Annotated in this window: 42 protein-coding genes; 25 read left to right on the top strand and 17 right to left on the bottom strand. The window is 69.8% G+C overall.

Annotation, left to right across the window (positions count from 1 at the left end):
* Window positions 1-365: 365 nt before the first annotated feature.
* Window positions 366-1,829, top strand: coding sequence for an AgmX/PglI C-terminal domain-containing protein (locus M0R80_12875; protein MCK9460524.1), 1,464 nt, complete (start codon window positions 366-368; stop codon window positions 1,827-1,829).
* Here the strand turns inward: M0R80_12875 and M0R80_12870 are convergent.
* A complete protein-coding gene (locus M0R80_12870; protein ID MCK9460523.1) occupies window positions 1,792-2,958 on the bottom strand; it encodes an archaemetzincin in 1,167 nt (388 codons plus the stop codon). The genes M0R80_12875 and M0R80_12870 overlap by 38 nt on opposite strands.
* A gap of 206 nt (window positions 2,959-3,164) precedes the next feature.
* On the opposite strand from M0R80_12870, the gene M0R80_12865 reads away from it, so the two are divergent.
* Window positions 3,165-4,748 (top strand): hypothetical protein, encoded by a 1,584-nt coding sequence (locus M0R80_12865; GenBank protein ID MCK9460522.1) that lies wholly within the window; start codon window positions 3,165-3,167, stop codon window positions 4,746-4,748.
* Window positions 4,749-4,757: 9 nt separating this feature from the next.
* Here the strand turns inward: M0R80_12865 and M0R80_12860 are convergent, their stop codons facing one another.
* From M0R80_12860 to M0R80_12835, 6 genes are all read right to left on the bottom strand, one after another.
* Window positions 4,758-5,756 (bottom strand): VWA domain-containing protein, encoded by a 999-nt coding sequence (locus M0R80_12860; GenBank protein MCK9460521.1) that lies wholly within the window; start codon window positions 5,754-5,756, stop codon window positions 4,758-4,760.
* A 41-nt stretch (window positions 5,757-5,797) separates the two neighbouring features.
* Window positions 5,798-6,724: a CPBP family intramembrane metalloprotease gene (locus M0R80_12855; protein ID MCK9460520.1), complete on the bottom strand. Its 927-nt coding sequence runs from the start codon at window positions 6,722-6,724 to the stop codon at window positions 5,798-5,800.
* 3 nt (window positions 6,725-6,727) lie between these two features.
* A complete protein-coding gene (gene gltX / locus M0R80_12850) occupies window positions 6,728-8,113 on the bottom strand; it encodes a glutamate--tRNA ligase (GenBank protein MCK9460519.1) in 1,386 nt (461 codons plus the stop codon).
* Window positions 8,114-8,211: 98 nt separating this feature from the next.
* Window positions 8,212-10,356 (bottom strand): OmpA family protein, encoded by a 2,145-nt coding sequence (locus tag M0R80_12845; protein ID MCK9460518.1) that lies wholly within the window; start codon window positions 10,354-10,356, stop codon window positions 8,212-8,214.
* Window positions 10,357-10,510: 154 nt separating this feature from the next.
* Window positions 10,511-10,828 (bottom strand): hypothetical protein, encoded by a 318-nt coding sequence (locus M0R80_12840; GenBank protein ID MCK9460517.1) that lies wholly within the window; start codon window positions 10,826-10,828, stop codon window positions 10,511-10,513.
* Window positions 10,829-10,917: 89 nt separating this feature from the next.
* Complete coding sequence (locus tag M0R80_12835; GenBank protein MCK9460516.1) at window positions 10,918-12,528, bottom strand: hypothetical protein; 1,611 nt, start codon at window positions 12,526-12,528, stop codon at window positions 10,918-10,920.
* A 26-nt stretch (window positions 12,529-12,554) separates the two neighbouring features.
* Here M0R80_12835 and M0R80_12830 point away from each other — a divergent pair, with 26 nt between their 5' ends.
* From M0R80_12830 to M0R80_12820, 3 genes are read left to right on the top strand one after another with little or no spacing between them, the layout of a single operon-like run.
* The gene (locus M0R80_12830) at window positions 12,555-14,927 is read left to right on the top strand and encodes a hypothetical protein (GenBank protein ID MCK9460515.1); all 2,373 of its coding nucleotides are present in this window, start codon (window positions 12,555-12,557) and stop codon (window positions 14,925-14,927) included.
* A 15-nt stretch (window positions 14,928-14,942) separates the two neighbouring features.
* Entirely contained in the window at window positions 14,943-16,628 is a 1,686-nt protein-coding gene (locus M0R80_12825) for a PAS domain S-box protein (GenBank protein MCK9460514.1), read from the top strand.
* A complete protein-coding gene (locus tag M0R80_12820; GenBank protein MCK9460513.1) occupies window positions 16,625-18,793 on the top strand; it encodes a response regulator in 2,169 nt (722 codons plus the stop codon). Before M0R80_12825 ends, M0R80_12820 begins: the two co-directional genes overlap by 4 nt.
* On the opposite strand, the gene M0R80_12815 is transcribed toward M0R80_12820, so the two are convergent.
* Entirely contained in the window at window positions 18,739-20,043 is a 1,305-nt protein-coding gene (locus M0R80_12815) for a carboxypeptidase-like regulatory domain-containing protein (protein MCK9460512.1), read from the bottom strand. The two genes, M0R80_12820 and M0R80_12815, sit on opposite strands and share 55 nt — an antisense overlap.
* Before the next feature lie 115 nt (window positions 20,044-20,158).
* On the opposite strand from M0R80_12815, the gene M0R80_12810 reads away from it, so the two are divergent.
* The 4 genes from M0R80_12810 (at window position 20,159) to M0R80_12795 (ending at window position 23,115) form a co-directional block, all read left to right on the top strand.
* A complete protein-coding gene (locus tag M0R80_12810) occupies window positions 20,159-20,389 on the top strand; it encodes a hypothetical protein (GenBank protein MCK9460511.1) in 231 nt (76 codons plus the stop codon).
* Window positions 20,390-20,445: 56 nt separating this feature from the next.
* Window positions 20,446-20,610 carry a hypothetical protein gene (locus tag M0R80_12805; protein ID MCK9460510.1) on the top strand — a complete coding sequence of 55 codons (165 nt, stop codon included), beginning with the start codon at window positions 20,446-20,448 and terminating at the stop codon, window positions 20,608-20,610.
* A gap of 71 nt (window positions 20,611-20,681) precedes the next feature.
* Complete coding sequence (locus M0R80_12800; protein ID MCK9460509.1) at window positions 20,682-22,130, top strand: TolC family protein; 1,449 nt, start codon at window positions 20,682-20,684, stop codon at window positions 22,128-22,130.
* 91 nt (window positions 22,131-22,221) lie between these two features.
* Window positions 22,222-23,115 carry a hypothetical protein gene (locus tag M0R80_12795; protein MCK9460508.1) on the top strand — a complete coding sequence of 298 codons (894 nt, stop codon included), beginning with the start codon at window positions 22,222-22,224 and terminating at the stop codon, window positions 23,113-23,115.
* Here M0R80_12795 and M0R80_12790 read toward each other — a convergent pair.
* Window positions 23,093-25,540 (bottom strand): hypothetical protein, encoded by a 2,448-nt coding sequence (locus M0R80_12790; GenBank protein ID MCK9460507.1) that lies wholly within the window; start codon window positions 25,538-25,540, stop codon window positions 23,093-23,095. The two genes, M0R80_12795 and M0R80_12790, sit on opposite strands and share 23 nt — an antisense overlap.
* Before the next feature lie 120 nt (window positions 25,541-25,660).
* On the opposite strand from M0R80_12790, the gene M0R80_12785 reads away from it, so the two are divergent.
* Window positions 25,661-26,575 (top strand): D-alanine--D-alanine ligase, encoded by a 915-nt coding sequence (locus tag M0R80_12785; GenBank protein ID MCK9460506.1) that lies wholly within the window; start codon window positions 25,661-25,663, stop codon window positions 26,573-26,575.
* 93 nt (window positions 26,576-26,668) lie between these two features.
* Here M0R80_12785 and M0R80_12780 read toward each other — a convergent pair whose 3' ends face one another.
* Window positions 26,669-29,194: a sodium-translocating pyrophosphatase gene (locus M0R80_12780; protein MCK9460505.1), complete on the bottom strand. Its 2,526-nt coding sequence runs from the start codon at window positions 29,192-29,194 to the stop codon at window positions 26,669-26,671.
* Window positions 29,195-29,413: 219 nt separating this feature from the next.
* Here M0R80_12780 and M0R80_12775 point away from each other — a divergent pair, with 219 nt between their 5' ends.
* The 3 genes from M0R80_12775 (at window position 29,414) to M0R80_12765 (ending at window position 34,257) form a co-directional block, all read left to right on the top strand.
* Window positions 29,414-31,165, top strand: coding sequence for a YgiQ family radical SAM protein (locus M0R80_12775; GenBank protein ID MCK9460504.1), 1,752 nt, complete (start codon window positions 29,414-29,416; stop codon window positions 31,163-31,165).
* Window positions 31,166-31,220: 55 nt separating this feature from the next.
* Window positions 31,221-31,970, top strand: coding sequence for a hypothetical protein (locus tag M0R80_12770; protein MCK9460503.1), 750 nt, complete (start codon window positions 31,221-31,223; stop codon window positions 31,968-31,970).
* Between the two features lie 169 nt (window positions 31,971-32,139).
* Window positions 32,140-34,257, top strand: coding sequence for a S9 family peptidase (locus tag M0R80_12765; protein MCK9460502.1), 2,118 nt, complete (start codon window positions 32,140-32,142; stop codon window positions 34,255-34,257).
* A 107-nt stretch (window positions 34,258-34,364) separates the two neighbouring features.
* Here the strand turns inward: M0R80_12765 and M0R80_12760 are convergent, their stop codons facing one another.
* Window positions 34,365-34,886 carry a hypothetical protein gene (locus M0R80_12760; GenBank protein ID MCK9460501.1) on the bottom strand — a complete coding sequence of 174 codons (522 nt, stop codon included), beginning with the start codon at window positions 34,884-34,886 and terminating at the stop codon, window positions 34,365-34,367.
* Window positions 34,887-35,029: 143 nt separating this feature from the next.
* Here M0R80_12760 and M0R80_12755 point away from each other — a divergent pair, with 143 nt between their 5' ends.
* The 3 genes from M0R80_12755 to tadA are packed head-to-tail and all read left to right on the top strand — an operon-like array spanning window position 35,030 to window position 36,110.
* Window positions 35,030-35,269, top strand: a complete 240-nt coding sequence (locus tag M0R80_12755; protein MCK9460500.1) for a ribbon-helix-helix protein, CopG family — start codon at window positions 35,030-35,032, stop codon at window positions 35,267-35,269.
* On the top strand, window positions 35,260-35,646 hold the full coding sequence (locus M0R80_12750; protein MCK9460499.1) for a type II toxin-antitoxin system VapC family toxin: 387 nt from the start codon (window positions 35,260-35,262) through the stop codon (window positions 35,644-35,646). The genes M0R80_12755 and M0R80_12750 overlap by 10 nt, the downstream gene beginning before the upstream one ends.
* A complete protein-coding gene (tadA, locus tag M0R80_12745; GenBank protein ID MCK9460498.1) occupies window positions 35,643-36,110 on the top strand; it encodes a tRNA adenosine(34) deaminase TadA in 468 nt (155 codons plus the stop codon). Before M0R80_12750 ends, tadA begins: the two co-directional genes overlap by 4 nt.
* 22 nt (window positions 36,111-36,132) lie before the next feature.
* On the opposite strand, the gene M0R80_12740 is transcribed toward tadA, so the two are convergent.
* A complete protein-coding gene (locus M0R80_12740) occupies window positions 36,133-37,200 on the bottom strand; it encodes a hypothetical protein (protein ID MCK9460497.1) in 1,068 nt (355 codons plus the stop codon).
* Between the two features lie 203 nt (window positions 37,201-37,403).
* Here M0R80_12740 and M0R80_12735 point away from each other — a divergent pair, with 203 nt between their 5' ends.
* Entirely contained in the window at window positions 37,404-37,688 is a 285-nt protein-coding gene (locus M0R80_12735) for an HU family DNA-binding protein (protein ID MCK9460496.1), read from the top strand.
* Window positions 37,689-37,695: 7 nt separating this feature from the next.
* Here M0R80_12735 and M0R80_12730 read toward each other — a convergent pair whose 3' ends face one another.
* Window positions 37,696-38,241 (bottom strand): cob(I)yrinic acid a,c-diamide adenosyltransferase, encoded by a 546-nt coding sequence (locus M0R80_12730; protein ID MCK9460495.1) that lies wholly within the window; start codon window positions 38,239-38,241, stop codon window positions 37,696-37,698.
* Window positions 38,242-38,304: 63 nt separating this feature from the next.
* On the opposite strand from M0R80_12730, the gene xerD reads away from it, so the two are divergent.
* Both xerD and M0R80_12720 read left to right on the top strand, forming a co-directional pair.
* Entirely contained in the window at window positions 38,305-39,195 is an 891-nt protein-coding gene (xerD, locus tag M0R80_12725) for a site-specific tyrosine recombinase XerD (GenBank protein MCK9460494.1), read from the top strand.
* An 18-nt stretch (window positions 39,196-39,213) separates the two neighbouring features.
* Complete coding sequence (locus M0R80_12720) at window positions 39,214-40,494, top strand: glucose-6-phosphate isomerase (protein MCK9460493.1); 1,281 nt, start codon at window positions 39,214-39,216, stop codon at window positions 40,492-40,494.
* 15 nt (window positions 40,495-40,509) lie between these two features.
* Here the strand turns inward: M0R80_12720 and M0R80_12715 are convergent, their stop codons facing one another.
* Window positions 40,510-41,193 carry a hypothetical protein gene (locus M0R80_12715; protein MCK9460492.1) on the bottom strand — a complete coding sequence of 228 codons (684 nt, stop codon included), beginning with the start codon at window positions 41,191-41,193 and terminating at the stop codon, window positions 40,510-40,512.
* A gap of 141 nt (window positions 41,194-41,334) precedes the next feature.
* Between M0R80_12715 and M0R80_12710 the strand changes: the two genes are divergently transcribed.
* Together M0R80_12710 and M0R80_12705 are read left to right on the top strand one after the other, a co-directional pair.
* A complete protein-coding gene (locus M0R80_12710; protein MCK9460491.1) occupies window positions 41,335-42,141 on the top strand; it encodes a hypothetical protein in 807 nt (268 codons plus the stop codon).
* Between the two features lie 22 nt (window positions 42,142-42,163).
* On the top strand, window positions 42,164-43,204 hold the full coding sequence (locus M0R80_12705; GenBank protein ID MCK9460490.1) for a hypothetical protein: 1,041 nt from the start codon (window positions 42,164-42,166) through the stop codon (window positions 43,202-43,204).
* Here the strand turns inward: M0R80_12705 and M0R80_12700 are convergent.
* On the bottom strand, window positions 43,153-43,704 hold the full coding sequence (locus tag M0R80_12700; protein ID MCK9460489.1) for a hypothetical protein: 552 nt from the start codon (window positions 43,702-43,704) through the stop codon (window positions 43,153-43,155). The genes M0R80_12705 and M0R80_12700 overlap by 52 nt on opposite strands.
* Window positions 43,704-45,635 carry a protein kinase gene (locus tag M0R80_12695; GenBank protein ID MCK9460488.1) on the bottom strand — a complete coding sequence of 644 codons (1,932 nt, stop codon included), beginning with the start codon at window positions 45,633-45,635 and terminating at the stop codon, window positions 43,704-43,706. The genes M0R80_12700 and M0R80_12695 overlap by 1 nt, the downstream gene beginning before the upstream one ends.
* 293 nt (window positions 45,636-45,928) lie before the next feature.
* On the opposite strand from M0R80_12695, the gene M0R80_12690 reads away from it, so the two are divergent.
* The 3 genes from M0R80_12690 (at window position 45,929) to M0R80_12680 (ending at window position 47,964) form a co-directional block, all read left to right on the top strand.
* Entirely contained in the window at window positions 45,929-46,579 is a 651-nt protein-coding gene (locus tag M0R80_12690) for a hypothetical protein (GenBank protein MCK9460487.1), read from the top strand.
* Window positions 46,580-46,689: 110 nt separating this feature from the next.
* The gene (locus tag M0R80_12685) at window positions 46,690-47,331 is read left to right on the top strand and encodes an SRPBCC family protein (GenBank protein ID MCK9460486.1); all 642 of its coding nucleotides are present in this window, start codon (window positions 46,690-46,692) and stop codon (window positions 47,329-47,331) included.
* 66 nt (window positions 47,332-47,397) lie between these two features.
* The gene (locus M0R80_12680) at window positions 47,398-47,964 is read left to right on the top strand and encodes a dual specificity protein phosphatase family protein (GenBank protein MCK9460485.1); all 567 of its coding nucleotides are present in this window, start codon (window positions 47,398-47,400) and stop codon (window positions 47,962-47,964) included.
* A gap of 1 nt (window position 47,965) precedes the next feature.
* On the opposite strand, the gene M0R80_12675 is transcribed toward M0R80_12680, so the two are convergent.
* Window positions 47,966-48,418, bottom strand: coding sequence for a hypothetical protein (locus M0R80_12675; protein MCK9460484.1), 453 nt, complete (start codon window positions 48,416-48,418; stop codon window positions 47,966-47,968).
* Window positions 48,419-48,464: 46 nt separating this feature from the next.
* On the opposite strand from M0R80_12675, the gene M0R80_12670 reads away from it, so the two are divergent.
* The coding region (locus M0R80_12670) for a hypothetical protein (GenBank protein ID MCK9460483.1) at window positions 48,465-49,380 on the top strand (916 nt) is incomplete at its 3' end.

Genomic DNA, 49,380 nt, shown 5'->3' with positions numbered 1-49,380 from the left:
CACCCCCTCGCAGCCGGCCGTCGCGAGGACGAACGCGAGGACGGTCGCGAAGCGCACCCGATATCCGAAACCCGACATGAAACCCCCTTTGGTCGTGCGGCGCACGGCCGCTGTCCCCCAGTCTACAGGATCGCGGCGCCGCGTTGGGCCGATTCCTGCGCGAACCGCCGGATTTCGGGAACCCTTCCGGGCCTCGCGGTGTCTACACCGTCGCACGAGGTCGCCGCGAGAGCGGATCAGGGAAAAATGCGGGGGTCGGGTTGCGCGCCGGCGTCACGGCCGGGACGTCGGCGCGGGCGGAGGCCTCGGTGCGGGGATCGGAGCCGCGCGATCGCCTGGCGATCCGCACAGAACGAGGGTGCCACATGAACACGAATGCGAAGAGGATCAAGGTGATCACACGGCCGGAGCTCCGTGTGGACGCGGCCGCGCTGGAGGACGAGTCGCGGCGGGTGATCGAGCTCATCACGACGTGGCGCGGCACCGTCATCCGGGTCGACGTGCTGCGCGCCGACGGCAAGGCGCCCTCCCGCTTCCGCGTGGGAGAGGATCCGAAGTGCGATCTGCAGGTGCCCGCCGAGACGCTCGGCGGCCTCGCGGAGCTGCCGCTCGTCGCGGCGTTGCCCGGCGGCGGCGCGCAGCTCACGCTCCCGCCAGGGGCCGCCGGGGACGTCACCTCCGAGGGCGGCCGCCGCGCGTCGTTCGCGGAGCTCGCCGCGGCCGGGGAGAGCCACCCGAGCGAGGAGACGCCCGGATGCATGCGCGTCCTCGTTCCGGCCGGCGCGATCGCCGTCGCGGAGCTCGGCGGCTTCGGCTTCGTCGCCAAGTCCGTCCCCGCGCCGCGGCCGCTCACCGCGTCCTTCAAGCTCAGCCGAGACAACCACGTCTTCGGCGGCGCGTCGCTCGCGTTCCACTTCCTCGTCGTCGCCATCGCGTTCTTCGACGTGCCGGATCTGCTCGCCATGTCGCTCGACCTCGGCGACGGCATGGACAAGGGCGTCACGTACGTGCCGCTCGAGCAGCAGAAGAAGGAGGCGGCCGAGAAGGAGAAGGACGTCGGGAGCGAGGGGAAGCGCGCCAGGGACGAGGAGGGGCAGATGGGGAAGCGGGACGCCCGGGTGACGCACGCCAAGTACGCGATCAAGGGCCTGCGGGACAACCCGACCCCTCGGCTGCAGCGGGACATGGCGCGCGAGGCGGGCATCCTCAGCTACCTCACCGCCGCGAACGCGCCGGTGTCGCCGTTCGGCGCCGACTCGGCGTTCGGCCAGGATCCGGAGAACGCGCTCGGCGATCTCATGGGGAACAGGTTCGGCGACAGCTTCGGCTACGGTGGCCTCGGCGTCCACGGCACGGGACGCGGCGGCGGCGGCGACGGCACCGAAACGATCGGCGTTGGCGATCTCGACACGATCGGGCGCGACGGCCACGGCCCGAGCAAGAGGTACGGCGACATCGGCGATCCACGCGACGGCGTCCGCAAGCCCGGGAACCCGGTCAGGCCGATCAACACCGGGGCGGTGGTCAAGGGCTCCCTGTCCAAGGAGACGATCCGCCGAGTCGTCCACCGCCACCTGAACGAGGTGAAGTTCTGCTACGAGCGCGAGCTCGCGTCGCGCCCGGACGTCACCGGCCGCGTGTCGGTCCAGTTCGTCATCGACGGGATGGGCGCGGTGCAGACCGCGGTCGCGAAGGAGTCGACGCTGGGCAGCGCGGCGCTTGACGCGTGCATCGCCCTGGCCGTGCGCCGGTGGACGTTCCCGCAGCCGGACGGCGGGGGCGTCGTCATCGTCACCTACCCCTTCCAGCTCGAGACCCCGCAGGACTGACGCCTGCCGGCGCGCACACCGGGGAATCCACCACCCTCGTGACCCCCGCCACGAACGGCGGTTCGAGCCCCGGGACGCCGCGGACCGCGAAGAGCGCGCGCTCGTAGAACCACGCCTCCTCCCCCATCCCGAGCTCCCGGAAGAACCCGACGAGCCGCTCGTAGTGCCACAGCGGATCGACGCCCGTGGCCGCGAGCAGCTTCGCCTCGCACTCGGGGCAGAGCCAGAGCGGCCGGAGATCGACGCCGGCCATGTCCTCCGCGCCGCGCATGGCGCAGACGTACGCCGTGCAGTGCTCGATGGAGAGCACGTGGCCGATCTCGTGGACCGCCGTCTTGAACGTGCGGCGGACGTGCTCCTCCTGCGCTTCCGGATCGCGTCCCAGCTCGCCGTTGGGCGCGAGCGACCAGATCGCGACCCGCTCGGACGGCGACGTCCGGCCGTAGCTGAACGTCAGGTCATCGCCCTCCCACAACCCGTGCGCGGTGAGCCCGAGGACGACGACGGCGTCGCCCGCGATCCTCGGGGCGAGGAGCTTCTCGAGGACATAGGGGACCTTGAGCTGATCCGGTCCCCAGCTCTTGTCCGCGCGCCGCGCCTCCTTGGGCCACGCGGCGTCCACGGGCAGCGGCGCGAGCCGCGTGACGGGCAGGCCGAAGTACACGCCGAGCAGCTCCGCCGTGAGCGCCACGACCCGCTCCTCGGCGGGCGTGAATGCGCCGATCGGCTGGACGTAGATCGTGCGCCGCGCGCCGCGCGCCTCGGCCGGGGCGCTCGCCCGCCAGAGCTCGAACGTCTGCCCGAGATCGGCGTCCGCGACGAGCCGCTTTCCGGGCCTCGATACCTCCGGCGCCCTGTGCAGCGGCCGCAGCCGCTCGCGGACCGCCGCGTAGCCTCCGCTCCACGAGAGGCAGCGCGCGGGTGGGACGGCCGGCGGTCCGGGGGCGCGCCCCGGCAGCGCGGCGGCCTTCGGCGCCGGCACGGTCGAAGGCGCGGGCGCGGGCCGGTCGCCGATCTTCGAGAAGCCGTGGATGAGCGTGACCGCGAGGAAGACCAGCATGGCGATAGGCGCCATGGCGTACAGCAGGTGCATGCGGTTGACGGGCTGCCGGAGCTTCTCGTCCTTCATGGTGCTCGGGATCCTCTCTCGCGGGCGCCTCGGTTGCAAGGGCGTTGACACCGGCGAGGCGCGTTTGTGCCGCTGCATAAGAATTCAGCCGGACGGCGGGCTCCTCCGCGCGCCCTGGCCTGTTCGCGCTTTTGTTCTCCTGATCCGGCACCAAGTTCCCGCAGATCGGGTATGATCGCCTCGGCACATTCACCGAGGAGGTCAGGATGCGTCCCCGAATGCGGCTCTGGTCATTGGCGGTCCTCTCGCTCGCCGCGGCGCTCGCCGTCGGCGCGCTCGGCTGCGAGTCGGGTGGCCGCGCGGCCGCCGACGGCGACACGGACGGCGACACGGACACAGACACGGATTCCGACACCGACACCGACTCCGACACGGACACGGACTCCGACTCGGACGGCGACACGGATCCGTGCAACGACGTGGGCGACACGAACCTCGGCTGCTCGTTCTGGGCCGTGGACCTGCCCAACGTGACCGACGCGCCGCTCGCGGTCGTGCCGCAGGATCAGCAGTTCGCGGTCGTGGTGGCCAACGTCTCCAACGACGTGCCGGCGACGGTCTCGGTCTACTCCGGCTCGAGCGCCACGCCGCTCGCCACCCAGAGCGTGCCGACCAACGACATCGTCACGTTCGCGCTGCCGAACACGCAGAGCATCGTGCCCGCGGCGACGACGAGCGACGGGATCGCGTTCCGGATCGAGAGCGACATCCCGATCGCCGCGTACCAGTTCAACCCGCTCGACAACACCTCTCCCGTGTACTCGAACGACGCGTCGCTCCTGCTCCCGGAGCGCGTGCTCTCGCAGGACTACACGGCGATCACGGGCTCCGCGAACCTCGTAGCGGCCGACGCGTTCTCCGCGAACTCCGACAACACCGGCGGCTTCGTGGCGGTCGTCGCGACCGAGGACGCCACCACGGTGACGCTCTACCCGACGAACGCGCTCTACTCGGGCGCCTACCAGGACGTCGTCCTGAACCGCGGGCAGGTGCTCACCGCGATCGCCGGCGGGCTCGACGCGCTCGGCACCCTGCACGGGACGCGCGTCGCCGCGGACAAGAAGATCGCCGTGTTCTCGGGCAGCGTCGCGACCTCGGAGCCGTCCACGACGACCAAGTGCTGCGCGGATCACGTCGAGCACCAGATGCTGCCGCTCGAGTCGTGGGGCGCGGCGTACGCGGTCCCGCCAGCGGCGGACGCCAAGGGCAACGGCAACTGCCGCAGCGTCTACCGCCTGAGCGCCGGGTTCGACGGCACCGAGCTCGTCTACACCCCGTCGGCACCCGCCGGCGCGCCCGCGACGCTCGACGCGTACGAGACCGCCGAGATCGTGACCGACCTGCCGTTCGTCGTCTCGTCCTCGGATCCCGAGAAGACGTTCTCCGTGACCCAGTTCCTGCTCTCGAACCAGGAGTTCGGCGGGATCCTGACCTCGTACCCCGGCGACCCGTCGATGCTCGTGCTGCCCGCGGTCGATCAGCTCCAGACCGAGTACGTCTTCCTCGTGCCGGACGGCTACGAGACGAACTTCGTCACCGTCGTGCGCGGGAGCGCGGCTCCCGTGAACCTGGACGGCGCGCCCATCGGCGCGACCTTCTCGCCGCTCGGGACGTTCGACAGCGTCGAGTACCAGTACGTGCACGTCGAGCTCGCGCCGGGACGCCACGTCATCGAGTCCGAGGATCCGCTCTCGATCTCGGTCGCCGGGCACGACAACGACGTCAGCTTCGCCTACCCGGGCGGCGCCGGCGTGGCCGCGATCTCCGACGCCCCCGAGCCGCCGGAGTGAGCCTCTAACCTACCCGCCGATCGTCTCGCACCCGAAGGTCGCCCGGAGCTCGCCGATCGCGCCGTCCTTAAGCAGCTCGCAGGAGCCCTCGCAGAACTCGATCTGGGTGTGCGCCTCGCCGGCCCAGCGCCAGCCGAAGCCGGTCGAGCAGTCCTCGTCCATGGGGACGGGGAGGCCGTCGAAGTAGAAGTTGACGAGCCCCGGCTCGGCCGAGGCGGCCGGCCAGGCGATCGTGAAGAGGCAGCTGTCGACGGAGTCCGCGATCGCGCCGAGCGCGGCGTTGAGCGACGACTCGTCGCTCGCGTTGAGGTACGACGTGAACTCGGTGCCGCCGTTGGCCGCGATCGCTTCGAGCTGTCCGGAGTCGATGTTCACGTTGAACCCGACCACCGTGATCCGGACGCCCATCCCCACGAGGGCGCTCGTCAGCGCGGCGAAGTCCCCCGGCGTCGCGGTCGAGCAGGAGTCCTCGCCGTCCGCGATGAGGAGGAGGTGCTTGGCGTGCTCCGTCTCCATGCACCCGGGCGCGTAGCCCGGCTCGGTGAGCTCGGCCATCGCGTCGTAGAGCGGCGTGGAGACGAACGTGGACATGCCCGCGAGCGCGCCGTTGATGGCGGCCTCCGTGCCCGGGCCGCAGTCGACCGCTACCGGCGCCTCGACCGAGCACTCGCCGACCTGGGGGTCCGGCAGCGTGTCCAGGCCGAACTCGATGGAGCTTGAGGCGAACGTCGAGAGGAGATCCCCGATGGCGCTCCGCGCGATGTCCCAGTTGGTGCCCGCCATGGACGAGGAGTGATCCAGGAGGATCAGCACGCGCGCGGGGTCGTTGAGGACCGTGATGACCGTCTCTTCGCACTCGGTGTCGCTGTCGGAGTCCGAGTCCGAATCGGTGTCCGCGTCCGTCCCGTGGCCGTGATCGCCCCACGGAGCCATCATCCAGCAACCCTGGAGCGCGAGCAGGACGGGGACGCCGAACAGAACAATGAAGAAAGCCTCTATCTTTTTCATGAGGGCATTATCGCGCGCTTCCGGGGCCGGCGGCAGCGAAATCAGCGCCAGGGGATCCCGTGCGTCTGCAGGATCGCCGCGACGTCCATGGAGAGCGCGACGCTCACGTGGATGAGGAACCCGGCCCAGATCGACCGGGTCCGGAGCGCCAGCGTGCCGAGCACGACGCCAGCGATGATCGCCGCGAAGCACTCGAGCATCGGCTTGTCGAAGTGGATCATCACGTACGGGATCACCATCGCGAAGACCGACGACGAGCCCATGATGCGGCGCAGCGGCTGGATCATGAAGCCGCGGAAGAAGTACTCGAGCGACAGGAACTGGGCGAAGTAGAACGCCTCCCACACGCCGAAGTCGAAGAGCGAGCGGTGCGCCTCCCCGTAGAACGGGTAGTAGGTCGAGAACTCGTCCGTGAAGGAGACGACGACGACGGCGATCAGCACCGGCGCGAACAGCACGCCGTACAGCCAGACGTGCTTCGAGAAGCCGCGGGCGCTGAGCCCGGTGTCCGCGAACCTGAGGCGCGGGTGGACGGCGACCGCGATCGCCGGGATGACGAGGAAGCCGATGACGCGCCATGCCGCCCAGTACAGGAGGTTCCACAGCTCCCAGCGCTCGCTCGTGGCGAGCGCGAGCACCGCCGAGCCGCCGCCGTCCGGCTTGAAGATCGCCGCCGCGATCGCGTAGGGGACGGGATGGAGGATGGGGCTCGTCGGGTCGTCGACGAAGGCCAGGATCGCGTAGAACGCGTCCGGATCGCCGAAGTACCACTGCACGGTGAGCGATATCGTCACGACGGCGAAGATGTAGAAGACGAGGAGCGCGTCCTTGGTGTACAGCGCGGCGCCCTCGCCGGAACGGTAGGCGGCAGCTTCGCCGTCGAGCTCGCGCCATGGATCGAGCAGGAGCCAGCGGGCGAGCCAAAGGAGGAACCGGACGGGCAGAAGCGGGAGCTCCCGGAGCCGCAAGGCCTACCCCCTCGCCGCTGCGCGCCGCAGCCTCGCGAGCGACGACTCGCGGCCGAGCACGACCATCGTCTCGTAGAGCCCGGGGCCGGTCGCCTCGCCGGTGAGCGCGACCCGCGTCGGCTGCGCGACGTCCTTGAGCTTGAGCCCCTGCGCCTCGCAGAACGCCTTGACCGCCGCCTCGAGCGCGGCCTCGGTCCACTCGGGGATCGCGCCGAGCGCGTCCGCCATCGCGGCGAGCCGTCCGCGCGCCGCCACGTCGAGGAACTTCGCCGCCGCGTCCTCTGTGTACGCGAGCGCGCCGTCGGGCGCGAAGTAGAAGCGGATCTTCTCCGCGAGCTCGACGAGCGTCTTCGAGCGCGCGGCGACCGTGCGGCACGCCCCGACGAGCTTCGGATCCGCCGCGTCGACGGAGATCCCGCGGGCCGCGAGGAACGGCGGGGCGAGCGCGGCGAGCCGCTCGGGCAGCGTGCGCTGGATGTGCTGCTGGTTCGTCCACTCCATCTTCTCGAGGTTCAAGGCGCCCTCGGATCTGTTGACGTCCGCGAGGTCGAACTTCTCGACGAGCTCCGCCGCCGTGAACAGCTCCTGGTCGCCGCACGACCAGCCGAGCCGCGCGATGTAGTTGTTCACCGCCTCGGGGACGTAGCCCTGCGCGCGGTACGCCTCGATGCCGGCCGAGCGGAGCCGCTTCGAGAGGCCGAGGATGAGCGGCAGGTGCGCGAAGCGCGGCTCGGGCAGGCCGAGGCCGCGGTAGATGTGGATCTGCTTCGGCGTGTTCGTGAGGTGATCCTTGCCGCGCACGACGTGCGTGATCCCCATCGCCGCGTCGTCGATGACCACCACGAAGTTGTAGAGCGGCGATCCGTCCGCCCGCGCGATGACGAGATCCTCGATCTCGGCGTTCGGCGTGACCACCCTGCCCTGCACGATGTCGTCGACGACCGTCTCGCCCGTCTTGGGCATGCGGAAGCGCCAGACGAACGGCGCGCCCGGCCGCTCGGGGAGCCCGTCGCAGCGGCCGTCGTAGATGAACGTCCTGCCGGCGGCGAGCGCCTTCTCGCGCATCGCCTCGCGCTCCTCGGGCGTGCAGTAGCACTTGTAGACCTTGCCCGCGTCGATCAGCTGCCGCAGCGCCTCCTTGTGCTGATCGAGGCGGCGCGACTGGATGACCGGCTCCTCGTCCCAGCTCATGCCGAGCCAGCGCAGGGCGTCGAGGATCGCGCGCGTCGACTCGTCGGTCGAGCGCTCGTGGTCGGTGTCCTCGATGCGCAGGAGGAACTTCCCGCCCGTGTGGCGGGCGTACAGCCAGTTGAAGAGCGCCGTCCGGGCGCCGCCCAGGTGGAGGACGCCGGTCGGCGACGGTGCGAAGCGGAGTCGGATCTCTGACATCTCGTTACCCTCGTGCTCGTTCCAGAACCGCTCGGCTGAGGTAACAGAAAGCGGCGCCTCGCCGCAACTGTTCTCGGAGGTGGGGAACGCCCGAGGCGCTACTCGGTCTTGTCGAGGATGACGAACTCCACGCGGCGGTTCTTCGCGCGGCCGCCGGCCGTGATATTTGGCGCGAGCGGCTTGTCCGGACCGAACCCCTTCGCGGTCAGCCGGCTCGATTCGACGCCCGCGTCGACGAGGTACCGGCGCACCGAGCCCGCGCGGCGCTCGCTCAGGTCGAGGTTGTAGTCGCGCTTGCCCCGGTCGTCCGTGTGCCCCTGGATCTCGACCTGCTTGAGCTCCGCGTGCTCGACTATCACCGCCGCGATCTCGTCGCACAGGTTGAACGACACGGGGTCGATCTCGTCGGAGTTCGTCTTGAACTGGATCTTCTTCTTGATCTGGATCGCCTTCGCCCGGACCACGACCGACGAGGTCTTCGGCTTCTCCCGCAGCACGATCTGGATCTGCGTCTTCGCCCCCGCCTTGACGTCGGTGCGGATCCGCTTCGCGAGGTAGCCCTCGGCGTTCACGACGAGCATGTAGTCGCCGTCGTCCGCCTCGAGCTCGAAGGAGCCGTCCGGCCCGCTGACGACGTTCGTGGCGGTCGGCCCCTCGACCCGGATCTCGATCCCGCTCAGCGGCTTGTCCTCCTCGCCGAGCACCTGCCCGGAGATCGTCCCCCTCTTGATCTCCTCCACGAGCCCGAGCTGCTGCTCGAGCTCGCCGGTCTCGGGGATCTCGACCTCGAAGCTCCTGCTCACGAAGCCCTCCGCCTCGACGTGCAGGGACGCGGTGCCGACGGGCAGCGGGTACGACGTGAACCGGCCGTCGCGCCCCGCGACCTGCGGGTTGAGCTCCTGGCCGACGTACGTCACCCTCGCCTCCGGGATCGGCCGATCGACGAAGCCCTCCACGTGCACCAGGCCGAGGATCTGCGCCGGCGGCGGCGGCGGCGGCGGCGGCGGAGGGGGCGGGGGCGGCGGCGGCGGCGGCGGCGGCGGCTCCCGGAACGGGTCGATGTTGTAGCTCAGCCCGAAGATGAGGCGGTACGGCGCCTCCGCGGCGAGCTCGTGGACGCTCGGCGCGTAGCCCGAGAGGCCGATGTCGACGCCGATGTCGATCGCGAGATCCTCGATGGGCGGCAGCACGCGCGCCCCGACGGTCATCACCTGGCGGAAGCCGCGCGCCCCCTCCTCTGCCATGCAGCGATCGTAGCTGCCCGGAGCGTCGCGCGGGCAGACGAAGTCCTGGCGGTTCACAGGGATCTCCATCCGGTACTCGAGCATCGGGGAGATGTACGGAAACAGCACGTCGAGGCCGACCCCCCACCGGAGCTGGTCATTCCTGTTGATGCCGAGCGCGGTCCGCTCGATGGGCGACAGGCACCCCTCGTAGTTCGCGCCGCCCTGCCCGTCCGAGCCGCAGCCGCCGTACTTCTTCTCGAGGTCGTCGACGAGGTTCGCGGAGTTGTCGAAGTAGTAGCCGAACAGGAGGTGCGCACGCAGCGGGAGCTTCCTGTTGAGCTGCGCGAAGTCGAACGTCGACAGCGCGTCGAGCCCGACCGAGGTGCCGGAGAAGTCGGCCGCGACGTCGCCCACGGAGTTCATCAAGACGGCGCTCACGTCGAGGCCGAGCGTGAACCACTGCGCGAACGTGTGCGATCCCTTGAGGCCGAGCGTCATGTCGCCGAGCGACTGGAACAAAGTCGGGGTCTCCTTGTCGTTGCTGTTCGCTGCGGCCGCGATGTTCCAGTGCAGCTCGAGGAAGTCGACGAACGAGATCCGCAGGTTCAGCCCGCCCCACATCCCGACGTTCTCGTCGTTGTGAATGAGATAGTTCGTGTACTTGAACCAAGTCATGTGCGCGCCGATGCCGAACGTCCCGCCCGGTCCGGTGCCCGCCTCGGCCATGTGGAGGAGGCCGGTCGTGCCGATGAGGTTCGAGTGGTGCCTGCGCGCGCCCCACTCCCAGGGCTTCAGCTTCGCGCGGTCGTCGTCCTCCTCCGCAGCTCCCCAGTCCATGATCTCGTCGCCGCCCGCGCCGAGCTCCGCGTCGGCGACCGCCTCGTCGTCGCTCGTGACGACCCCCGCGGACTCGACGTCGTAATCGACCACCGCATCGTCCTGGCCGAACGCTGCCAACGGGACCAGCGACAGGAACACGGCGCAGACCGTCCTCACAAGACGCGAGAAATTCATCATCTCCTCCATGAAGCACGACGGAATCGATTTCGGAACCGGGGTGATAGTACCATAATTTCCACAGCTCGAAGCAAGCGGTGGTTGCCGGAAGGCTCACGAAACCTTCTCGATGGGGGAGCGAGCGCGCGGGGAGGGCGGGCGATGGAAGTATCGACTACTTGATCTGTATAGTAATCGTCTTCGCCCCGCTCACGACACCGCTCCACGCGGCGGTCTTTCCGTTCTGGTCCTTGGCGACGACGGTCCACGTCTTGCCCGTGATCACCTTCTTGATCACGCACTTCCCTGCCGCGGTCGTGCAAGGCGTCGCCGCGAGCGTCCCCGACTTGGCGACGACCGACGCGCCCGTCAGGGGCATGCCCACGGCGTTCTTGACGTTCACGGTGATGGTCGTCTCGGCCGCCGCCGCGGCCGTCGCGATCGCCAGCAACGCGAGCACCACGACTACGGCTACGATGCGCTTCGTCTTCATGGTTTCACCCTCCTTCTCTCGGCCAGTGGAATAATCTGTCTCTATGGACTCGGGTATCGGCCCGATATTCAAGTAATTTGTCTGCCGCCTCAGCCCTCGGTCTCCTCGCCTTCGTCCTCGACGGTCAGCTCGTCTTCTTCGGCCTCCTCGGCCTCCTCCATCTCCTCGATCTTCTCCTGCGCCTTCTTCACGACGGTCTTCGACCCCTTGACCGCGGCCGAGGTGACCCCGGCGATGAACACGTACATCGCCCGCTCGGACACCGCCGCCGGCTGCCAGGGAAGCGTCTCGTGGAGGTTCTGCACGGACGCGTACCCCTTCCCGAGGCTTCCGGTCACGCCGACCGAGATATCGTACCCCTTGTACCTGAAGCCGAGCGCGAGCGCGGCGCCGTAGCGGTTCACCCGCGTCTGCTGCGGGCGATCCCCGGCGACGACCGGCGGCGCGGACGAGAGGTCCGTGAACACGCCGTTGCGGATCGTCCACATCTTGTCGATGATCAGCTCCCACCCGAGGTTGAAGTTCACCACCGCGCGCCGCTCGATGCTCTTGAGGATTCCGGGATCGAACCAGTACGGGCTGGCGGTCTCGTCCACGACCGGGGCGGTGGGGTCGTCGCACGCCTCGGCCCCCTCGGGGCAACGGCGATCCATGACCGGATCGCCGCCGATGCGGCGGTAGGTCACCGGCAGGTACAGGGACACGTCGAAGTCCACGGCGAACATGTTGCGCCACAGGTACGCCGCGCCGAGGCGAAACGACATCGGCTCCTGGAGCTTGACCTTCAGTTTGTAGGAGTCGCTGAAGTACACGATCCGATCGGTCGCCGTGCCGTCGGCCCACGCCTCGCCGTAGGTCTGGGACAGCTCGCCCTTCGTCGTGAACAGCTTCAGGTCCGGGATCAGGATCGACGGCGCGGACACCGTCAGGCCGAACCGCCAGTTCGGGTGCGGCTCCCACAGCGCGCCGACCCGGAACAGGAGCGCGACCGTGTTGATCGAGAGGTCCGACTCGGTGAACTGCATGAAGCCGCAGTCGAGGAGCGTGCACTCCTCGATGGCGCCGTAGCGCGTCTGGGTCATGCTCCTCTCGAAGGAGGTCGTCTGCAGGAACGCGGACACGCCGAGCCCGAGCTCGTCGACGGCGCGGAAGGCGTACGAGAGGCCCATCCAGACCTGCGTGAACGACTCGGACAGGGCGTACGTCTCCTTGTCCTGTACGCCCTCGTCTCCGCGCCACCTCCCCCGCAGCGTGAACTTGTCCTGGTTCGGCACGAGGATCGCGACGCCGATCGCGTGGCGCTGCGACTTGCTCTCCTTGAGCCGCGGGCCGAACTTGGTCGAGAGCGCAAGCGTCGACGGCAGGGTGAGGTCGTTCTTCTGCGAGAGGGTCACCGCGTCGGACGCGCCGCCGCCGTACCAGCTGGACGCCGGGACGAAGCCGTCCTTCACCTCCCGAGAGTCCAGGCTGTAGAGGCACTTGCTCGCCGAGACCATCGTCGACGTTGTGAAGACCATCGCCGCGGGGTTGTAGAGGTTGGCCATCGGGTCGTTCACGGCCGCGGTCTGTGCGCCGGCCATCCCGAGCGCGCGCTCGCCGATGACGTAGCGCTGGTAGTTCGTGGGGTCCGCGGCGGCCTCGCCCACGGCGAGCGCTGCGGCGAGGACCGCTAAAGGCGCGCACACCCATGCCATTCTCATGACGTCGAGTGTATAGTGAACGCGCCATGCTCGCAACGAGACTCCGCGCGCGAATCACCGCGTGGCCTGCCCTCGCTTTCTGGCTCGCCGCGAGCGCGGTCCTCGGCGCCGTCGCGTGCTTCGTGCCGCTGCTCGAGACGCTCGGCTACGAGCTCTCCCTCGCGACGGCCCTCCTCGCGTCCCTCGGCGCCGGGCACGTGGCGACCACGGTCGCGCCGCGCATCCGCGGCGGGAAGGCGCCCCCCCTCGAGCCGGGGCCCGCGATCCCGGCGCTCTACGGCAGGGCGCTCGCGGCGGGGATGTCCCTGCTCGCGGCTCCCCTCGCGCTCTCGCTGCTCAACGCGGCGCGCGTGCCGCCGTGCAACCTCGCCGAGGGTGCGCTCTTCTTCGTGCTGCTCCCGGTGATCTCGGTCGCCGCGGCCGCCGCCTGCGGGCTCGCCATAGGGGCGTCCTTCCGGCGTGCCCGGAGCGCCGCGGCGGCCTGGTTCTGCGTGTGGCTCGCGAGCCTCCTCGCCGCCGGCATCGAGTTCTACGCGACCCCCGCCGTGTTCCTGTACGGGCCGTTCTTCGGCTGGTTTCCCGGCGTGCTGTACGACACGCTGCTGGAGGTGCGGCGCGGCCTCGTGACCTACCGCGTCGTCACCCTGCTGGACGTCGCGGCGATCCTCGCCATCTCCGCCGCGGCGCTCGACAGGGGGGCCCTGCTCCTCAAGCCGACGCTCGTCGGGAGCGGGCGCAAGGCGGCGATCGCGGCTGCGGCGCTCCTCCTCGCGGCGATCGGGGCCCACCTCGCGGGTCCGCCGCTCGGGCACGCGGCGCGCCGCTGTGATCTCGAGCGGGAGCTCCCGACGCGCGTCTCGAGGGACGGGCTCGATCTCTATTTCCCCGACGGGATCGACCCCGAGATCGCCCGGGAGAGCTCGGACGACGCGGCGTTCTCGCTCGCGGAGGTCGAAGCGTTCTTCGAGACCGGCGAGCGCCGGCGGATCTCGGTCTTCTTCTTCGCGACCGCCGCGGACAAGGGGCGCGCGATGGGGGCCGCGCGGACGAACGTGACGAAGCCCTGGCGCGGCGAGGTGTACGTCGTCGTGGACGAGGTCCCGCACGAGGTGCTCCGCCACGAGCTGGCACACGCCGTCGCCGCCTCGTTCGGCCGCGGCCCGTTCGCGCTCGCCGGCGACGCCTTCGGGATCGTGCCGAGCCCCGGGCTCGTCGAGGGCTACGCCGTCGCCGCGGAGGGGCCGCGGGGGGAGCTGACGACCCACCAGTGGGCCGCCGCGATGAGGCGCCTCGATCTCCTGCCGCCGCTCGCGCGCACCATGGGGCTCGACTTCTTCGACCTCGCGGCGTCCACCGCGTACACCGCCGCCGGCTCCTTCGTGCGCTGGCTCCGCGCGGAGCACGGCGCGGCCGCCCTGCGGAGGATCTACGGCGGCGCGGCCTTCGAGGCGGCGACCGGGCACGATCTCGGCGCGCTGGAGCGGCGCTGGCATGCGTTCCTCGACACGGTCGACCTCGAGCCTCGGGATCTCGCGGCCGCACGGATGCGGTTCGACAGGCCATCGGTGATCGGGTCGACGTGCGTACACGAAGTCGCGCGCCTGAACGCGGCGGCCGCCGAGCTCGCCTCCGAGGGCCGCTTGGACCGCGCGATCGAGACGCTCGAGACGGCGCTCCTGAGATCCGGGGACTCCACCCTGGCGCGCCTCGATCTGTTCGCCGCGCTCGCGGCGTCGCGCAGGAGGGGCGCCGTCGTCGCCATGGGCCGGGAGCTCCTCTCCTCCGGGCAGCTCGGGTCCGCGCAGCGCGACAGGATCGCCGAGGTGCTCGTGGACCTGGACGCCGAGGGCGGGCGCTGCCCCGCCGCCGCCGAGCGGTACGCGGCGCTCGTGCCGGGCGCGCCGTCGGACGACCTCCGCAGGCGCCTGCAGGTCAAGGCGCACCTGTGCCGGATGGACGCCGGCGGCGCGGTCGCGCCCATCCTGGACGCGCTCGCCGCCGAGCCCGCGGCGCACGGCAGCCCGGACGCGCTGGCTGCGCTGCGCATCGGTGAGCTCGCCGCGGGCGCCGGGGATCCCTGGCTCGACCACCTCGCCGCGCGCCAGCACGCGAGGCTCCGCGACAGGGAGGGCACCATCGAGTGGCTCGACGCCGCCGAGCGCCACGGCCTCGCCGCCACTTCGAAGGAGGTCGTCTTCGCGGCTGGCACGCTGCGCGGCCGCGCGCTCTTCCATCTCGGCCGCCTCGAGGAGGCCCGCGCCGTCTTCGCCGCGCTCTCGGCGGACGCCGCCCTGCGCGAGGGCCAGCGGGCGCACGCGGCGGACTGGACGGCGCGCTGCGGGTTCGCGTCGCGAACGCGCGCACCCGTGTCGCTGGACGACCCGGCGAACTCAAACTAGACTTCCCTCGCGTTCATGAGCACGACCCCGCACCACGCGGCGGCGCGCCGCACGGAGCCCCGCGCCAACACGCCCACGCTCGAGGGGGAGCGGCAGGCCTCCCGCGTCCGGCTCGCCATGGGGGCCGTCGGCTCCGCGCTCGTCTTCGCCGCCATCGTCGCGAACCCGGGCGACACCGCCGCCGGCCTGGGCCCGATGGCCGTCGTGATCGCTTGGTTGTCGATCAGCGCGCTTACGCTGCACCTCGTCCACGTCGGGGCGTACAAGCCGTGGCTGTCCTACCTGTCCGGCGGCGCGGACGTCGCGCTCTCCTGTGCCATGCCCTTCACTCTCATGGCGTCGCTGAATCACAACTTCACGAGCGGCGTCCTCGCGGCGCTGTTCTTCCTGGACATCACGCTCGCCGCGCTTCGCCGCGGGCCGGCGCTCGTCGTGGTCGTCGCAATCGCCTCGGCGCTCGCCTACGTCCTCATCACCGGACTCCTGTTCGCGGGTTCGGTCCCGAGCGGCACTCACTACTTGGTCGTCGACGGCAGCGTCGTCACGGGGATCAACTTTACCGATCAGATGGCCAGGGCGATCAGCATGGTCGTCGTCGGGTGGCTCGTCGCGTACGTCGCGCGCAGCCTGCGCAACTCGGAGCGCCACTACCACGAGCTGTTCGAGGCGATCCCGGACGGCATCGTCATCACGCGCCCGAACGGAACGATCGCCACGGTCAACCGCACGTTCGCCGCCATGTCGGGCGCCGCCCCGTCGTCGCTGGTCGGCACGAAGCTGGACGCGCTCCTGGAGTCGATCCCCGGCGCCGGCGAGCGCCGGTCGACGTCGCTCGTCGAGCCGCGCCTCGCGCTGCGGCGGGCGGGCGGCAGCTCGTCGCCGGTCCGGATCGCGTCCACGCCGATCGCGCTCGCCGAAGGCACGGGCACGGTGCTGAGCGTCCGGGACGTCGCAGAACACTCGCGACTCGAACGGGAGCTCGCGCGGAATCGGAGCATCGACACGATCGGCCGCCTGGCCGGAGGGCTCGCTCACGACTTCAACAACATCCTCGGCGGCATCCTCGGCGCGGCGTCCATCGCGACGCGCGTCTCCGAACGCCTGGCGCCCCCGCACCGCGAGAAGCTCGTGAAGCACTTCCAGGCGATCGAGAACGGGGGGCGGGACGCCCGCGAGGTGGTCAGGAAGCTGCTCGACTTCACGCGGACCTCCGCCGCCGAGCCGCGGAGGCTGTCGCTCGCGCGCGTGCTCTCCGACGTGGCGACCCTCTGCCGAAAGACCTTCGGCGACACGATCGAGCTGCGGCTCGACTGCGCGGCCGAGGGCGAGCCGACCGTCTGGGGCGACGAGAGCGCCCTCAAGCAGGCGCTGCTGAGCGTCTGCCTCAACGCCGGCGACTCGACCCCCCTGGGCGGCCGCATCGCGCTGGGCTTAGAGGACGCCCCGACGACCCGGTCGTTCTACGCGAGCCACCCCGACGCGACGCCGGGGCGCAGCTACCTGTGCGCGACGGTCGCGGACGACTGCTCGATTGGCGATCCCGCCACCGCCGCCGTCCATGAGCTCGCGCGCCGGCACGACGGTTTCGTCGAGGTGAGCGCGAAAGGAGGAGAAGGCGTCCTCTTCCGGCTCTACCTGCCGCGGTCCGACGCCGCAGAGGTCGCGCCTGCCGCGCGGGCGGCGGAGGAGAGAGCATCTTGAGCGTCCACCCGAAACGCAGGTCCTGGTTCAAGCAGGCGTCGACCGACGCGCCCCTCAAGGACGGCGAGCGCCTCGTGTCCCTGGTGCGGCTGGTCATCGCCAGCATCTCGCTGCCGATCGTCCTGACCTACTTCGGCACGACGTCCGAGGCCGTGTGGACGCCGCTGTTTCTCAGCGGGACGGGCATCATCACCTGGGCCGCGATGAGCGCCGTGTACCTCCTCGTCATCTCGAAGGGCTGGTACCGCCCCTGGCTCTCGTTCTTCTCGACCGCGGTCGACATCCTGTTCGTGACGCTCATGCAGATCGCGTTCATCGCGGTGCTGCCCTTGAACTTCGTCAACGGCCCGATCACGACCCTCTACTTCGTCATGCTCGGCCTCGCGGCGCTCAGGAAGAGCCGGAAGCTCGTGCTGTTCGCCGGCATCGGATCCGCGGCGGTCCACCTCGCCCTGTCCGCCGTCTGCTTCCGCCTCTACCTCCCGAGCGGCTACCTGCTCGCCTTCCTCGGGAGCACCCCCATCGAGATCACGTTCATCGACGAGATCGCGATCGCGCTGTGCCTCGCGGTCGTGGGCTGGATCATCGGCCACGTGACGCGCGAGCTGCGCGTCTCCGAGCGCCACTACCACGATCTCTTCGAGCACGTCCCGGACGGTATCGTGATCGTCTCGAGGAACACGACGATCCTGGCCGTCAACAAGCGGTTCGTCGAGATGGCCGGGGATCCCCAGCTGCCAGTCGTCGGCCGCAAGGTCGCCGACTTCCTGCGCGTCGACGCGCAGACGCAGCGCCCGTCCCACGCGCCGGGCGACATGCTCGACAGCCCGACGTCGCTGCTCCGCGCCGACGGCAGCGCCACCCCGGTGCGGACCGTCGCGGCGCCGGTCGAGTACCAGGGCACGGAGGCGTTCGCGATGAGCGTGCGGGACGTGGCGGAACAGGTCCACCTCGAGCGGCAGCTCGCCCAGTCGCAGAAGATGGAGACCATCGGGCGCCTCGCGGGCGGCCTGGCCCACGACTTCAACAACATCCTCGGCAGCATCATCGGATCGACCTCGCTGGCGGAGCGCCTCATCACGAAGCTCGATCCCGGGGCGACCCGGGAGAAGCTCGCGCAACAGCTGGCCGTCGTCCAGGAGTGCGGCGAGAACGCCCGCATGGTCGTCAAGCGTCTGCTCACGTTCTCGCGGACATCGATCGTCGAGACGGCGCCGCTCGACCTGAACACGCTCGCCCGGGACGTCGCGAACCTCTGCCGCAACACCTTCGGCGCGGGGGTCGAGATCTCGGTCATCGAGACCGACGCGCCGCTCATCGTCCGAGGCGACGCCACGTCGCTGACCCAGGCACTGCTCAACCTGTGCATCAACGCCCGGGACGCGATGTCGTCGCGCGGGGCCCTGATCATCCGCGTCCGCGACGCCGAACCGGCCGAGGTGGCGCTCGAGCGCCAGCCGAGCGTCGAACACGAAGAGGACTACTGCTGCATCGAGGTCGAGGACGACGGCATCGGCATGGACGAGGCGGTGCTCGAGAAGATCTTCGATCCGTTCTTCACGACGAAGCCGCCCGGCGAGGGGACCGGGCTCGGCCTCTCGATGGTCTACAACATCGCGCGCCAGCACGGCGGCTTCGTCACGGTGAAGTCGGAGGTCGGGCGCGGCTCGCTGTTCAAGATGTTCCTCACGCGGGCGCGCGCCAGCCTCCTCCCGGCGGAGCCCGAGGATCCGCACCTGCCCCGCGGCAAAGGCCGCGTGCTCGTCGTCGACGACGACGAGATGCTGCGCACCACCATCCACGACATGCTCACGGAGCTCGGCTACGAGGTCACGTGCTGCCCGGACGGCGCGACCGCCCTCGCGCGGCTGGCGGAGCCGGAGGCCCGCTTCGATCTCGTGCTGCTCGACGTCGTCATGCCCGAGATGGACGGCGTGCGGACGCTCGAGCTGATGCGGGAGCGCGGCGTCCGAGTCCCGGTCGTCATCACGTCGGGCTACATGGACGGGACGAGCGCGGTGAGCCTGGACAGGCACGGCGTCGCGGGCTACCTCCGCAAACCGTTCACGTTCTTGTCGCTCGCGCAGACGGTCCGCGCGACGCTCGGCGCCTACTCCGGCTCCTCGTACTCGCCCTCGCAGACCCCGACCTCGAGGATGACGTAGAGGAGGACGTACTCCTGCGGCGAGATCGCCGTCCCCGAGTCGTGGGAGGTCTCGTACACGGAGTAGAACACCTTCCCGCAGTCCCAGTTGTACGTGACGATGAGCGGCGATCCGGGGTACGAGCCGTTGTCGACGATCCACTGCTTGGGCTTGACCCAGAAGCCGTCGTCCTCGAGCCCGTGCCCGTCGTCGACGTCGTTCAAGCCGTCGATCTTCACGTAGCCGTTGTTGAACGGCACGCTCGACGCATCGCTCACGGACACGATCTCGAGCCACGCCGCCATCTCCGGATCGAGCGTCTCGCCGGTGGTGGAGTACGCGGAGCTCGTGATGCGGCCGATGTCGAACTGATCCGGGGAGTCGTCGCCGTAGTAGTCGATGTAGCCCGGGAACGGGGCGACGTTCCACAGCGCGGTGCAGCACGAGCTGTACATCTTGCCGCCGGCGTTGACGTACGCCTGCAGCATCGTCGCGTGGTTGTTGACGAAGGCGACGCCGTTGTACGAGGACGTGCACGGGAAGAACACCATGTGGTAGTGGTCCAGCGTGCCCTGATCCGCGAACAGCGCGGACGACCACGCGTAGGTCCCCGTCGACTCGTCGTCGTTGAAGATGTCGAACTGCTCCGTGCCGTACAGGAGGTTCCCCGAGCCGTCGAGCTCGCCGAGGCCCAGCTTCGCGAGCAGGTTGTGCTGCTGATCCCAGGTGTTGAGCAGCACCGCGTAGTTCGGGATGACGTCGAGGCCCTCCCCTCCGTCCGCGGACGGGAGCGTCGTCGTCTCCGCCGGGATGTCGGTCACGGTGTCGGCGACGATCTCGATCTCGCGCTGGCGCTGGAAGAACCCCTTGCGCGTGACGAGGTTGCGCGTGCCGGCGGGCGCGCCCGTGATGGACCAGCTCCCGTCTGCGCCGGACAGGGTCCACTTCTTGCCCGTCATGTCGTCGCACTCGTAGCAGTACGCGTTGTCCTCGATCGGCACCGCGTCGCCGCTCGTGACGTACACGAGCGCCCCGGACACGGGGAAGTCGCCGTTCGGCGCGAGCACCACGCCCTGGATCGTCCCGTAGCTGCCCGGGTCGGTGTCGGCGTCGGTGTCCGCGTCGGTGTCGCTGTCGCTGTCGCTGTCACTGTCGGTGTCGCCGTCCGTGTCGGCGTCCGATCCCTCCCGGGCTTCACCCGCGCCCTCGCACCCGGCGCAGGCGAACGCGGTCGCCGCAATCACGAGACAGATTCGCAATACGATCTCCATGCCGTACCTCCCCTGCACGATCCCCAGTGGGCTTCTATTGTATCACCGGACGGACGATTCGGTGGTAATCTCCGACGCATCCCGCTCGGATTGGCCCTTGCCCGGAAGGAAATCGATGCGGCTCACGACGACGGCATTCCTCGGTTTCGCGGCGCTCGTGCCCGCGGCCGACCCCGACACGCAGGCGCTCGCCATCGCGCAGCTCGACTTCGCGCTCCTGCGGGGCATGGCGATCCTCGAACGGCAGAAGCTCGTCGAGCTCGGCTGCGCGACTCTGGACTACCGGGACGCCGCCATGGAGGGTGGTGCCGATCTCGTCGACGTCGACTGGGCCACCACGGCCTGACGATCTCCGATCTCTCGGATCCGCGGATCCCCGCGGGCGGGACGCCCGGCTTCGCCGTGCTCGACCTGCGCGCGAGCTACCGGCTGCGGGATCTGCTGCTCGTGTCGCTGGCGTTCGAGAACGCGTTCGACGCGGCGTACAGGTGCCACGGGTCGTCGGTCAACGGGCCGGGGCGCGGGATCGCGCTGCTCGTGGATCTGGGGCCGATCTGGCGCCTGTGATCCGACGGCCGCTTTCGCGGATGGAAAACCGCCGCGAGTCGAGGTAGGGTGTGGGCGTCTTGGAGGACGACATGACACGCACCCGTGCCCGAACCGCTTCCGCCATCCTCTTCGCCGTGCTCCTCGCGTTCGGCGCGCGCGCCGGGGCTCAGGACGGCGACGCCACGGTGCCGGCGCCCCCGCAGGCGCCAGCCCCCTTGATCATCGACATGCCGCCGACGACGCCGGGGCCGGAGATGACGCTCGACGAGGCGCTGCGGCTCGCCGACAAGCGCAACCTCACGATCGAGGCGGCGCGCCTGGAGGTCGAGAAGGCCGAGGCGCAGCTCAAGCAGGCGTACGCGCTCGTGCTGCCGGGCCTGCAGGCCAAGCTGACGCTGATGCACCGCGATCACGAGGACAGCTTCAACTTCGCCGACAGCCTGCCGCCGGATCTCTTGGCCATGATGGGCGCCACCGACATGCAGGACACCGTGATCTCGCCGCAGCAGAGCCTCTCGGGGGTGCTCGAGGCGGGCATGGCGCTCATCAACGCGCAGTCGTGGTTCACGATCGGCGCGGCGAAGAAGGGCGTCGAGGCGGCCCGGCTCGCGATCGAGGACGGCCGGCAGCTGCTGCTGCTCGGCGTGTCCCAGGCGTTCTACGTCGCGATGATGACCCGGTCGTTGATCGGCCTCTACGAGGAGCAGATCCGCTCGTCGCAGCACCACCTCGACGTCGCGCGGGCGCGCTACGAGGCGGGAACCGGGCTCCGGATCGACGTCATCCGCGCCGAGACCGAGCTCGAGTCGGCGCGCCAGGATCTCCTGATGGCGCACTACTCGTTCGACAACGCGCGGGACACGATCGCGCAGCTCACGGGCTGCGAGGATCTGCCGCTGCCGGTCGAGGCGGGGCTCGCGCCCGCGCCCGAGGGAGACGACGCGAAGCTCGTGGAGCGGGCGTCCGCCGCTCGAACCGATCTCGCGGCGAAGCGGGCGATTATCGGCGCCATGGAGAAGCAGCTCGACGCGTCGTGGATGCAGTTCCTGCCGACCCTGGACGTGGGGTGGCAGCTCCAGTACCAGTTCACGAAGCCGGGCGACATGGGATCCGACGACCGCTCCCGCTGGGCGCTGGTCTTCACGCTGAGCCTGCCGATCTACAACCACTTCCGGTACGGGGATCTCGACTACAAGCGCGCGACCCTGAAGCAGGCGATGATCGAGGAGGAGGACAAGGCGAGGCAGCTGGGCACCGAGCTCCGCACGGCGCGCCGCGAGTACCTTTCCGCGCTGTCGGCCAACGCGATCGCGGAGCGGCAGGTCGCGCTCGCCCGCGAGGCCCTCACGCTCATCGAGGCGTCCTACGAGGCGGGCACCGGCACCTCGCTCGTCGTCACCGACGCCCGGCGCACGCTGTCGGCGACGAACGTGAACCTCATCACGACGCGGCTCAAGGCCCAGATCGCGTTGCTCGCCCTTCTGCGCGCCGCCGGCCGGGACATGAAGTCGATCACCGCGCCGCCCGCATCCGAGTAGGATGAATGGACGGATCGTTTCCATGTGGCCGCTCGCACCGTTTTTAGGCATGATTGTCGAAGGAAACCAACGAACGAAGACGGGGGTACTCATGACGCGATACATTGAGACCTTGGCACAGCACGGGTTCGGCGTTCTCGTAATCCTCGGCGCATTCGTCGCGGCGACCGCGCTCTCATCGTGCGGGGACAGCGTGCCGGTGTTCGGGGGAACCGACACGGACACGGACACGGATTCCGACTCCGATACCGACTCCGACACCGACTCCGACACCGATTCCGATACCGACTCCGACACCGACTCCGACACCGACTCCGACACCGATTCCGACACCGACACCGACACCGATTCCGATACCGACACCGATACCGACACCGATACCGACACCGACACCGACTCCGACACCGACTCCGACACCGACACCGACACCGACACGGATACCGACGTGGACTACTACCTAGTCGCCACCGAGCGTTGCTGGTACTGCGACGACTACGCCGGGCACGAAGTGTTGGTCGGCCCCACGGGCTCCACGACCCCGGAGGACAGCTCGTCTTGGACCGTGGTGGCGGACGCCACCGACATGGACATCTCGGGAGAGACCGACTCCACCTGGTTCCAGGGGTACCCCGTCCCCCTGACCGGTCTCGGAGCCGGCGACATGTTCCGGGTCGCGTTCCGCTACACCGGCCAGAACGCGGACAAGTGGTACCTCGAGGACCTGTGCATCACGACCGACGCGACCGCGTCGGAGCCGGTCTGCGTGTGGAGCTACGGGTTCGACAACTGCACGAGCCTCGGCACCCTGGCGGGGACCGGTTGGACACAGGTCGACGGCGCGGCCGACGAGTCCTCCGAGACCTGGCGCACTTCAGTCGACACCTACGTCTCGTCCCCGACGTCCGCGACCATCGACTACGACAACGCGAACTTCGTCGACAACTACCTCGTCTCGGCCAACATCACGATCCCGTCCGTGGACTGACCCCCGCCCCCTGCGGACCCTGCCAGCGCGCGAGCGGCAGGTAGCCCACGACGGCGACGACGTACAGCGCCATGGCGATCGCGAACACGCCGCCGAATCCCAGCGCGATCCCGAGGAAGAACGTGCACAGCGAGCCTATCACCGAGGCGAACCCGTTGATCGCGATCGCCCACGGCACGAGCCGCGAGGAGGTCACTCCCGCGACGCGCAGGCCGGTCGGGAAGAACCAGCCCATGAAGAAGCCGACCGGCGCTATCAGGATCGCGGCGACGACGCACCGTCCGGGGATCGGCAGGGAGAACAGGACGTCGAACGCCGACGCGGCCCCGAGCCTGTAGCCCAACCCCGCCGCGACGAGCCCGGCGAGCGCGACGAGGAGCCGCCGCGGTGCCGGCCAGGACAGGCCGTCGACGAAGCGGCTCCCGAGCCCCGACGACACCATGATCGACGACATCACGACCGCGACCGAGGCGCCCGGCGTGCCGACGAACACCATCGCCTGGTGGATCAGGCCGACCTCGAGGAGCATGAACCCGGCGCCGAGCCCGAAGAAATAGACGCTCGTGGCGACGAGCGCCCGGCGCCTCCCTGCGGCGGCCCGGACGAGCGGGAACACGGGGATCAGGATCAGGACGAGCGCGGCCGCGGCGACGATGATCGAGGACGCGACGAGCAGCTTGAGGGCGGGGTGCGCCACCCCCTCGTGGCGCATCGAGGACAGCCAGGCGCCCATCATGTAGTATGGCTGATCGTCCGTCGGCACGATGAACGTCGAGCCGAGCTTCGACGCCGCGACCTCGTCCTCCCTGCCCTCGGCGGCCGCGTCGAAGAAGAACCTGTAGCGCGGCGCGTCGATCGCCCCGCGCGGTTGCAGGAGTTGCAGAGGATCGCCGAGCCGGAGGCCGACCAGGTCGTAGTGCGGGATGCTGAGCGCGGCGTTCCCCGAGCGCGCCTCGAAGCGCCGCAGCGCCGCGACGTCGCCCGCCGTGAAGGGCGTCCGCTTCACGAGCACGCCGGAGAGCCGGTTCTGCCGGAACGCGGCGACGCACGACTCCGGCCGTTCGATCCCGGCGAGCCGGAGCGCCTCGATCGCGATGTGCGAGAGGTTCATCGCCTCGTCGCCGAAGCGGACGACCGACAGGTAGCCGCCCGGCCGCAGGAGGCCGACGAAGTCCCGGAACGCCTCGACCGTGTAGAGGTAGTCCTCGACGGTGACCATCGACCCCGACGCGTGGGAGGTCACCGTGTCCACGCCGCTCATCTGCACGAGATCGAACCTATCGCCCGTGCTCTTGGCGAAGCTGCGCCCGTCCGCGTGCACGAGCCTCACCGCCGGGTTCTTCGGCCAGCCCGCGAAGTCGGCGTACTTCCCGTTCACGGCGCGCACCGTGCTCAGCGAGATCTCGACTCCCGTCACCGAGCGGGCGCCTGCGTGGAGCGCCGCCTCGACGTCCGTGCCGCCGCCCACGCCGATGACGAGCACGTCCGGGCGCTCGAGCAGCTGATAGGCGATGCCGTAGATGCTGTCGCCGAACAGCGCCTGCCCGAACCGAGCCCCGCCCGCCGGCTCCCCGAGCAGGAGCGTCATGGCGCCGCCGTCGACCGTGATCACCCGGAACTCGATCTCCTCGGGCACCTGGATCGTCCTGCGCTCGTGCCGCAGCACCTCGAGCCGGCCGACCGGGTCCCACTCGTCGAGCTCCCGGATCGGCGCGCCGTAGCCCTGCTTCCGCTCCCAGCGCTCGAACTGCGCGTTGTAGCCCGTGACGTCGGGCGAGAGCGGGAAGATCGACGCGGCGAGCGGCACGGCGGCGCCGAATACGACCGCGAGGATCACCGAGGCGATCCGCCACGAACGCCTCGAGCCCGGGGCGAGCAGCCAGCCCGAGAGCGCGGCGACCGCGGCGAAGACGAGCATCAGCGCCGTCCCGCCCAGCGGGCGAAGCAGGAGGATCATCCCGACCGCGCCGACCGCCGAGCCGAGGAGGTTCCAGAAGTAGATCTTCCCGATGTGCCGCACGTGCAGATGGAGCACCGTCGCGACGGCGAGCCCGGCGAGGCAGTACGGCACGATCGCGGGCAGCATCACCGCAGCGGTCCAGCCGACGTCGACGGAGAACGTCGCAGGCTCGATGATCCGCGTCGAGACGCGCGCGAACCACAGGTTCACGGCGACGATCGACAGCCCGAAGCCGGCCGCCAGCCGCAGGAGCAGGTCGTCCCCGCCGCGTTCGGCGAGCGCGGGCCTGAGGGCGAGCAGCGTCGCGCCGATCCCGAACCCGAGCATGGCGATGGCGATCGCGGTGAACGCGATGACGGGGTGCAGCGTATAGGCGAAGACGCGGATCTGCGTCAGCTCGTAGCCGAGGATCGACGCGGAGAAGAGGGCGACGCCGAGGGCGACGGTCCGCGCGTTCGTCTTCATCGGAGCGTGCTACCAGAAATCGGGGCCGATGGATACCCGGGGGCCGGAATTTGGACCTCGCGGCCATCCGTTCTGTACATTCGGGATGCGCGCGCCTCCCGCGGCGCGGCGGAGGGTTCCATGAAGTACAGTCGGGTGGGCGTGATCATGGGCGGCTGGTCCGCGGAGGGCGGGGTTTCCCTGAACAGCGGCGCGGCGGTCGCCGACGGGCTCGAGGCGTCGGGCTACACGGTCGTCCGGATCGACGCGACGCGCGAGCTTCCCGCCCAGATCCGGGCCGCCCGCGTCGACGCGGTGTTCATCGCCCTGCACGGGCGGTGGGGCGAGGACGGCACGGTGCAGGGGATGCTCGAGGTGATGGGCATCCCGTACACCGGCTCCCCTCCTCTCGCCTCGGCGCTCGCCATGGACAAGGAGCGCACGCGGGAGCTGCTCGCCGCAGCGGGCGTGCCGGTCGCGAAGGGCGCAATCCTCAGGCGCGGCAGCGCGCCCGAGCTGCCGAAGGGGCTCGCCTTGCCGGTAGTGGTCAAGCCCGCGACCGAGGGCTCGTCGGTCGGGGTCACGATCGTCCACGACCTCGGCGAGTACCCGGCGGCGCTCGAGAGCGCGTGGCGCTGCGCCGATCGCGCGGTGATCGAAACGTACATCGCGGGGATCGAGATCAACACGGCGATCCTGGACGGCGCCGTGCTCGGCAGCGTCGAGATCGAGCCGCACGCCGAGTTCTACGACTACGAGGCGAAGTACGGCCCGGGCGGATCCTCGCACCACGTCCCGCCGCGGGTGCCGCGATCGCGGGTCGCCCCGGTCGAGGCCGCGGCCGTCGCGGCCTACGCGGCGCTCGGATGCGCCGGCGCCGCGCGGGTGGACCTCATCTCGCCGGAGGGCGCGCCGCCCGTCGTGCTCGAGGTGAACACCATCCCCGGGATGACCAACATGAGCCTCCTGCCCGAGATCGCGAAGCACGCGGGGATCGAGTTCCCGCAGCTGGTCTCAAGGATTGTCGAGGGGGCGAAGCTGCATGTGGGACAATGACAGAAGTGGGACAGCGGAGACCTGTGGGACAGGTGGGAATGCGCGTCACCGGTCCTACCTGTCCCGGTAGTCCCAGTTGTCCTACTCTTCGTTTTACTCCGACTTCATCGACTTGATGCGCATCGTGTAGAACGAGCGCCACACGAAGACCGCGGAGATCACGAAGAAGACGGCCGCGAGGCCGGTCGTCAGGTTGCTCCGCCCGGCGTCGTTCAGCCCGACCGCCATCTCGACCGCGAGCAGGCCGAACAGCGTCGTGAACTTGATGATCGGGTTGAGCGCGACGGAGCTCGTGTCCTTGTAGGGATCGCCGACCGTGTCGCCGACCACGCTCGCCTCGTGCAGCGCCGAGCCCTTGCCGTTGCCCTCGGCCGCGAGCTCCTTGCTCGTCTCGACGATCTTCTTGGCGTTGTCCCACGCGCCGCCCGCGTTCGCCATGAACACGGCCTGGTAGAGGCCGAAGATGGCGATCGCGATCAGGTACCCGATGAAGAAGTACGGCTCCACGCACGCGAAGGCGAGCGTGGCGAAGAACACGGCGAGGAAGATGTTCCACATCCCCTTCTGCGCGTACTGCGTGCAGATCGCGACGACCTTCTTGCTGTCCTCGGTCGACGCCTTCTCGGCGCCGTCCAGCTTCATGTTGCGCTTGATGAACTCGACCGCCTTGTAGGCGCCCGCGACGACCGCCTGGATGGAGGCGCCGGTGAACCAGTAGATCATGGCGCCGCCGGTGACGAGGCCGAGCACGAACGGCGCGTAGGTGAGCGACAGCTTCATCACCGCCGCCGTGTCCGTGAGCCCCTCGGTCAGCGCCATGATGATGGAGAAGATCATCGTCGTGGCGCCGACGACCGCGGTGCCGATGAGCACGGGCTTGGCCGTGGCCTTGAACGTGTTGCCCGCGCCGTCGTTCTCCTCGAGCAGCTCCTTGGCGATCTCGAAGTTGACGTCGAACCCGTAGGTCTTCTTGAGCTCCTCCTTGCTGTTGGGCTGCGTCTCGATGAGGGAGAGCTCGTAGATCGACTGGGCGTTGTCGGTCACCGGTCCGTAGGAGTCGACCGCGATCGTGACCGGGCCCATGCCCAGGAAGCCGAACGCCACGAGGCCGAACGCGAACACCGCGGCCATCGTGCTGCCGATGATGGGGTCGCCGGAGAGCGCGGCGTCGAGCCCCATGCCGCTGACGAGGTACGCGACCGCCATCAGGGCGACTATCACCATGCCGAGCCAATAGCCGGAGAAGTTGCCGGCCACGAGGCCGGAGAGGATGTTGAGCGACGCGCCGCCCTCCTTGGAGGAGTTGACGACCTCCTGGACGTGCTTGGAGTGCACGGAGGTGAACACCTTGACCATCTCGGGGATGAGGGCGCCGGCGGCCGTGCCGCAGGAGATGATCAGCGACAGCTGCCACCACAGGTCGCCGTTGCCCTTGATCGCCGGGAACTCCGCGTTGCCCGGGCCGATGAGCAGGTACGACAGGAGGAAGGTGACGCCGATGGAGACTATCGACGTGATGAAGACGAGCGTGGTGAGCGGCACCTCGTAGTTGAACTTCACGGCGTTGCCGTACCTGGGCCGGGCGATCAGCAGGTCGTTCAGGAAGTAGCTGAAGATGGAGGTGGCGATCATCGCCACGCGCATCGCGAAGATCCAGACGAGCAGCTGGACCTGGATCTGTGCGTCGGCGACCGCGAGCATGATGAAGGTGATGAGCGCCACGCCGGTGACGCCGTACGTCTCGAAACCGTCGGCGGTCGGGCCGACCGAGTCGCCCGCGTTGTCGCCGGTGCAGTCCGCGATCACGCCCGGGTTGCGCGCGTCGTCCTCTTTCACCTTGAACACGATCTTCATCAGGTCGGAGCCGATGTCCGCGATCTTGGTGAAGATGCCGCCCGCGATGCGCAGGGCGGACGCGCCGAGCGACTCGCCGATGGCGAAGCCGATGAAGCACGGCCCCGCGAGATCCGACGGGAGGAAGAGCATGATGATGAGCATGATGATGAGCTCGGTGGAGATGAGCAGCGTGCCTATCGACATGCCGGACTTGAGCGGGATGCCGTAGCAGGGGTAGCCCTTGCCCGCGAGCGAGGCGAAGGCGGTGCGGCTGTTCGCGAAGGTGTTGATCCGGATGCCGAACCAGGCCACGCCGTACGAGCCGAGGATGCCGACCACGCTGAACGCCAGGATGACGAGGACGTTCGAGAACGGCATCCCGTGGCCGATCACCTCCTTGGTGGCCGGATCTTCGACCGGCGTCACGAAGCCGAAGTACGCGACGATGATCGCGCCGATGAGCACCTCGAGCATCAGGAGGAACTTGCCCTGCTGGAGCAGGTACGTCTTGCACGTCTCGAAGATCAGCTCGGACATCTCGAGCATCGACTTGTGCACCGGCAGCTTCTTCACGCTGACGAAAACGAAGATGCCGAACGCGAACCCGACGAGGCACACCGCGATACCCCAGATCAGGAGGTCGTGCCCCGACAGGCCGAAGAAGGTCATGGCGGTTTCCGTGTTCGTGAGGTCCGGCAGCTTGAGGTTGGCCTCGCTGGCGTTCGCGAGGGGCGCGAGCAGCAGCGCCGCGAGAGAGGTCGCGATTGCGGCCAAGCGCGGCATCAGGCGACCGAACGATCCAACGCGATCGACATCTTTGATCATGACGCCCTTCCCTTCGTTGTCTCCCTGAATCACTCAAGTCCAGGGATAGTACGAACCGCCCAAGAACCATCCCCCCGGCGCGATTTATGCCATTTCCGTTCATGGGCGCGCAACGGTTTGCGCACCTCGGGCGATGATTTTTTTTCCGGATCCTCGCGCCATGCGTCGCCAGGCGGTATGTTTCGCCTCGTGGCGCCGCTCCAACCCACGCACCTCCCCATGTCTCGTGCCGAGATGGACTCCCTCGGCTGGCGCGAGATCGACGTGCTGCTCGTGACCGGCGACGCCTACTTCGACCACCCGAGCCACGGCGCCGCGGCCGTCGGGCGGGCCCTCGTCGCCGCGGGGTTCCGCACCGGGATCGTCGCGCGCCCCGACTGGCGCTCCAAGGAGCCGTTCGCCGCCCTCGGGCGACCGGCGCTGTTCGCCGGGATCACGGCCGGCGCGGTCGACTCGACGCTCAACAACAGGACCGCCGACTTAAGGCTCCGGCGCACGGACTCCTACGCGCCGGGCGGCGCCGGCATGGGCCGGCCGGACCTGGCGACGCTCGTGTACGCGAACCGGGTGCGCGAGGCGTTCCCCGGGCTGCCGATCGTCCTCGGCGGCGTGGAGGCGAGCTGCCGCCGCTTCGCGTACTTCGACTACCTGAGCCGATCGATCCGGCGCTCCGTCCTCGTCGACTCGCGGGCGGATCTCCTCGTCTACGGCCCGGGCGAGCGGCAGGCCGTCGAGATCGCCGCGCGCCTCGCCGCCGGGACGAGCCCGCTCGGCATCCCCGGCACCGCGCGGATCGTCCGAGCCTCCGTCGACCCGCCGATCGGCGCGGCGGACGTCGAGCTGCCGACCTTCGCGGCGCTCATCGAGAGCCCGTCGTCGCTCGTCGCACAGGCCGCCCTCCTCGAGCGCTGCGCCGGTCCCGGCTTCCTCGGGCGGACCGTGCAGGCCTACCCGGAGGGGCTCGTCCTGTGCGAGCCGCCGGCGCGCTATCGGCCGGACGACCTCGACCGGGCCTACGAGCTGCCGTTCTCCCGCACGGCGCACCCCGCCTACCGGGAGCCGATCCCGGCGCTCGAGACCGTGCGCTGGTCGGTCGTCTCGCACCGCGGCTGTCCGGGCGGCTGCAGCTTCTGCGCCCTCGCCGCGCACCAGGGGCGGGCCGTCGTCGCGCGGAGCGGAGGCTCCATCGAGGCAGAGATCCGCGAGCTCGCGCGGCGCGATCGTTTCCGCGGAACGATCACGGACGTCGGCGGGCCGACCGCGAACGCCTACTCGGCCCGGCCCCGCGACGAGCGCCCGTGCCTGCGCTGCGAGCGCCCCTCCTGCCTGCACCCGGAGATCTGCGGGAACCTCTCGAGGGACCACGGCCCGCTGCTCGATCTGCTCGACGATCTCCGCGCGCTGCCGGGGGTGAAGCGCGTGCTGCTGGCGAGCGGCATCCGCCACGACCTCGCGCTCGCGGATCCGCGGTTCGTCGACGCCGTCGCGGCGGCGCACACGGGCGGCCACCTCAAGGTCGCGCCGGAGCACGTCGCCCCGCGGGTCCTCGCGCGGATGCGCAAGCCGGCGATCGGCGCCTTCGAGGAGTTCGAGCGGCGCTTCCTCGAGGCGAGCCGGCGCGCGGGCAAGGAGCAGTACCTCGTGCCGTACTTCGTCTCCGGCTTCCCGGGCTGCTCGCCGAGGGAGGCGGACGCCGCCGGGGACTGGCTCCGCCGCCGGGGCCAGCGCCTGGAGCAGGTGCAGAGCTTCATCCCGCTGCCGGGGACCCTCGCGGCGGCGATCTACGCGTGCGGCGTCGACGAGCGCGGCGAAACCGTCGACGTCCCGGGGGTCGCCGAGCGCACCCGGCAGAAGAGGATCCTGCTCGCCGGCGGCACGGCCCGCGCCGAGAAGAGACCTCCCAAGCCGCGTCCCCGGCGCGGGAAATGAATTCCGTCCGTCCGAATGCGCTCCCTGCACTTGAAAAGAAGAGAAAGGAAAGACGATGGCTCGACACACCTCGAAGTTTTTCGCGCTCACCGCGGCGGCGGCGATCGCGCTCGCCGCGCCGATCGGCTGTGAGGACGAAGGCGGCTCGAACGGCTCCGATTCGGATTCGGATTCGGATTCGGACTCCGACTCCGACTCGGACTCCGATTCCGACACGGACTCCGATTCCGACTCGGACTCCGACACCGACTTCGGGCTCTGCCACCTCGCGTGCAGCGACACGGCCACGTGCGTCCCGATCGACGCCATCGCCACCCAGACCGCCGACAACTGGTCGTGCGCGCCGGGGTACTGCGAGTGGCTCGGCTGCCTGGACACCGCGGAGTGCCAGGAGGCGTTCCCGGCCGTGGCGAGCATCGTCTGCAACACCGCCGCCTCGACGCCGACCTGCACGCTGCCGTGCTCGGTCGCGGGCGACTGCGCGCAGGCCGGCAAGCCGCTGTTCGACGCGAACAACTGGACCTGCGAGTCGAACTTCTGCGTTTGGGCCGGGTGCGCCACAACCGCGGAGTGCCAGGAGGCGTTCCCGGAGACCGAGCTCGTCTGCGCCGAGTACTCGGATCCGCCGATCTGCGCGCCGCCCTGCTCCGCCCCGTCGGACTGCGTGCCCGACGACGCGGTCGACCTGTTCGAGGAGGAGAACTGGGCGTGCACCGGCGGCGCCTGCGAGCACCTCGGCTGTCTGTCCACCGAGGAGTGCGCCAGCTCGAGCCACGGCCCCGACTCGATCTGCGTCTTCGACTGACCGACCGAGTCCCGACCCAATCTGGAGTCGAGGCCGCGCGACGGGGCTGACTCCCCGAACGCTTGCAGGGGAGTCTGCCCCCGAGCAGGCCGATGGTCGGGATTGGCTCTCTCGGCACCATCCGGTATAAAGCCGTGACCGAAAACGCATCTTTCCGAGGAGATCGTCCATGGATCGCAAGCGAACCTCCACCGCACTCTTCGCCGTCATCGCGTCGCTCCTCGCCGGCGCCGCCGCCGCAGCCGCACCGCGCACCCTCACGGTCGAGGACCTGTACCGCCTCGGCCGGGTCGGCGGCCTCGAGCCGTCGCCGAGCGCGGAGCTCGTCGCGTTCACGGTCAAGCGCTTCGACATGGAGGCGAACCGGGGCGTGTCGCACGTCTGGATCGCGGATCTCGCCTCGGGCGCGGTGCGGCAGCTCACCTCCGGAGACAAGTCGGACTTCGCGCCGCGCTGGCTCCCGGACGGCCGGCTCGCGTTCCTCTCCGCGCGGTCGGAGCCGGTGCAGGTCTTCGCGATCGCCGTCGACGGCGGCGAGGCGCAGCAGCTGACGCACCTGCCCGTGGGCATCGACAACTTCGCGGTCTCGAAGGACGGCAGGAGCCTCGCGGCGGTGATCCAGGTGTTCCCCTCGTGCGACACGCTCGCGTGCACGGCGCAGCGGGCGGCGGAGATCGACGGCGGCAAGGTCAAGGCGCGCGTCTACGACAAGCTGCCGATCCGCGTCTGGGACACCTGGCTGGACGCGCGGCGCGGCCACGTCTTCTGGGTGCCGCTCGCCGGCGGGGAGCCCCGCGATCTCACCCCGGGCGAGCTCCGCACTCCGCCTATCGACCTCGGCGGGCGGATGGATCTTTCGATCGCGCCGGACGGCTCCGAGGTCGCGTTCACGGCCAACGTCACCCGGAACCCGGCGTGGAACACGAACAACGACGTCTTCGCGGTCCCGACGGCGGGCGGCGTTCCGCAGAACATTACGGGCGCGAACGCGGCCTGCGACGCCGAGCCGATCCACTCGCCGGACGGCGCGTACATCGCCTACCTGACCATGACGCGCCCGGGCTTCGAGGCAGATCGCCGCGTGCTCGTGCTCTACGACCGCAAGTCGAAGAAGCGCATCCCGCTCACCGACTCGCTCGACAGCTCGGTCAGCGCCTTCTCGTGGGCGCCGAGCTCGCGGTACATCGTGTTCACGGCCCAGGAGCGCGGCCGGGAGTCCGTGTACAAGGTCTCGGTGCCGTCCGGGGTGGTGACGAGGCTCGTGGCCGCGGGGATGAACGCCGACGCGTTCGTCTCGGCCGACGGCGGGCGGCTCGTCTTCCTGCGCCAGACCGCGACGCGCCCCACGGAGGTGTGGGTCGCCGACTCGTCCGGCGCGAAGGCGCGCCAGCTCAGCCACGTCAACGACGGCGCGCTCGCCGGCATCGAGATGGGCGCGCTGGAGGAGTTCGAGTTCGCGGGCGCCGGCGGCGACAAGGTGCACGGGTTCCTGCTCAAGCCGCCCGGCTTCGACCCGAAGAAGAAGTACCCGCTCCTCCTCCTCGTCCACGGCGGCCCGCAGGGCGCGTTCGGCGACGAGTTCCACTTTCGGTGGAACCTGCAGATGTTCGCGACGCCGGGCTTCGTCGTCGCGGCGATCAACTTCCACGGCTCGACCGGGTACGGCCAGGCGTTCACCGACTCCATCAGCGGCGACTGGGGCGGCAAGCCGTACGACGACCTCGTGAAGGGGATCGACTTCCTCGTGGGGAAGCACCCCTTCATCGACGGCGGGAACGTCTCCGCGGCCGGCGCGTCGTACGGCGGGTTCATGATCAACTGGATGCTCGGGCACACGGACCGGTTCCGCAGCCTCGTGTCGCACGACGGCGTCTTCAACCAGATCTCCATGTACGGCTCCACCGAGGAGCTCTGGTTCCCGGAGTGGGAGTACAAGGGCACGCCTTGGGACGCGCCGGAGCTGTACGCCAAGCACAACCCGGTGGATCACGTCGGGAAGTTCAAGACGCCGACGCTCGTGGTCCACGGGGAGAACGACTTCCGCGTCCCGTACGGCCAGGGGCTCGAGCTGTTCACCGCGCTCCAGCGCAAGGGCGTCGAGTCCAAGCTGCTCCTCTTCCCGGACGAGAACCACTTCGTGCAGCGGCCGCAGAACGCGCGCCTGTGGTGGAACACCGTGCTCGAATGGCTGGCGTCGCACGCGAAGCTGAAGTGGACGCCGCCCGGGAAGACGGCCGCGCCGGCGGCGAAGAAGCCCGGGAAGCAGAAGAAGAAGATCGCCGGTTGACCCCCCTCATCCCCGCCCCTTCTCCCGTGGGGAGAAGGGAGCAGCTCATTCAGGCGTCGGAACTTGTTGCCTCCCTCTCCCGCCGGGAGAGGGACCGAGGGTGAGGGCTAGATCTCCAGCGGCAGCGGGAGCTTCACGAGCACGCCAAGCTCGCCGATCGTCGGCTCGTCCGGGTTGCCGAACAGGAACCCGACGCGCCCGTACACCGAGAGGAAGGCGACCGTCGCGACGATCCCGGCGCGCACCCCGTGGTACCACTCCTCGGCGTACCGCTCGACGAGGTAGCCGAGCTCCACGCCGCCGAACATCATGCCGAACTCCGGGCCGGCGCAGAACCGGTACGTGCCGCTCGAGTCGTCCCACAGGCCGTCCACGAAGCCGCCGCCCCACATCATCCGCGTGTTCTCGAGGTAGACGAGGCTCGCCTCGCCGCCGATGAGGTAGCTGTTCTCGTACTCGTCGTGCAGCGCGAGCCCGACGTTGACGCCGACCGGCACGAACCACCCCTCGGGAAGGAAGTCCAGGTCCTCGTTGACCGCCTTCGCGTCCGCCGGCGCCGCGACGAGCGCGGCCCCGAGCGCCAACGCGAGCCCGGCGACGACCAACGGCGTGGAATACGTCTTCAGCATCTCCTCTGAATGTATTGGACACCCGGACCGCGCTCAAATTCCAGGTGAAAATCCGAAAATCAGTGCGCCGCCGCCGCGGTGCACCACCACCTGCCGCGTGGCGCCGTGTTGACATGCATGTGCATGCAGTTTATCTTGATGGCATGAGAACCACGGTGGAAATCGACGACAAGCAACGGGCAGAGCTGCTGCGCATCGCCGCGGAGCGCGGGCTGAAGGGCTTCTCTGACATCGTGAGGGAGGCCCTCTCCGAGTATCTCAGCGAGGACACTTCCCGCACGGCCCGCATCAACGCCGCCCTCGGGCGGCGCAGCTCCTTGTCCGCCAAGGAGGCGGATGACCTCGCTTCCCGGACGCAGGCGATCCGCGAGCAATGGCGATGATCGTCGCGGACACGGACGTCCTCATCGAGTTTCTTCGAGGGCGCGATCCGTTCGCCGAGCGCGTCGCCGTCGAAATTCGACGCGGCTTGGCCACGACGGCCGTGACCGCCTTCGAGCTCCTCGCCGGGGCGCACACGACGCGTCAGAACAGGGCGGTGACGGATCTGCTCGACGGGCTGACCGTGTTGGCCCTCAACACCCCCGCCGCCGCCAGCGCGGCGCAGGTCCGAAGAACTCTGGAGAAGTCTGGCGTCGGAATCGGGATGGCCGACTCTCTCATCGCCGGCATCTGCCTGTCCTGCGAAGCGGCGCTGCTCACCGGGAACGTGAAGCACTTCTCCCGCGTGCCGGAGCTCGTCCTCGAGAGGAACCCATGACCTCCGAGCACGACATGTGGATGGGCCTGGCGCTCGATCTCGCACGCGAGGCGGCGGCCAGCAGAGAGGTGCCGGTCGGCGCGGTCGTCGTCAAGGACGGCCGCGTGATCGGGCGCGGCGCGAACCGGCGCGAGGCGGACCAGGACCCGGTCGCGCACGCCGAGATCCTCGCCATCGCCGAGGCGGCGAACGCCGTCGGGCACTGGCGGCTCGAGGGCACGACGCTGTACGCCACGCTCGAGCCGTGCCCGATGTGCGCCGGCGCGATCCTGAACGCCAGGATCCCGCTGTTGGTCTACGGCTGCGACGATCCCAAGGCGGGCGCGGTCCGCTCGCTCTTCACGCTGCTCGACGATCCGCGGCTGAACCACCGCTGCGAGATCGTCGCCGGGGTGCGCGCGGCCGAGTGCGCCGCGATCCTCACGGAGTTCTTCGAGGGGTTGCGAGCGCAGGGAAAGAAGTAGCGGCGGACCTGCGTGTCCGCCGTCACTCCACCACCGTCTCGCAGCCGAACGACGCGTGGATCCACGAGACGACGCCCCACTTGTAGTCCTCGCACAGGCCGGGGCACAGCTCGATGGTGTCCTCGTCGGCCCAGTGCCAGCCGCCGGGGTTCGCGCAGCCCTCGCTGAACGGCGCGATCTCGCCCTCCACGAGGAGGTTCACGAGCCCCGGATCCTGCGACACGCCCTCGCCGAGCGACTCCCAGTCCACATCGAAGACGCACTCCGTGTTCGCCGCCGCGATCTCCTGGAGCGCCGCGGTCATCTCCGCCGCGCCGTCCTCCGTCTGCGCCGGGTAGTAGTCGCCGGTGCCGCCGTACGCCGCCACGTCGCCGAGCACCTCGTCCCACTCCGACCACACGCCGCCGAGCCCGATAACGTAGGTATCGACCCCCCAGTTGTCGTGGTACTCGATCACGACCGAGTAGGTGCCGACGTCGTCGAGACAGGAGCGCGGATCGACGCACGTCGTGTCGGTCCAGGTGCACGTCGAGCAGTCGTACATCGAGCTCTGCGAGCAGTTCGGCGCGCCGTCGGTCGCGAGGATCACGAACCTGTCGTCTTCGCCCTCGAGCGCCACGACGTACTCGAAGCCGCGGGCGAGCGCGGCGGCGGTCGGCGTGCCGTAGCCGACGGGGCCGGACTCGGTCATCGCGGCCTCGATCGCCAGGGAGGTCGCCGGCCCGACGGGGACGATCGGCTCGGGCGCTGGCGCGCCGCAGACGACGTCGAGCTCCGGGTACATGAGCAGGCCGAACTCGATCTGGTAGTCGAGCTGCGCGGTGATCGCGACGAGCGCCTCGGCGCAGGCGTCCCACGGCGAGACCGGCAGCCCGTAGCCCATGCTCGCGGACCTGTCGAGGACGACGAGCGCGCGGGGCGGGTGGCCGGCGACCGGGAAGTCGACGCCGTCGCACTCGTCGACGCCCGCGTCGTCTCCCGCGTCGGGCTCGCCGCCGTCCGACGCCGCCTCCGAACGGCGGTCGCCTTCGTGCGATATGCACGCCGGCAGCGCGGCGAACGCGAGCAACGGGAATATTCCAAACCGCATCGTCGTTTCTCCGCGCCTCTCGAGGATTTCCAAACGTAGCACGGGCCGTGCCGACACCGGACGGAATGTGCACGGAAGCGCGCGCCGAGCGAGTTTTCAACTTGACAGCGACTGCGAATCAACGAACCTATCTACCATTGAGAAACGAGCTGTGTTGCGGCCGCGCCGCGGTGCAACACCCCCATCGAAGAAAGGAAGCCAAGATGACGAAAGCCGAACTGATCGACGTGATCGCGAGCTCCAAGAGCCTCCCCGAAGGCCTGACGAAGAAGGCCGTCGCCGCGGTGTTCGACACCGCGTTCGACGAGATCCGCAAGTCCGTGAAGAAGGAAGGCAAGCTGACCGTCCCGGGGTTCGGCACCTTCACGAAGAAGAAGCGCGCCGCCCGCGAGGGCCGCAACCCGCAGACCGGCGAGTCCATCAAGATCAAGGCGTCCACGACGATGACGTTCCGCCCGGCCAAGGATCTCAAGGAGTTCTTCGCGTAGGTCGCTCTCAGCGCTCGATGCCGTCCCGGGCCGCGAGCCCGGAGGACGCGTACGGGTGCTTCACCTCCCGCATCTCGGTCACGAGGTCCGCCCTGGCGACGAGCTCCTGCGGGGCCCAGCGCCCGGTGCACACGAGCTCGAGCCCCGGCGGCCTCGCGTCCGCGACGTCGAGGAGCGCCGCGAGCGGGATCAGCCGGAAGTGCACCGCGGTCGTCGCCTCGTCGAGCACGACGACCTCGTAGCGCCCCGACCGCATCGCCGCGACGCACCGCTCGAGGCCGTGGCGCGCGCGCGCCGCGTCCGCGGGATCGGGCTCGGCGCGCCACGCGATGCACTCGCTCGTGCCGAACTGCTCGACCTCGATGCCGCCGCCGAGCGCCGCTGCGGCCGCGAGCTCGCCGTACGGGTACCCCTTCATGAACTGCCCGATGTAGACCCTGAGCCCGTGCCCGGCCGCCCGGAGCGCGAGGCCGAACGCGGCGGTCGTCTTCCCCTTCCCGTCCCCCGTGTAGACCTGCAGGCAGCCGCGCGGCCAGCCCTCGTTCGCGCGCATCGAGACCCTCCTCCCCGCCGCAGAAAACTCGGCGGTCCGCACCGCGGATGTTAGCATACCCGCGTGAGCGAGCTCGCCCCACTCGTCGACGCGTTCCTCGACCACCTCAAGGTCGAGCGCGCGCTGTCGCCGCGGACCGTCTCCGCCTACGCGACGGATATCGCGGCCTTCGCGGCGCACGTCGAGCGCGGCGGCGCGGAGGCCCTGGACATCACGCCGGAGATCGTGTCCGCGCACCTCGTCGAGCTCTCCAGGCGCGGCATCTCGAGGCGCTCCCAGGCCCGCGCCCTCTCGGCGCTGCGGGGGCTCTTCCGCTACCTCGTGGAGGCGAAGCTGATCGAGAGCGATCCCGCGGTCGAGGTGGACGCCCCCAAGACGCTCCGGCCGCTGCCCGTCGTGCTGAACCGGGAGGAGATCGTGCTGCTGCTCGACACGCCCGATCTGTCGACCGCGCGCGGCCTGCGCGACGCGACGATGCTCCACACGATGTACGCGGCCGGCCTGCGCGTGTCGGAGCTCGTCTCGCTCCGCCTCGCGGATCTCGATCTCGAGGCGGGCTTCCTGGCGGTGACCGGCAAGGGCGAGAAGCGGCGCGTGATCCCCCTCGGCGAGTGGGCGATCGCCTTCCTGCGCCGGTACCTCTCGCACGTGCGGCCGCAGTGGGCGACCCCCGGCGAGGCGGCGGTGTTCGTCACGAGCTGGCGCAGGCGGATGACGCGGCAGTCGTTCTGGCTGATCGTGAAGCGCACCGCCCGGGCGGCCGGGATCGCGAAGCCCCTGAGCCCGCACAAGCTGCGCCACTCCTTCGCGAGCCACCTCCTCGACGGCGGCGCGGACCTGCGGTCTGTGCAGGCGATGCTCGGCCACGTGGACATCTCGACGACTCAGATATACACCCATGTCTCGTCGGCCAGGATCGCCGAGGTCCACCGCGAGAAGCACCCGCGCGGGTGATCCGAAAGAGGTGACGCGATGAACGACAAGCCGCTGCTCACGCTCGATCTGTCCCACGCCGAGGGCGTCCCGCTCGACGCGGCCGCCACGGACATCCGAAAGGCGCGGGAGACGCTGGAGTCCGGCTCCGGACCGGGCTCGGGCATGCTCGGCTGGCTCGAGCTCCCGCGCCGCCAGACCGCGGCCGAGATCGCCCGCATCCGGGAGCTCGCCGCGCGGCTCCGCACCCTCGACGCCCTGGTGGTCGTCGGGATCGGCGGGTCGTACCTCGGCGCCGCGGCCGTGATGCGCGCCCTGACCGGCCCGTTCGAGCCGGCCTTCCCCGTGCTGTTCGCCGGCCACCACCTCGACGCGGACTACTACCGGCGGCTCCTCGCGCACCTCAGCGGCAAGCGCTACGGCGTGAACGTCATCTCCAAGAGCGGCGGCACGACGGAGCCGTCGATCGCGTTCCGGCTGCTCTGGGGCGATCTCGCGCGGCGCTTCGACGCGGCCGCCCTCCGCGATCTCGTCGTCATCACAACGGGCAAGAGCCCGAGCGGCCTGAAGCGCTTCCAGGAGGAGTACGGGCTCGACATGCTCGAGGTCCCGCCCGACGTAGGAGGCCGGTTCAGCGTCCTCTCCCCGGTCGGGCTGCTGCCGATCGCCGCGGCCGGGCACGACGTCGGGGAGCTGCTCGACGGCGCCCGCGAGGCGCTCGCGCTGGTCCGCGATCCCGAGCGGAACGACCTCGCGTCGAACCCGGCGCTCGCCTACGCCGCGTTCCGGCTCGCCGCGTACCGCGCGGGCAAGAAGATCGAGGTGCTCTCGAGCTCGACGCCGCGCCTCTCGCTCCTCGCCGAGTGGTGGAAGCAGCTCTACGGCGAGTCCGAGGGCAAGGGCGGCAAGGGGCTCTTCCCGGCCGCGATGAGCCTCACGACGGATCTGCACTCGCTCGGCCAGTGGATGCAGGACGGCGAGCGCGTGGTGTGCGAGACCGCCCTCGACGTCGTCGAAGGCGCGGCGCTCGACGTACCGCCCATCGCCGGAAACATTGACGGGCTCGGCTACCTCGACGGGATGCCGGTGCACCGGGTCGATCGCGCGGCGCTCCACGCGACGCTCGCGGCCCACCGCGACGGGGGCGTCCCGTGCCTGCGGATGGAGATCCCGCGGATCGACGCGCGCACGGTCGGCTTCCTGCTCTACTTCTTCGAGTACGCGTGCGGCGTGTCGGCCTACGCCCTCGGCGTCAACCCGTTCGATCAGCCCGGCGTCGAGGCCTACAAGAAGAACATGAAGGCGCTCTTGGCCCGCTGAGCCCCGCGCGGCCCCCTACTCGTCGTAGTACTCGCACTCGCCGACCTCGGACATGCAGTCGACCGTGCAGTCGCAGATCACGGCGCCCTCGCAGATGCCTCCCTCGCCGCAGTCCGCGTCGACGAAGCAGGCCGGCTGGGTCGTGATCACGTGGCACGTGTCTTCGTCGCCGAGCTCGAGGCAGGCGTAGTCCTCGGCGCACGGGTCCGGCTCGACGGAGGCGTCGCAGCAGCCCGACGACGACGGCAGGCAGGTGCCGGGCTGGTCCTCCGATTCGCAATCCACGCCGCAGGGGCAGACGAACGCGCCGACGCAGACGTCGGTGGGCACGCAGTCGTCCTGGCTCCAGCACGCGTCGTCGACGATCGGCTTGCAGACGCCGTTCAGGTCGATAGGGTTCGCCGGGTAGACGCACTCGGCACCATCCCCCGGGCACGGGCACTCCTCGTTGCAGCAGTTTTCCCCCAGATCGTCGCAGTCGGTGTCGGTGTCGGTGTCGGTGTCGGTGTCGGTGTCGCCATCCGTGTCCGTGTCGGAATCGGTGTCCGTGTCGGCATCCGTGTCCGTGTCCGAGTCCGTGTCCGAGTCCGTGTCGGTGTCCGTGTCCGACCCGCCGGTGCCGTCGTCGTCGTCGCACGCGGGCACCGCGAAGAGCGCGAGCAAGAGGCCGAGCCCCACATTCCTCAGTCCGTCTGACATGTTGACCCCTCCTTCGTTCAAGTCGCGCCGCGTCGCCGCGCCGCGCATATCCTGTCTCCTTGGGGGCACCGGGGACGTGCGAGCGACAGATAAATCGACCGGGCCTTGATCGGCCCTGCGCCGGCGTACTAGAAGAACCCCATGCGACTTCCATCCCGTTTCGCCGCGCTCGCCGCCGGTCTCGCCCTCGCGGCGTGCGGCGGCACCTCGCCAACCGGGGCCGAGGGAGAGCCCCCGCAGGCCCTCTCCCAGCCCGGGGAAGCGCCGCGAGCGGACCCCGTCCGGGACGCCGACGCCGGGGCCGGCGCTCTCGCCCTGCCCGCGAAGCCCGCGGCGCCCGAGCGGCTCGAGATCGCGCTCGGCGGCGTCGAGGCGCTGTCGCTCGTCGAGCTCCTGGCGCCGGGCCAGAAGCGCGGCCAGGGGACGGTCCAGCTCGTCGGAAAGATCACGGTCTCGATCACCAACCCGGCGGCGGCGCCGGTGCGGCTCGTCCACATGAACCCGGCGAACCTCGTCTTCACGCGGGTGGCTTCGGGCGCCCGCTTCTCCCTCCTCCACCCGTGCGATCCCGGGCTGCTGGTCGGCTCGACCGGGGAACCTATCAAGGTGCCGAGGGACGGAGAGCTCGCGACCGAGGGGAACACCGTGTTCACGCTCGGCCCGGGCGAGACCCGGACGTTCGAGATGGGCGACGATTGGGGCTGCTCCGGCGGACCCTGGAAGCCGGTCCCGGAGCCCGGCGAGTACCGCGTCGAGTACCGCATCCACAGGCTCCCCGAAGCGTGGCTCCCGCCCGAGCCACCCCCGGCCGGCGCGTCCATCCGCGACCGGCTGGAGGCCGCCCGGACCGCCCTCGCGGGCGAGGCGTTCTGGGAGGGCGCCTACCGCTCCGGTCCTGTCGACGTGACCTTCGGCAAGCCGACGATCCGGCGGTTGGACGCCGACTGAGGTCGGCGAAAGGGGTACGACAATGATGAAGTGCAGATCCGGTTTCACCTGGTACGCGGCGGCGCTCGCGATCGTTGCGCTGGCGCTCTCGGCACCCCGGGAGGCGGAGGCGAAGGGCGGCACCCACGCCACGGCGGTATCCACCTGGGACACGTCGGCCTCCTCGGTCGTGGCCGCGTTCCAGAACGGCTTCATGACCCCGGACGGCGGGCACCTGCGGATCGCGAGCTACCACGTGAACTTCTCGTCGACCTCGGGCAAGCTGAGCTCCCAGTTCGGGCTCCAGTACCTGAACTACGCCGAGACGAGCGACACCGATTCGTCGAACGGCATCGGCGGCACGGTGCTCGCGCAGTGGGCGATCCCGATGACGGATCGCTTCGAGAACGGGCTGCCGAAGGCGTCGTTCAACATCTTCTTCGGCGCGGCGCCCGCCGCCCTGATCAACGGGCAGTACAACTTCGTCACGATCCCGCTCGTGCTCGGGATCGGCATCCCGCTGTCGCCCGTGAAGTACATCAGCATCGTCCCGTGGGTGGAGTTCGCGCCGAGCCTGAACCTCGACACGCGCGTGAAGCCGTTCGAGGGCGCACTCACCGGCTACACCGTCGATCCCGAGAACCCCGAGCAGGTCAACCTGTCCCAGGACGACGTCGAAAAGATCCTCACCGACTCCGTCGAGATGGAGCTCAGCTTCGCGGCCAAGCTGCGGGGCGGGCTGACGTTCGTCGTGCACATGGGCGATCGCGCCGACCTCCAGATCATCGGCGCCGTCACGCGGGTGGGGAGCGGGGACAACAACAAGGCCGCCATCTTCGTCGGCGGGGGGCTCGCGTTCGCCTGGGATCGCCCCGTGCCCGCGGTGCTTCCCGTCGAGAGAAGGCTCGAAAACGAGAGCTGCGAGGCGATCGGGGCGCGCTACGACGTGTGCTACGGCCCGCCGAAGCCCGAAGAGACCCCGGCGCCGGATCCGACCGCCGTCGAGACGGGGGCCCAGTCGCCGGAGCCGGCTCAGCCCGAGCCGACCCCTCCGCCAGCGTCGGCCCCTTCACCCGCGCCGTAGCCGCTCTCCCGTCGCAGCCGGCGCAGCCTGATTCCGGCGGCGATCAGGCCGGCCGCGAGGACGACGATCGCGACGAGCGCGATGACGAGCACCACGCGGGTCATTCCGGCGGTCGCGCGGCTCACCTCGAGCGGCCCCACGCGCACCAGCGCGCCGGCGGCGTCCTCCTCACGGACGACGAACACGCGCACGTCCTCGGGGGAGGCGCCGGGCACCGCGGCGGCCACGACGTCGCGCAGCATCGCCGCGTCGGGGCCCGTGCCGCGGACGCGCACGACCGCGGTCGCCCCGGGCTCCGCGTCAGCGCGGGCGAGCAGCCCCCGCTCGGCGAGCCGCACGTGGACCCGCGCGGCGACCACGCCCGGAACGAGCTCGAGGGTCTTCCCGATCTCCGCGGCGACGGTCCGCTCGCGCTCGAGCCGCTCGTCCTCCAGGGACGGGACGAGCGCGCCGCTGACAATCGCAGCGAGGCCGGCGCACGCGAGCGAGGAGAACGTCATCAGTAGTCGACTTCGAACCACCACGACGCGGCCGTCTGCGGCGACGACGACGGCGGGAACTTGACGGAGCGGACGATCGATTCGCAGCAGCGCTTCATTCCGGAGCTGCCCTTTCCCCGGGCCGAGACGCCGATGACGCGCCCCTGGTTCCCGACGACGATCTCCATATCGACGCGGTTGGTCGAGCCGTCCAGGCACTGGAGGAACCGGCGAACGTTCCTGTCCATGGTGTTCTTGATGACCTCGGGCGTGAGCTGCTTCTGCCCCGCGTTGTTCGTCAGGCTGCCGAGATCGACGCCCGCCGCCATCGCCTCCTCGTAGGACATCCCCGGCACGAACTCGCCGCTTCCGCCGCCGCCGCTCTTGCCGCCGCCGCGACGCTTGCCGCCGCGGCCGCCCCCGGCTCCGGTGGGGTCGCTGCCGAGCTTGAGCTTGATCTCGCCGCTGTCGAGCTTCGCGATCATCTCGTCGCGGTCGAACTTCTTCTCCTCCCGCGGCTTGAGCGCGACGAAGTAGATGCCCAACGCGAGCCCGACCGCGCCCACCACGATCGCCGCGATCATCAGCTTGAACGCGGTCCCGCGCTTCTCGGCGCTCTCGGTCTTCCTGAGCGCGGCCGCCTCCTCCTCCGCCTTCTTCTTGATCCTGTACTTCTCGAGGACGTCCTCGAACTCGGGCCACGCCTTGAGCTTCTTGCGGACGCCGGTGTCCATGTTCAGGAGGTTGTGCTTGTACACGACCTCGCCGAGCATGATCATCTGGATGAGCTCGCGGTCGGTGAACGGACCGTGATCGAACTTGTCCTTCTGCACCATCCAGCGCGCGGCCTCGGACTTGCCGATGCTGCTCAGCACCGCGCCCATGTCGATGACCGACGCGCGCCCGCCGAGCAGGACGTCCCCGTCGGTGCCGAGATCGGTGGACGGCGGCACGGGGAGCCCCGGCGCCGAGAGCATCGGCCCCTTGGGCGGCGGCGGCTTCGGCGCGGTCGGAGAGGCGCTGAACGTCGGGACCGGCTGCTTGAACTTCGCGCCCGGCTCCGGCACGCCGATGCTGGCGAGGTCGACCTCGACGTCGATGCCGAGGTCGTCGTCGACCGCCCCCGCGACGGCCTGCGAGGTGGGCGTCTCGATCGCCTTGACCAGCGCCGAGATCGCCTCCTTCACCGCCTCGGCGGTCTCGTACCGCTGCATGGGATCCGCGGCCATGCAGCGCGCGATCACGGCGTCGACGTCCTTGCTGAAGCCGAGGGTGCTCGGCGCCCGCAGCGGACGGCGCGGCGGGGAGCCGGTGATCAACATGTAGAACAGCGCGCCTGCGGAGTAGATGTCGGAACGGGCCGTCGCCGTGCCCGGCTTGGAAATCACCTCGGGCGCCCAGAACGCGGACTCGTCCTTCTTGCGCCCCGGGTAGTTCGCGAGCCGCGTGCGGATCGTCGACAGCCCCCAGTCGCTCACCTTCACGCGACCCGAGGAGCTGACCATGATCGATCTCGGGCTGAGCGCGCCGTGGTAGGTCTTCTGGTGCGCGTAGGCCAGCGCGTTGCAGACGTGCCCGATGATGTTGTACGCGCCCTTGAACGAGAACCGCTTGCCGGCCTCGTTGCGCGCGGCGAGCAGCGTGGCGAGGTTGCGCCCCTCGACCCACTCCACCGAGACGTAGACGAGCCCCTTCTCCTCGACCCCCATGCCGAACGTGCTGCGGATGTTTCTGTGGGTGAGGGCCGACGCCTCCTTCACGCGGAGCCGCAGCCGATCGACATCCGCCTCGTCCGGGATCTCGTCGCGCCCGATGGCGCGCAGCGCGATCAGGTTGTTGTTCTTCGTGTCTCGCGCCTTGTACACGCGCCCGAGGTCGCCCTGTCCGACGGCCTGCTCGACCGCGAAGCGCCCCCCGATGATCGTCCCTTCCGCCAGTGTCTGTTGCGTCATTGCACCACTCCGCGGCTGACTACACCGTGGCACGGATGTCACGGTCTCGCCTGCACGACAGCTCGAAATCGACCTCGTCCGCAACGGTCCCGAGGCGCTTTACACCTCCGTAAAGCATGTATATAGCTTAAAAAATCTTGGATCCATAGCCCCTACGACGAAGGCGTGATACGCGAGAGGCACGCGGTTTGCACGGGGCTCGAGGGAGCGCCCGCCGCGGCGCGTTGCATTTCCGGTCGCGCGGCGCGTCTATCTTCGGTGGCTGAGGCTTGAGAGAACGGAGGGACGGACCCATGCTGGCTGCACGCATTTCGAAGCTCCTGACGGCAATCGCCATCGCCTGCGCGCTGTGCGGAGCCGCGGCCGACGCGAGCGCCGTGGAGTTCACGGACAAGGAGAAGGCCAAGCTCGCCGCCGGCAAGACCGTGAAGAAGCCGCTGCCGACGTCGGGCAACAGCGGCTTCTACGGCGGCACCGGGTACACGCTCATCAACGCCTCGCCGGAGGTGCTCTGGGCCGCGATCGAGGACTGGGGCTCGTACCCCAAGATCTACCCGAAGACCGTGGCGGTCACCGAGGTGTCGCGCAAGGGCGAGCAGTCGCTCATCCACATGGAGATGGGGCACGCCCTCATCCGCGCCGAGTACTACATGAGCATCGAGCGCGAGCGCGAGAAGTGGATGCTCTCCTTCCGCCTCGTGAAGAACCGCCCGCACGACATCGAGGACACGCGCGGGTACTGGCGCCTGTTCCCCCAGTCCGACGGCAAGACGCTCGTCGCGTACGTCGTCGCCACGCAGATCCCGATGGGGATCATCAACCTGCTCTCGCAGGACCTCATCGACAAGATCGAGCGCAACCTGCTCGGCGTGCCGAACGATCTCAAGGCGTGGATCGAGGGGCCGCACGGCAACCGTTACCGCACCGCCTTCGCCGCGAAGTAGCCCGCGGGCCGCGTCCCGTCATTATTCAAATAAAAGAGACGCCGTTTTTCGTTTACATCGACACCCCTCCCGGCAAGTCGAAACACCCGTCAACGAACGAGGAGAAGATCATGTCTTGGAGGGGATTGAAACCAGCGCTCGCGGCGGTCCTGTTCGGCCTCCTGTGGTCGACCACCGCGTCGGCCGTCGAGCTGTCGGACGGTGAGCGCAACGCGCTCGCGGCGGGCAAGACCGTGAAGAAACCGCTGCCGGGCTCGGGGCGGAACGGGTTCTTCGGCGGATCGGGCTACGCGCTCGTCGACGCCCCGGTGGACGAGGTCTGGGCGGCGGTCGGTGACTGGGGCTCGTACCACAAGATGTTCCCGAAGACCGTCGAGGTCCGCGAGGTCGCGCGCCGCGGCGAAACCTCGCTCGTCTACATGGAGCAGGGCCACCAGCTCCTGAGCGTCGCGTACCACGTCGAGGTCTCCCGCGACCCCGCGAAGAAGATGCTCTCCTTCAGCCTCGTCACGGACAGGCCGCACGACATCGAGGACACGCGCGGGTACTGGCGGCTCTTCCCGCAGGGCGAAGGCAAGACCCTCGTCGCGTACGTCGTCGCGGTGCGCGTCCCGATGGGGGTCGTCAACGTGCTGGGCGCCTCGATGTGCCGCAGGTTCGCCGCCGCGCTCCTCAACGTCCCGGGCTCGCTCAAGGAGTGGATGGAGGGCCCGAACGGGAACCGCTACCGCACGCTGAGCGCGCGCCGATAGCGCCCTCGGCTCACCTTTTCGAAAAGGCCGTTGCGCAAACGACCCTCATTTGTTTTGGATAGGGTCGTGCCGCGCCTTGTCATGTTCGGTCTCGTCGTCGCCCTCGCCGCGTGCGGGGCGCGCGACGGCCGGGGGAAGGAGGTCTCGAGCGTCATGCAGCGCGAGTTCTCGTGGGTGATCCAGGACAAGCTCGCCGGGATGCCCCGGCCCGGCCGCGGCGCCCCCGTCGATGCGGACGCCGAGTTCCTGAAGGAGAAGCGGATCACGCTCGTCGTGACGCTCACGGAGGCGCCGCTCCCCGCGCAGCCGTTCGCGAGCCGCGGCATCGCGCTCGTCCACATCCCGATGCGCGACTTCTCCGCGCCGTCGTCCGAAAGGCTCGCCGAGTTCGTCGGCCGCGCGTCGGCCCACATCGCCGGGGGCGGCCGCGTGGCGGTCCACTGCGCGTACGGGCTCGGCAGGACCGGGACCTTCCTCGCGGCGTACCTCGTCCACGAGGGCTCGACCGCGCGCGCAGCGGTCGCCCAGGTGCGGGACCTGCGGCCGGGCTCTATCGAAACCGCGTCGCAGGTCGCTGCGGTCCAGGCGTACGAGGCGTCCTTACGGGGGCCGGCGGACGGCGGGACGGAGTAGGTCAGTCCCCCTCGCCCCGGCCGCGCTCGAACCCGAACCCGATGCAGACCGCGGACAGCGCCAGCACCAGGGCGTCGCAGATCGCCCGAGCCCGGAGCGCGAGGACGAGCTTCGCGTCCGGCGCGGCCTCGGCCCCCAGGATCTGCCACGCGAGCCCACGGTGCTCGCCGAAGACGTCCACGAGGCTGCTCAGGCCGACGTACGCGACGACGGCGAACACCAGGCAGCGCCCGAGCGTGACCGGCCAGGACGCCCGGCAGATCCACGCGAGCACCCAGTTCACCGCGTAGAGCGCGGCCGCGACCGAGAGGCCGTCCGCGGCGGCCTCCACGGGGGCGCCGAGGTCGAGCGGGACGGACCGCGCGACGGCCCGCGCGTACAGCACGGCGGCGATCGCGGCGGCGATGCCCGAAATGGCGATGGTGATGCGGAAACGCGAACGGAAAGTGCCCATTTTTTTCTTGCACACTAATGCCAGGTGGTGATTCTGTCCATCAACGATGGCACGGAGAGAAGACGGAGACGACGGGAAAGACGCCCCCACCGGCAAGCCGAAAGGCGGCCGGGGCGAGGTCGTGAAGGTGCTCGTCCTGGCGCTCGTCTCCTTCCTCGCCGGTTTCGCGCTCGTCCTCGTGTTCCTGCGCCAGCCGTCGGACACCGCCGAGGACGAACCGCAACCCGCGGCGGCGGCGGCACCTGCGGCGACCCAGGCGGCGGAGCAACCCGCACCCTTGGCCCCGCCCCCGGCGACCGGCGGCTACGGCCCCCAGGACGCCGGCCCCGCGCCCGCGGCGGCCGGCGCCGCGAGCGAGGGCGACGCGCCCCCGGAGGTCCCGCCCGGCAAGACCCCCGACGGCATGGCGCTCGACGGCGAAGCGTTCTACCTCAAGTGCTGGGACGACGCCGGCGTGGAGCGGAAGGGCGCGGACTGCGACAGGCTCGAGGTCTTCGAGAAGCGCTTCTCGACGCGACTGTACGTCGTGGACAAGTGCCGCATCGAGGCCGCCTCGGCGAGCGCCGAGGGCAAGCTCAGCGTCGCCTCCGAGGTCGACTTCCAAGCCTCGAGGGTGAGCTTCTGGAACGCGCCCTCGACCGACTTGCCCAACGCGGCGCAGATCGGCTCGTGCCTGCGCGGCGCGCTCGCCGGGCTCCCCATCCAGGGGATCGAGCACAAGCACGCCCGGTATCGCATCTTCTTCACGATCCAGTTCGGCAAGGGCGCCGTGAAGAAGGTCGCGCAAGAGGCGAAGCCGGCCGACGCGAAGCCGACGGACGCACCGGCCGCCGGCAAGGGCAAGCTCGTCACGGTCACGAAGGACAAGGTCCGCGTGCGCAAGACGCCGGTCGACGGCGAGATCATCGGCAAGATCGGCCAGGGGAACCAGGTCCGCCTGCTCAAGCAGAAGGAGGGCTGGT

Source organism: Pseudomonadota bacterium (assembly GCA_023229365.1).
Taxonomy (GTDB): Bacteria; Myxococcota_A; Polyangia; order JAAYKL01; family JAAYKL01; genus JALNZK01.
Note: the sequence above shows the minus strand (reverse complement) of the source record. Positions and strands in the feature narration are given on the sequence as shown.

Excerpts from the sequence above, each read along its gene's own strand:
- M0R80_12875 (MCK9460524.1), top strand. The coding sequence starts at position 366 with ATGAACACGAATGCGAAGAGGATCAAGGTGATCACACGGCCGGAGCTC.
- M0R80_12870 (MCK9460523.1), bottom strand. The coding sequence starts at position 2,958 with ATGAAGGACGAGAAGCTCCGGCAGCCCGTCAACCGCATGCACCTGCTG.
- M0R80_12865 (MCK9460522.1), top strand. The coding sequence starts at position 3,165 with ATGCGTCCCCGAATGCGGCTCTGGTCATTGGCGGTCCTCTCGCTCGCC.
- M0R80_12860 (MCK9460521.1), bottom strand. The coding sequence starts at position 5,756 with ATGAAAAAGATAGAGGCTTTCTTCATTGTTCTGTTCGGCGTCCCCGTC.
- gltX (MCK9460519.1), bottom strand. The coding sequence starts at position 8,113 with ATGTCAGAGATCCGACTCCGCTTCGCACCGTCGCCGACCGGCGTCCTC.
- M0R80_12845 (MCK9460518.1), bottom strand. The coding sequence starts at position 10,356 with ATGATGAATTTCTCGCGTCTTGTGAGGACGGTCTGCGCCGTGTTCCTG.
- M0R80_12840 (MCK9460517.1), bottom strand. The coding sequence starts at position 10,828 with ATGAAGACGAAGCGCATCGTAGCCGTAGTCGTGGTGCTCGCGTTGCTG.
- M0R80_12835 (MCK9460516.1), bottom strand. The coding sequence starts at position 12,528 with ATGAGAATGGCATGGGTGTGCGCGCCTTTAGCGGTCCTCGCCGCAGCG.
- M0R80_12830 (MCK9460515.1), top strand. The coding sequence starts at position 12,555 with ATGCTCGCAACGAGACTCCGCGCGCGAATCACCGCGTGGCCTGCCCTC.
- M0R80_12825 (MCK9460514.1), top strand. The coding sequence starts at position 14,943 with ATGAGCACGACCCCGCACCACGCGGCGGCGCGCCGCACGGAGCCCCGC.
- M0R80_12815 (MCK9460512.1), bottom strand. The coding sequence starts at position 20,043 with ATGGAGATCGTATTGCGAATCTGTCTCGTGATTGCGGCGACCGCGTTC.
- M0R80_12810 (MCK9460511.1), top strand. The coding sequence starts at position 20,159 with ATGCGGCTCACGACGACGGCATTCCTCGGTTTCGCGGCGCTCGTGCCC.
- M0R80_12800 (MCK9460509.1), top strand. The coding sequence starts at position 20,682 with ATGACACGCACCCGTGCCCGAACCGCTTCCGCCATCCTCTTCGCCGTG.
- M0R80_12795 (MCK9460508.1), top strand. The coding sequence starts at position 22,222 with ATGACGCGATACATTGAGACCTTGGCACAGCACGGGTTCGGCGTTCTC.
- M0R80_12790 (MCK9460507.1), bottom strand. The coding sequence starts at position 25,540 with ATGAAGACGAACGCGCGGACCGTCGCCCTCGGCGTCGCCCTCTTCTCC.
- M0R80_12785 (MCK9460506.1), top strand. The coding sequence starts at position 25,661 with ATGAAGTACAGTCGGGTGGGCGTGATCATGGGCGGCTGGTCCGCGGAG.
- M0R80_12780 (MCK9460505.1), bottom strand. The coding sequence starts at position 29,194 with ATGCCGCGCTTGGCCGCAATCGCGACCTCTCTCGCGGCGCTGCTGCTC.
- M0R80_12775 (MCK9460504.1), top strand. The coding sequence starts at position 29,414 with ATGTTTCGCCTCGTGGCGCCGCTCCAACCCACGCACCTCCCCATGTCT.
- M0R80_12770 (MCK9460503.1), top strand. The coding sequence starts at position 31,221 with ATGGCTCGACACACCTCGAAGTTTTTCGCGCTCACCGCGGCGGCGGCG.
- M0R80_12765 (MCK9460502.1), top strand. The coding sequence starts at position 32,140 with ATGGATCGCAAGCGAACCTCCACCGCACTCTTCGCCGTCATCGCGTCG.
- M0R80_12760 (MCK9460501.1), bottom strand. The coding sequence starts at position 34,886 with ATGCTGAAGACGTATTCCACGCCGTTGGTCGTCGCCGGGCTCGCGTTG.
- M0R80_12755 (MCK9460500.1), top strand. The coding sequence starts at position 35,030 with ATGAGAACCACGGTGGAAATCGACGACAAGCAACGGGCAGAGCTGCTG.
- M0R80_12750 (MCK9460499.1), top strand. The coding sequence starts at position 35,260 with ATGGCGATGATCGTCGCGGACACGGACGTCCTCATCGAGTTTCTTCGA.
- tadA (MCK9460498.1), top strand. The coding sequence starts at position 35,643 with ATGACCTCCGAGCACGACATGTGGATGGGCCTGGCGCTCGATCTCGCA.
- M0R80_12740 (MCK9460497.1), bottom strand. The coding sequence starts at position 37,200 with ATGCGGTTTGGAATATTCCCGTTGCTCGCGTTCGCCGCGCTGCCGGCG.
- M0R80_12735 (MCK9460496.1), top strand. The coding sequence starts at position 37,404 with ATGACGAAAGCCGAACTGATCGACGTGATCGCGAGCTCCAAGAGCCTC.
- M0R80_12730 (MCK9460495.1), bottom strand. The coding sequence starts at position 38,241 with ATGCGCGCGAACGAGGGCTGGCCGCGCGGCTGCCTGCAGGTCTACACG.
- M0R80_12720 (MCK9460493.1), top strand. The coding sequence starts at position 39,214 with ATGAACGACAAGCCGCTGCTCACGCTCGATCTGTCCCACGCCGAGGGC.
- M0R80_12715 (MCK9460492.1), bottom strand. The coding sequence starts at position 41,193 with ATGTCAGACGGACTGAGGAATGTGGGGCTCGGCCTCTTGCTCGCGCTC.
- M0R80_12710 (MCK9460491.1), top strand. The coding sequence starts at position 41,335 with ATGCGACTTCCATCCCGTTTCGCCGCGCTCGCCGCCGGTCTCGCCCTC.
- M0R80_12705 (MCK9460490.1), top strand. The coding sequence starts at position 42,164 with ATGATGAAGTGCAGATCCGGTTTCACCTGGTACGCGGCGGCGCTCGCG.
- M0R80_12700 (MCK9460489.1), bottom strand. The coding sequence starts at position 43,704 with ATGACGTTCTCCTCGCTCGCGTGCGCCGGCCTCGCTGCGATTGTCAGC.
- M0R80_12695 (MCK9460488.1), bottom strand. The coding sequence starts at position 45,635 with ATGACGCAACAGACACTGGCGGAAGGGACGATCATCGGGGGGCGCTTC.
- M0R80_12690 (MCK9460487.1), top strand. The coding sequence starts at position 45,929 with ATGCTGGCTGCACGCATTTCGAAGCTCCTGACGGCAATCGCCATCGCC.
- M0R80_12685 (MCK9460486.1), top strand. The coding sequence starts at position 46,690 with ATGTCTTGGAGGGGATTGAAACCAGCGCTCGCGGCGGTCCTGTTCGGC.
- M0R80_12675 (MCK9460484.1), bottom strand. The coding sequence starts at position 48,418 with ATGGGCACTTTCCGTTCGCGTTTCCGCATCACCATCGCCATTTCGGGC.